The 57,671-nt window shown below is 36.0% G+C and carries 61 protein-coding genes, 3 pseudogenes and 1 riboswitch; of the genes and pseudogenes, 22 read left to right on the top strand and 42 right to left on the bottom strand.

The genetic code is table 11. From position 1 onward, the window contains the following. Positions 1-260: 260 nt before the first annotated feature. Positions 261-1,592 carry a glucose-6-phosphate isomerase gene (locus tag HMPREF1208_RS01760; RefSeq protein WP_016424626.1) on the bottom strand — a complete coding sequence of 444 codons (1,332 nt, stop codon included), beginning with the start codon at positions 1,590-1,592 and terminating at the stop codon, positions 261-263. Between the two features lie 193 nt (positions 1,593-1,785). On the opposite strand from HMPREF1208_RS01760, the gene HMPREF1208_RS01755 reads away from it, so the two are divergent. From HMPREF1208_RS01755 to HMPREF1208_RS01745, 3 genes are all read left to right on the top strand, one after another. Beyond that, entirely contained in the window at positions 1,786-2,988 is a 1,203-nt protein-coding gene (locus tag HMPREF1208_RS01755) for an argininosuccinate synthase (RefSeq protein WP_016424625.1), read from the top strand. Continuing rightward, on the top strand, positions 2,981-4,366 hold the full coding sequence (gene argH, locus HMPREF1208_RS01750) for an argininosuccinate lyase (RefSeq protein WP_016424624.1): 1,386 nt from the start codon (positions 2,981-2,983) through the stop codon (positions 4,364-4,366). Before HMPREF1208_RS01755 ends, argH begins: the two co-directional genes overlap by 8 nt. A gap of 301 nt (positions 4,367-4,667) precedes the next feature. Then, complete coding sequence (locus HMPREF1208_RS01745; RefSeq protein ID WP_016424623.1) at positions 4,668-5,636, top strand: glycerophosphodiester phosphodiesterase; 969 nt, start codon at positions 4,668-4,670, stop codon at positions 5,634-5,636. A 281-nt stretch (positions 5,637-5,917) separates the two neighbouring features. Here HMPREF1208_RS01745 and HMPREF1208_RS01740 read toward each other — a convergent pair whose 3' ends face one another. The 3 genes from HMPREF1208_RS01740 to pruA all read right to left on the bottom strand — a co-directional run bounded on the left by HMPREF1208_RS01740 (position 5,918) and on the right by pruA (position 10,190). Then, positions 5,918-7,162, bottom strand: coding sequence for a Glu/Leu/Phe/Val family dehydrogenase (locus HMPREF1208_RS01740; protein ID WP_016424622.1), 1,245 nt, complete (start codon positions 7,160-7,162; stop codon positions 5,918-5,920). 109 nt (positions 7,163-7,271) lie between these two features. Continuing rightward, entirely contained in the window at positions 7,272-8,471 is a 1,200-nt protein-coding gene (locus tag HMPREF1208_RS01735) for an ornithine--oxo-acid transaminase (protein ID WP_016424621.1), read from the bottom strand. A gap of 174 nt (positions 8,472-8,645) precedes the next feature. Continuing rightward, complete coding sequence (pruA, locus tag HMPREF1208_RS01730) at positions 8,646-10,190, bottom strand: L-glutamate gamma-semialdehyde dehydrogenase (RefSeq protein ID WP_016424620.1); 1,545 nt, start codon at positions 10,188-10,190, stop codon at positions 8,646-8,648. Between the two features lie 427 nt (positions 10,191-10,617). Between pruA and ygs the strand changes: the two genes are divergently transcribed. Beyond that, on the top strand, positions 10,618-11,007 hold the full coding sequence (gene ygs / locus HMPREF1208_RS01725) for a S1 domain-containing post-transcriptional regulator Ygs (RefSeq protein ID WP_016424619.1): 390 nt from the start codon (positions 10,618-10,620) through the stop codon (positions 11,005-11,007). Positions 11,008-11,374: 367 nt separating this feature from the next. Further along, positions 11,375-11,575, top strand: a complete 201-nt coding sequence (locus HMPREF1208_RS01720; RefSeq protein ID WP_016424618.1) for a cold-shock protein — start codon at positions 11,375-11,377, stop codon at positions 11,573-11,575. A 72-nt stretch (positions 11,576-11,647) separates the two neighbouring features. On the opposite strand, the gene HMPREF1208_RS01715 is transcribed toward HMPREF1208_RS01720, so the two are convergent. The 4 genes from HMPREF1208_RS01715 to HMPREF1208_RS01705 form a co-directional block, all read right to left on the bottom strand. Then, the gene (locus HMPREF1208_RS01715; protein WP_016424617.1) at positions 11,648-11,914 is read right to left on the bottom strand and encodes an FmdB family zinc ribbon protein; all 267 of its coding nucleotides are present in this window, start codon (positions 11,912-11,914) and stop codon (positions 11,648-11,650) included. Continuing rightward, positions 11,914-13,104 (bottom strand): formamidase, encoded by a 1,191-nt coding sequence (fmdA, locus tag HMPREF1208_RS01710; RefSeq protein ID WP_016424616.1) that lies wholly within the window; start codon positions 13,102-13,104, stop codon positions 11,914-11,916. The genes HMPREF1208_RS01715 and fmdA overlap by 1 nt, the downstream gene beginning before the upstream one ends. Before the next feature lie 224 nt (positions 13,105-13,328). After that, positions 13,329-13,460 (bottom strand): hypothetical protein, encoded by a 132-nt coding sequence (locus HMPREF1208_RS12495; RefSeq protein ID WP_016424615.1) that lies wholly within the window; start codon positions 13,458-13,460, stop codon positions 13,329-13,331. Positions 13,461-13,481: 21 nt separating this feature from the next. Beyond that, positions 13,482-14,075 carry a peptidylprolyl isomerase gene (locus HMPREF1208_RS01705; protein ID WP_016424614.1) on the bottom strand — a complete coding sequence of 198 codons (594 nt, stop codon included), beginning with the start codon at positions 14,073-14,075 and terminating at the stop codon, positions 13,482-13,484. Between the two features lie 72 nt (positions 14,076-14,147). Here HMPREF1208_RS01705 and kapB point away from each other — a divergent pair. From kapB to HMPREF1208_RS01665, 8 genes and pseudogenes are all read left to right on the top strand, one after another. Next, positions 14,148-14,528: pseudogene (gene kapB / locus HMPREF1208_RS01700) on the top strand (sporulation phosphorelay system protein KapB). A gap of 129 nt (positions 14,529-14,657) precedes the next feature. Continuing rightward, positions 14,658-17,075 (top strand): Na+/H+ antiporter subunit A, encoded by a 2,418-nt coding sequence (locus HMPREF1208_RS01695; RefSeq protein WP_016424612.1) that lies wholly within the window; start codon positions 14,658-14,660, stop codon positions 17,073-17,075. Continuing rightward, a complete protein-coding gene (locus HMPREF1208_RS01690; RefSeq protein WP_037559074.1) occupies positions 17,056-17,484 on the top strand; it encodes a Na(+)/H(+) antiporter subunit B in 429 nt (142 codons plus the stop codon). The genes HMPREF1208_RS01695 and HMPREF1208_RS01690 overlap by 20 nt, the downstream gene beginning before the upstream one ends. Next, positions 17,484-17,831 (top strand): Na+/H+ antiporter Mnh1 subunit C, encoded by a 348-nt coding sequence (mnhC1, locus tag HMPREF1208_RS01685; protein WP_016424610.1) that lies wholly within the window; start codon positions 17,484-17,486, stop codon positions 17,829-17,831. Before HMPREF1208_RS01690 ends, mnhC1 begins: the two co-directional genes overlap by 1 nt. Beyond that, complete coding sequence (locus HMPREF1208_RS01680) at positions 17,821-19,320, top strand: Na+/H+ antiporter subunit D (protein WP_016424609.1); 1,500 nt, start codon at positions 17,821-17,823, stop codon at positions 19,318-19,320. The genes mnhC1 and HMPREF1208_RS01680 overlap by 11 nt, the downstream gene beginning before the upstream one ends. A gap of 1 nt (position 19,321) precedes the next feature. Continuing rightward, on the top strand, positions 19,322-19,801 hold the full coding sequence (locus HMPREF1208_RS01675; RefSeq protein ID WP_016424608.1) for a Na+/H+ antiporter subunit E: 480 nt from the start codon (positions 19,322-19,324) through the stop codon (positions 19,799-19,801). After that, positions 19,801-20,094, top strand: a complete 294-nt coding sequence (locus tag HMPREF1208_RS01670; RefSeq protein WP_016424607.1) for a Na(+)/H(+) antiporter subunit F1 — start codon at positions 19,801-19,803, stop codon at positions 20,092-20,094. Before HMPREF1208_RS01675 ends, HMPREF1208_RS01670 begins: the two co-directional genes overlap by 1 nt. Continuing rightward, positions 20,072-20,428 carry a Na+/H+ antiporter subunit G1 gene (locus tag HMPREF1208_RS01665; protein WP_016424606.1) on the top strand — a complete coding sequence of 119 codons (357 nt, stop codon included), beginning with the start codon at positions 20,072-20,074 and terminating at the stop codon, positions 20,426-20,428. Before HMPREF1208_RS01670 ends, HMPREF1208_RS01665 begins: the two co-directional genes overlap by 23 nt. Before the next feature lie 196 nt (positions 20,429-20,624). Here the strand turns inward: HMPREF1208_RS01665 and HMPREF1208_RS01660 are convergent, their stop codons facing one another. From HMPREF1208_RS01660 to HMPREF1208_RS01635, 6 genes are all read right to left on the bottom strand, one after another. Then, complete coding sequence (locus HMPREF1208_RS01660) at positions 20,625-21,011, bottom strand: PaaI family thioesterase (protein ID WP_016424605.1); 387 nt, start codon at positions 21,009-21,011, stop codon at positions 20,625-20,627. Between the two features lie 24 nt (positions 21,012-21,035). After that, on the bottom strand, positions 21,036-22,349 hold the full coding sequence (locus HMPREF1208_RS01655; RefSeq protein ID WP_016424604.1) for a Na+/H+ antiporter family protein: 1,314 nt from the start codon (positions 22,347-22,349) through the stop codon (positions 21,036-21,038). Between the two features lie 403 nt (positions 22,350-22,752). Next, positions 22,753-24,246: a leucyl aminopeptidase family protein gene (locus HMPREF1208_RS01650; RefSeq protein WP_016424603.1), complete on the bottom strand. Its 1,494-nt coding sequence runs from the start codon at positions 24,244-24,246 to the stop codon at positions 22,753-22,755. A 357-nt stretch (positions 24,247-24,603) separates the two neighbouring features. Next, the gene (locus tag HMPREF1208_RS01645) at positions 24,604-25,806 is read right to left on the bottom strand and encodes an NAD(P)/FAD-dependent oxidoreductase (protein ID WP_016424602.1); all 1,203 of its coding nucleotides are present in this window, start codon (positions 25,804-25,806) and stop codon (positions 24,604-24,606) included. A 439-nt stretch (positions 25,807-26,245) separates the two neighbouring features. Beyond that, positions 26,246-26,605: a HesB/IscA family protein gene (locus HMPREF1208_RS01640; protein WP_016424601.1), complete on the bottom strand. Its 360-nt coding sequence runs from the start codon at positions 26,603-26,605 to the stop codon at positions 26,246-26,248. Between the two features lie 13 nt (positions 26,606-26,618). Further along, complete coding sequence (locus tag HMPREF1208_RS01635; protein ID WP_016424600.1) at positions 26,619-26,855, bottom strand: YuzB family protein; 237 nt, start codon at positions 26,853-26,855, stop codon at positions 26,619-26,621. 280 nt (positions 26,856-27,135) lie between these two features. Here HMPREF1208_RS01635 and HMPREF1208_RS01630 point away from each other — a divergent pair, with 280 nt between their 5' ends. Further along, positions 27,136-28,200, top strand: a complete 1,065-nt coding sequence (locus HMPREF1208_RS01630; protein ID WP_016424599.1) for an NAD(P)/FAD-dependent oxidoreductase — start codon at positions 27,136-27,138, stop codon at positions 28,198-28,200. Between the two features lie 212 nt (positions 28,201-28,412). Here the strand turns inward: HMPREF1208_RS01630 and HMPREF1208_RS01625 are convergent, their stop codons facing one another. After that, on the bottom strand, positions 28,413-28,742 hold the full coding sequence (locus tag HMPREF1208_RS01625; protein WP_016424598.1) for a YuzD family protein: 330 nt from the start codon (positions 28,740-28,742) through the stop codon (positions 28,413-28,415). A 101-nt stretch (positions 28,743-28,843) separates the two neighbouring features. Here HMPREF1208_RS01625 and HMPREF1208_RS01620 point away from each other — a divergent pair, with 101 nt between their 5' ends. Further along, entirely contained in the window at positions 28,844-29,086 is a 243-nt protein-coding gene (locus HMPREF1208_RS01620) for a NifU family protein (protein WP_016424597.1), read from the top strand. Positions 29,087-29,424: 338 nt separating this feature from the next. On the opposite strand, the gene HMPREF1208_RS01615 is transcribed toward HMPREF1208_RS01620, so the two are convergent. Genes HMPREF1208_RS01615 through HMPREF1208_RS01605 form a run of 3 tightly spaced genes read right to left on the bottom strand, consistent with a single transcriptional unit; the run spans position 29,425 to position 31,623 of the window. Further along, positions 29,425-30,396: a 2-hydroxyacid dehydrogenase gene (locus HMPREF1208_RS01615; RefSeq protein WP_016424596.1), complete on the bottom strand. Its 972-nt coding sequence runs from the start codon at positions 30,394-30,396 to the stop codon at positions 29,425-29,427. 6 nt (positions 30,397-30,402) lie between these two features. Beyond that, positions 30,403-31,188, bottom strand: coding sequence for a TIGR01457 family HAD-type hydrolase (locus tag HMPREF1208_RS01610; protein WP_016424595.1), 786 nt, complete (start codon positions 31,186-31,188; stop codon positions 30,403-30,405). Further along, a complete protein-coding gene (locus HMPREF1208_RS01605; protein ID WP_016424594.1) occupies positions 31,189-31,623 on the bottom strand; it encodes a DUF86 domain-containing protein in 435 nt (144 codons plus the stop codon). Positions 31,624-31,723: 100 nt separating this feature from the next. Between HMPREF1208_RS01605 and HMPREF1208_RS01600 the strand changes: the two genes are divergently transcribed. Next, positions 31,724-31,990 (top strand): DUF3055 domain-containing protein, encoded by a 267-nt coding sequence (locus HMPREF1208_RS01600; protein WP_016424593.1) that lies wholly within the window; start codon positions 31,724-31,726, stop codon positions 31,988-31,990. 317 nt (positions 31,991-32,307) lie between these two features. Here the strand turns inward: HMPREF1208_RS01600 and HMPREF1208_RS01595 are convergent, their stop codons facing one another. From HMPREF1208_RS01595 to HMPREF1208_RS01575, 5 genes are all read right to left on the bottom strand, one after another. Next, positions 32,308-32,673, bottom strand: coding sequence for a YutD family protein (locus HMPREF1208_RS01595; RefSeq protein WP_016424592.1), 366 nt, complete (start codon positions 32,671-32,673; stop codon positions 32,308-32,310). Positions 32,674-32,691: 18 nt separating this feature from the next. Continuing rightward, positions 32,692-33,609 (bottom strand): lipoyl synthase, encoded by a 918-nt coding sequence (gene lipA / locus HMPREF1208_RS01590; RefSeq protein ID WP_016424591.1) that lies wholly within the window; start codon positions 33,607-33,609, stop codon positions 32,692-32,694. 85 nt (positions 33,610-33,694) lie between these two features. After that, positions 33,695-35,014, bottom strand: a complete 1,320-nt coding sequence (locus HMPREF1208_RS01585) for a bifunctional metallophosphatase/5'-nucleotidase (protein ID WP_016424590.1) — start codon at positions 35,012-35,014, stop codon at positions 33,695-33,697. 14 nt (positions 35,015-35,028) lie between these two features. Further along, positions 35,029-35,853: a sulfite exporter TauE/SafE family protein gene (locus HMPREF1208_RS01580; protein WP_016424589.1), complete on the bottom strand. Its 825-nt coding sequence runs from the start codon at positions 35,851-35,853 to the stop codon at positions 35,029-35,031. Positions 35,854-35,868: 15 nt separating this feature from the next. After that, positions 35,869-36,717, bottom strand: coding sequence for a DUF72 domain-containing protein (locus HMPREF1208_RS01575; RefSeq protein ID WP_016424588.1), 849 nt, complete (start codon positions 36,715-36,717; stop codon positions 35,869-35,871). A gap of 180 nt (positions 36,718-36,897) precedes the next feature. On the opposite strand from HMPREF1208_RS01575, the gene HMPREF1208_RS01570 reads away from it, so the two are divergent. Continuing rightward, positions 36,898-37,593, top strand: coding sequence for an alpha/beta hydrolase (locus HMPREF1208_RS01570; protein WP_016424587.1), 696 nt, complete (start codon positions 36,898-36,900; stop codon positions 37,591-37,593). 84 nt (positions 37,594-37,677) lie between these two features. Beyond that, the gene (locus tag HMPREF1208_RS12160) at positions 37,678-37,869 is read left to right on the top strand and encodes a helix-turn-helix domain-containing protein (protein ID WP_037559071.1); all 192 of its coding nucleotides are present in this window, start codon (positions 37,678-37,680) and stop codon (positions 37,867-37,869) included. Between the two features lie 248 nt (positions 37,870-38,117). Here the strand turns inward: HMPREF1208_RS12160 and HMPREF1208_RS12315 are convergent. From HMPREF1208_RS12315 to sufC, 8 genes and pseudogenes are all read right to left on the bottom strand, one after another. Then, positions 38,118-38,344: pseudogene (locus HMPREF1208_RS12315) on the bottom strand (nitronate monooxygenase); the annotation flags it as partial. 50 nt (positions 38,345-38,394) lie between these two features. After that, complete coding sequence (locus tag HMPREF1208_RS01555; RefSeq protein ID WP_016424584.1) at positions 38,395-39,393, bottom strand: CNNM domain-containing protein; 999 nt, start codon at positions 39,391-39,393, stop codon at positions 38,395-38,397. A gap of 424 nt (positions 39,394-39,817) precedes the next feature. Next, positions 39,818-40,003 (bottom strand): CPBP family glutamic-type intramembrane protease, encoded by a 186-nt coding sequence (locus tag HMPREF1208_RS12630; RefSeq protein ID WP_081635130.1) that lies wholly within the window; start codon positions 40,001-40,003, stop codon positions 39,818-39,820. 646 nt (positions 40,004-40,649) lie between these two features. Further along, positions 40,650-42,047, bottom strand: coding sequence for a Fe-S cluster assembly protein SufB (gene sufB / locus HMPREF1208_RS01545; RefSeq protein WP_016424582.1), 1,398 nt, complete (start codon positions 42,045-42,047; stop codon positions 40,650-40,652). A gap of 96 nt (positions 42,048-42,143) precedes the next feature. Then, entirely contained in the window at positions 42,144-42,593 is a 450-nt protein-coding gene (gene sufU, locus HMPREF1208_RS01540; protein ID WP_016424581.1) for a Fe-S cluster assembly sulfur transfer protein SufU, read from the bottom strand. Next, positions 42,583-43,824, bottom strand: coding sequence for a cysteine desulfurase (locus HMPREF1208_RS01535; protein WP_016424580.1), 1,242 nt, complete (start codon positions 43,822-43,824; stop codon positions 42,583-42,585). The genes sufU and HMPREF1208_RS01535 overlap by 11 nt, the downstream gene beginning before the upstream one ends. 28 nt (positions 43,825-43,852) lie before the next feature. Then, a complete protein-coding gene (sufD, locus tag HMPREF1208_RS01530; protein ID WP_016424579.1) occupies positions 43,853-45,160 on the bottom strand; it encodes a Fe-S cluster assembly protein SufD in 1,308 nt (435 codons plus the stop codon). 21 nt (positions 45,161-45,181) lie between these two features. Then, a complete protein-coding gene (gene sufC / locus HMPREF1208_RS01525; RefSeq protein ID WP_016424578.1) occupies positions 45,182-45,952 on the bottom strand; it encodes a Fe-S cluster assembly ATPase SufC in 771 nt (256 codons plus the stop codon). 309 nt (positions 45,953-46,261) lie between these two features. Here sufC and HMPREF1208_RS01520 point away from each other — a divergent pair, with 309 nt between their 5' ends. Then, positions 46,262-47,113 (top strand): DUF368 domain-containing protein, encoded by an 852-nt coding sequence (locus HMPREF1208_RS01520; protein ID WP_016424577.1) that lies wholly within the window; start codon positions 46,262-46,264, stop codon positions 47,111-47,113. A gap of 255 nt (positions 47,114-47,368) precedes the next feature. Here the strand turns inward: HMPREF1208_RS01520 and HMPREF1208_RS01515 are convergent, their stop codons facing one another. From HMPREF1208_RS01515 to HMPREF1208_RS01480, 8 genes are all read right to left on the bottom strand, one after another. After that, positions 47,369-48,190, bottom strand: a complete 822-nt coding sequence (locus tag HMPREF1208_RS01515) for a MetQ/NlpA family ABC transporter substrate-binding protein (protein WP_016424576.1) — start codon at positions 48,188-48,190, stop codon at positions 47,369-47,371. A gap of 191 nt (positions 48,191-48,381) precedes the next feature. Further along, positions 48,382-49,203 (bottom strand): MetQ/NlpA family ABC transporter substrate-binding protein, encoded by an 822-nt coding sequence (locus tag HMPREF1208_RS01510; protein ID WP_016424575.1) that lies wholly within the window; start codon positions 49,201-49,203, stop codon positions 48,382-48,384. Positions 49,204-49,228: 25 nt separating this feature from the next. Continuing rightward, positions 49,229-49,924 carry a methionine ABC transporter permease gene (locus HMPREF1208_RS01505; protein ID WP_016424574.1) on the bottom strand — a complete coding sequence of 232 codons (696 nt, stop codon included), beginning with the start codon at positions 49,922-49,924 and terminating at the stop codon, positions 49,229-49,231. Beyond that, positions 49,917-50,945, bottom strand: a complete 1,029-nt coding sequence (locus HMPREF1208_RS01500; protein WP_037559069.1) for a methionine ABC transporter ATP-binding protein — start codon at positions 50,943-50,945, stop codon at positions 49,917-49,919. The genes HMPREF1208_RS01505 and HMPREF1208_RS01500 overlap by 8 nt, the downstream gene beginning before the upstream one ends. Positions 50,946-51,040: 95 nt before the next feature. Then, positions 51,041-51,151, bottom strand: a riboswitch (SAM riboswitch). Positions 51,152-51,191: 40 nt separating this feature from the next. Next, a complete protein-coding gene (locus HMPREF1208_RS01495; protein ID WP_016424572.1) occupies positions 51,192-51,506 on the bottom strand; it encodes a thioredoxin family protein in 315 nt (104 codons plus the stop codon). Then, positions 51,472-51,867 (bottom strand): toprim domain-containing protein, encoded by a 396-nt coding sequence (locus tag HMPREF1208_RS01490; RefSeq protein ID WP_016424571.1) that lies wholly within the window; start codon positions 51,865-51,867, stop codon positions 51,472-51,474. The genes HMPREF1208_RS01495 and HMPREF1208_RS01490 overlap by 35 nt, the downstream gene beginning before the upstream one ends. Before the next feature lie 78 nt (positions 51,868-51,945). Beyond that, positions 51,946-52,326, bottom strand: a complete 381-nt coding sequence (gene gcvH / locus HMPREF1208_RS01485; RefSeq protein WP_016424570.1) for a glycine cleavage system protein GcvH — start codon at positions 52,324-52,326, stop codon at positions 51,946-51,948. A gap of 71 nt (positions 52,327-52,397) precedes the next feature. After that, a complete protein-coding gene (locus HMPREF1208_RS01480; RefSeq protein ID WP_016424569.1) occupies positions 52,398-52,754 on the bottom strand; it encodes an arsenate reductase family protein in 357 nt (118 codons plus the stop codon). 299 nt (positions 52,755-53,053) lie between these two features. On the opposite strand from HMPREF1208_RS01480, the gene HMPREF1208_RS01475 reads away from it, so the two are divergent. Continuing rightward, on the top strand, positions 53,054-53,374 hold the full coding sequence (locus HMPREF1208_RS01475) for a thioredoxin family protein (RefSeq protein ID WP_016424568.1): 321 nt from the start codon (positions 53,054-53,056) through the stop codon (positions 53,372-53,374). 135 nt (positions 53,375-53,509) lie between these two features. Here the strand turns inward: HMPREF1208_RS01475 and HMPREF1208_RS01470 are convergent, their stop codons facing one another. The 3 genes and pseudogenes from HMPREF1208_RS01470 to HMPREF1208_RS01460 form a co-directional block, all read right to left on the bottom strand. Continuing rightward, positions 53,510-54,058: a nitroreductase family protein gene (locus tag HMPREF1208_RS01470; protein WP_016424567.1), complete on the bottom strand. Its 549-nt coding sequence runs from the start codon at positions 54,056-54,058 to the stop codon at positions 53,510-53,512. Between the two features lie 52 nt (positions 54,059-54,110). Continuing rightward, positions 54,111-54,842 carry a type I 3-dehydroquinate dehydratase gene (gene aroD / locus HMPREF1208_RS01465; protein WP_016424566.1) on the bottom strand — a complete coding sequence of 244 codons (732 nt, stop codon included), beginning with the start codon at positions 54,840-54,842 and terminating at the stop codon, positions 54,111-54,113. 21 nt (positions 54,843-54,863) lie between these two features. Continuing rightward, positions 54,864-55,867: pseudogene (locus HMPREF1208_RS01460) on the bottom strand (D-2-hydroxyacid dehydrogenase). 140 nt (positions 55,868-56,007) lie between these two features. Between HMPREF1208_RS01460 and HMPREF1208_RS01455 the strand changes: the two are divergent. Together HMPREF1208_RS01455 and HMPREF1208_RS01450 are read left to right on the top strand one after the other, a co-directional pair. Beyond that, a complete protein-coding gene (locus tag HMPREF1208_RS01455) occupies positions 56,008-56,427 on the top strand; it encodes an organic hydroperoxide resistance protein (RefSeq protein ID WP_016424563.1) in 420 nt (139 codons plus the stop codon). A 375-nt stretch (positions 56,428-56,802) separates the two neighbouring features. Further along, positions 56,803-57,306 (top strand): GNAT family N-acetyltransferase, encoded by a 504-nt coding sequence (locus HMPREF1208_RS01450; protein ID WP_016424562.1) that lies wholly within the window; start codon positions 56,803-56,805, stop codon positions 57,304-57,306. Positions 57,307-57,671: the final 365 nt, after the last annotated feature.

Below are 57,671 nucleotides of genomic sequence, written 5' to 3'. Positions count from 1 at the left end.
CTTTAAAATCGAACACTGTCATCCTACTCAAGTCTGAAGTCATCTCTTTAAAATCGATACACCTTCATTGTTGACCCAAAAATTTAGGGACGGGTGCGAAATCTAAATTACCATTAGATTTCAACATCCCATCCCCATTGAAAGCAGATTACGAACGAATCAAAAATGAATTATCACCATATGCGTTGTTCATCCGCTCAAAGTCTATTTCTTCATATGCTTGATTTACCGACTTTACTTCGGCAACAGTGCATTTTTATTTATAAACGTGCTTCTAAATCTTTTTTCTTATCTTCGTAACCAGGTTTACCTAAAAGTGCAAACATATTTTGTTTGTATGCTTCCACACCTGGTTGATTAAATGGATTTACACCCAATTGATAGCCGCTCATCGCAACCGCTAATTCAAAGAAGTAAACCACATAACCATAAGTTTCTGCGTCTAATTTTGGTAATGTAACAACCAAGTTAGGAACGCCACCATCAGTATGTGCAAGAAGTGTACCTTCGAATGCTTTTGTATTAACTTCATCCACTGTTTTACCAGCAAGATAATTCAAGCCATCTAAGTCTTCTGCATCTTCTTCAATTGTAATATTGTGTTCTGGTGTTTGAACTTTTAATACCGTTTCAAATAAGAAACGACGTCCTTCTTGAACATATTGTCCTAAAGAATGTAAGTCTGTTGTAAAGTTTGCGCTTGAAGGATAAATACCTTTCAAGTCTTTACCTTCTGATTCACCAAATAATTGTTTCCACCATTCATTAAAGTATTGCAATGAAGGCTCATAGTTAATCAACATTTCAGTTGTATAACCTTTTGCATATAAAATATTTCGTATTGAAGCATATTGATATGCAATATTTGATGACAAGTCATCAGAAGATAACTCTTCACGTGCTTTCGCTGCGCCGCCCATCATTGCATCAATATCAATGCCTGCTACAGCAATTGGTAATAAACCTACTGCTGTTAAAACAGAGAAACGACCGCCAACATCATCAGGTACTACAAATGACTCGTAGCCTTCATTTGTAGCTAATTGTTTTAACGCACCTTTTGCTTTATCAGTTGTCGCAAAAATACGTTTAACTGCTTCTTCTTTTCCATATTTTTCTTCTAATAATTTTTTGAAGATACGGAAAGCAACAGCTGGTTCAGTTGTTGTACCTGATTTAGAAATGACATTCACTGAGAAATCTTTATCTGCTAAATAATCGATTAACGATTGAATATATGATGAAGAAAGATGGTTACCTGCAAAGATAATTTCTGGGTATGATGTGTCTTTTCTAAATGCTGGTGTCAACATTTCGATGGCTGAACGTGCACCTAAATAAGAACCCCCGATACCAATTACTACAAGGACATCAGAATGTGATTGTACTTGTTTAGCTGCTTCTTTAATACGTGAAAATTCTTCTTTATCGTAATTAACAGGTAAGTCAACCCAACCTAAAAAATCACTTCCCGCACCCGTACCTTCATGAATTGTACGGTGAATTAACTTAACAGCATCTTGTTGTTGCTCTAATTCATGTTGATCAAAAAACTTTAAAGCTTTTTGATAATCTAATTGGATATGTGTCATGCATTTTACCTCCTATATTTACTAAACTCGGTTTTATTTTACTAAGTTATGTGAACAAATTCAATTGAGTTACAACTGGGGCGACAAAAGTCACAAAACGCTAAATGTATATTTATTTAGATATTTGCATATTAAATCATTTGTGTTATAGTGGTTCTAACAAATATTAAATTCAACACAGAGGTGAACGTTTATGAAGAAGAAAGTTGTTTTAGCATATTCAGGGGGATTAGATACGAGTGTCGCGGTTCAGTGGCTTATTGAACAGAGCTATGAAGTCGTCGCATGCTGTTTAGATGTCGGTGAAGGCAAAGACTTAGACCTTGTATATCAAAAAGCTTTAGACATGGGCGCTACTGAATCACATATCATCGATGCAACAAAAGAATTTGAAGAAGAATATGTGAGTTATGCGATTAAAGGAAACTTAATGTATGAACAAACGTACCCACTTGTATCTGCATTGTCTCGTCCTCTTATTTCAAAGAAATTAGTTGAAATCGCTCACGCAACTGATGCAAGTGCAATCGCACATGGTTGTACAGGTAAAGGAAACGATCAAGTTCGTTTTGAAGTTGCTATTAAAGCTTTAGACCCTACTTTAAAAGTGATTGCACCTGTCCGTGAGTGGGGATGGAGTCGTGAAGAAGAAATTGATTATGCTAAAAAACATCAAATTCCAGTACCAATTGGAAAAGAATCACCTTACTCTATTGATCAAAACTTATGGGGACGTAGTAATGAATGTGGTGTTTTAGAGGACCCTTACGTTGCACCTCCTAAAGATGCATATGATTTAACAAAAGAGCTCGAAGATACACCGGACACACCTGAAGAAATATTGATTACTTTCAAAGAAGGGCTTCCAACTCATGTTAATGGCAAAAGTTATGTTCTTGATGATTTAATCTTGTACTTAAATGATTTAGCTGGAAAACACGGTATTGGAAGAATTGACCATATTGAAAACCGTCTTGTAGGGATTAAATCTCGTGAAGTCTATGAAACACCTGGTGCGACAGTTATTCTTAATGCACATAAAAGTTTAGAAACCATTACTTTAACTAAAGATGTTGCACACTTTAAGCCTATTATTGAAAAGCAACTTGCTGAACAAGTGTATAATGGGCTGTGGTTCTCACCTTTAACAGACGCACTTAAATCATTTGTCGACCATACGCAAAAATATGTTACTGGTGAGGTACGTGTGAAATTATACAAAGGTCATGCGATTGTGAATGGTAGAAAATCTGAATACACATTATATAATGAAAAACTTGCAACTTATACAAAAGAAGATGCATTCAACCAAGCTTCAGCTGAAGGGTTTATTGAACTTTACGGATTACCTACTCAAGTTAACGCAATGCTTCACGGGGGGTATGCGCATGAGTGAAAAAGCCTGGGGCGGTAGATTTGAAGAAAAACCAGAAGCGTGGGTCGATGCGTTTAATGCATCCATTCACTTCGATCAAACGTTAATTGATGAAGACATCCAAGGAAGTATTGCACATGCGACAATGCTTGCTCATCAAAAAATTATTACAACCGAAGAAAGCCAGGAAATTGTGCGTGCATTAAAATCGATTCAGCAAGACTTTCATAATGGAAAGATAGAATTTCAAGAGTCATTAGAAGATATTCACTTAAATATCGAACATGAATTAATTCAACGTATCGGTTCTACGGGCGGAAAATTACATACAGGTCGTAGTAGAAATGATCAAGTCGCAACGGATATGCACTTATATACTAAAAAAGAAGTACAAATCATCATCGACATGATCCACTCATTTCAACAGACGATTTTGGATCTCGCTGAAAAGCATGTTGATACCATTATGCCTGGTTATACACACTTACAGCGTGCGCAGCCTATTTCTTTTGCACATCATATCATGACCTATTTTTGGATGCTTGAAAGAGACCAATCACGCTTTCAAGATGCGCTTAAACGCATTGACATTTCACCTTTAGGGGCTGCTGCTTTAAGCGGTACTACTTATCCGATTGATCGTCATGAAACACAAGAACTGCTGAACTTTAAATCTCTGTATGAAAATAGCATCGATGCGGTGAGTGACCGAGACTATATTGTCGAGACTTTGCATCACATCAACTTAACTATGGTCCATTTATCACGTTTAGCTGAAGAAATCATTTTCTGGTCTTCTGAAGAAGCTCAATTTATTACTTTATCTGATGCTTTTTCTACTGGGTCATCCATTATGCCACAAAAGAAAAATCCAGATATGGCTGAATTGATTCGCGGTAAAGTTGGACGTACAACGGGTCACCTTGTAAGTATGTTGGTAACATTAAAAGGCTTGCCTCTTGCTTATAATAAAGACATGCAAGAAGATAAAGAAGGTTTATTTGATGCAATTCTTACCTTAAAAGGGTCGTTACGTATTTTTGAAGGTATGCTATCGACAATGACAGTGAATGAGGAGCGCTTAAACACCACTGTAAAACAAGACTTCTCCAATGCCACTGAATTAGCTGACTATCTTGTTGTCAAAGGTGTCCCTTTTAGAGATGCACATGCGATTGTTGGAAAAATTGTATTGTGGTGTATTCAAAATAAGATGTATTTATTAGATGTACCGCTCGACATTTATCAATCGCACCACGAAAGCATTGAATCTGATATTTATCAATACTTACAGCCAGATGAAGCGGTAAAAAGAAGAACAAGCTATGGCTCTACAGGCCAAGAAGCTGTTAAGCATCAACTCAAAGTTGCTCATCAGTGTTTAACTCAAAAGCAATAAAAATATGCCAATGAGGTCTCATCTATTGTGATCTCATTGGTTTTTTATGTAACAAACGAAACGTCAACATTTCAGGTTTCTAAAAAAGCTATGTAACCTATTCTAAATTTATATACTTTCTTACAATTTTTGTTTGATACGGTACGAGATTGTCTGGGGCAAAGCATAAAAAGATGAATTTTACACTTTCCCATTTTATAATGATGATATTAATTATTTTTAAATTTTCAATTAAAAGTATTGTTTTTTCTTCCCTACTCCTTTAACTTGGAATTATACACATAGCGTAAGGAGGGTATTTATGAAAAAAATAACGACGTATATCGCCACTACCACTTTAATGTCAGCAATGCTTTTAGGATCAGCTTCCTATACTGCTGAAGCAAGCACATCACCACAAGAGACGCCTCATCAAGCGAAAGCAACCCCATTGTCTCCATCATTACATAATGTTTTAAACAAACCTCATGTCAATATCGGCCATCGTGGTGCGAGTGGCTATGCACCTGAACATACCTTTGCGTCTTATGATAAAAGCATCAAAGAAATGGGCGCTGATTACCTTGAGATTGACCTACAAATGACAAAAGACGGTCATCTTGTTGCGATGCATGATGAAACGGTCAATAGAACTACCAATGGTAAAGGACGCGTTAATCAGTATACACTTAAAGCGCTAAAAAAATTAGATGCAGGCAGTTGGTTTAATAAAGCACATCCTAAATTACAAAACCCGCAATATGTCGGCCAAAAGGTCCCTACTTTAGATAAAATATTTAAACGTTATGGCCACCATGCCAATTATTATATCGAAACAAAATCACCTAACGTTTATCCTGGTATGGAAGAAAAACTTCTAAAAAAATTGCATGAATATGGTTTAGACCATCAATGCCAATTGCGAAATGGAAAAGTTGTTATACAGTCTTTTTCATCAGACAGCTTGAAAAAAATACATCACCTCAATCCAAATGTCCCGCTGATTCAATTGTTAAATAAAGGACAACTAAAACATCATTATCAGCAGCAAGTAAACAACTGGCAAAGTTATGCAGTAGGTCTTGGTCCTGATTATAGAGATTTAAATGCTCAAAATACGAAATCTTTACGACAAAAAGGTTTGTACATTCACCCATACACTGTTAATAATCGTCAAACGATGCAACGCTTAAATCATTATGGTGTGACAGGACTCTTTACGAACTACCCAGATGTCTATCGCGATGTAAATCAATCGACTACTACAAAACAGGTCAAACCTTCGTCATAAGTTAGGTCTCTCATCACTCCAAAAATAGCTAAGTCAGATTCGCTAACAAAAGATAATGTCATCGTTATAGACTTTATACTTATTTTTTTAAATATGTAAAACCGAAAAGCACCCCTGAACATTTAGAGATTGGTGGCTCTATGTTCAGGGGTGTTTTTTCGAACTTTATTGACGTCAAATACAACACAATGCTGTATGTTTATTTACTTTTTGCAATTGAAAATATCATGCTTAATACGGTTTTCAATCCAGTATTAAATCGTGAATTGATGCAGCTAATATTATGCCCAACCGCGGTAACGTGCAGCTTCAGCGGTACGTTTAATTCCTACAATATAGGCTGCCAAACGCATATCGATTTTACGATTTTGAGATAAGTTATAAATCGTATCGAATGCATTCACTAATTTTTCACGTAATTTTTCGTTTACTTCTTCTTCAGTCCAGTAGTAACCTGTATTGTTTTGTACCCATTCAAAGTAAGAAACCGTTACGCCACCTGCACTTGCTAATACGTCAGGCACAAGTAATACACCACGATCTGTCAATATTTTAGTTGCAGATGGTGTTGTTGGACCATTTGCCGCTTCTACAACGATTTCAGCTTTAATATCAGCCGCGTTATCAGATGTGATTTGATTTGCAATTGCTGCAGGCACTAAAATATCACAATCTAATTCAAATAACTCTTTATTAGAAATTGTATCTTCAAATAAGTTTGTTACCGTACCAAAACTATCACGACGGTCTAATAAATAATCAATGTCTAAACCTTCTGGATCGTGTAATGCACCATATGCATCAGAGATACCTACGATTTTAGCACCTTGATCATACAAGAATTTCGCTAAGAAGCTACCTGCATTACCAAAACCTTGAATGACAATCCGTGAATCTTTGATTGTTTTACCACGACGTTTTGCAGCCTCTTCAATCGCGATAACAACACCTAATGCTGTTGAACGATCTCGACCTTGAGATCCCCCTAAAACAATCGGTTTCCCAGTGATAAATCCTGGAGAGTTAAAGGCATCCATTTGACTGTATTCGTCCATCATCCACGCCATGATTTGTGAATTTGTAAATACATCTGGCGCTGGAATATCTTTTGTTGGTCCAACAATTTGTGAAATCGCACGAACATAGCCACGTGACAAGCGTTCTACCTCATGAATACTCATTTGACGTGGGTCGCAGACAATACCACCTTTACCCCCACCATATGGTAAATCTACAATGCCACATTTCAATGTCATCCACATTGATAATGCCTTTACTTCTTCTTCATCTACATCAGGATGAAAGCGTACGCCCCCTTTAGTAGGTCCTACAGCATCGTTATGTTGTGCGCGATAACCCGTAAAAGTTTTTACTGTACCGTCATCCATTTTGACTGGAATACGGACAGTTAAAAAACGTAAAGGTTCTTTAATTAATTCGTACATACCATCATCAAAACCCAGTTTATGCATTGCTTCTTTTATGATACCTTGCGTTGACGTCACTAAATTATTTTTTTCAGCCATGATCCATTTCGCCTCTTTTTCCTACTATAATGTTTTCGTTTACATGAGTATTGTAACACAAGCAATTTTATTTTAAAGTTCTTTTCACTCTGCATGTTTAGGAGTCATTTTATCCCTCAGAAAACACTTTTTTCACTTTTTCAATGGCATAGTCCAATTCTTCCTTTGTAATTACTAATGGCGGTGCAAATCGAATCACTGTATCATGTGTTTCTTTACATAACAGTCCCTCTTCTTTAAGTCTTTCACAATACGGACGTGCATTTTCATGCAGTTCTATACCTATAAACAAGCCACGTCCTCGCACCTCTTTAATCGCTGGATGATTGATTTCAAGTAATGCCTTTTTAAAGTATTCTCCCAACTCTAATGAACGACCTGGTAAGTCTTCATCAATAATCACATCAAGCGCAGCAATTGAAGCCGCACAAGCTAAAGGATTGCCTCCAAAAGTAGAACCATGTGAGCCTGGTGTAAAGACATCCAGTACTTCGCTATCAGCCAATACAACCGAAATCGGTAAAACACCGCCCCCTAATGCTTTACCTAAAATATAAATATCTGGTTTAACATTATCCCAGTCTGTCGCAAACAATTTACCAGTTCGCCCTAAACCTGCTTGAATTTCATCAGCAATAAAAAGAACGTTATACTCATCACACAAGTCTCTCACTTCTTTTAAATAGCCTTCAGGCGGAATATTAATACCCGCTTCCCCTTGAATCGGTTCAATTAATACAGCTGCCGTGTTTTCATTGATTGCTGCTTTTAATTGCGCAATATTTCCAAATTCAACATTTTGAAAACCTTCTAAAAGTGGGCCATACCCGCGCTGATATTCTTTTTCTGATGATAAAGAAACTGGCGCCATTGTTCTACCATGGAAATTCCCTTCCATCGCAATAATCTCCGCTTCATTTGGCTTAATCCCTTTGACTTCATAAGCCCAACGTCGTGCAGCTTTCAATGCGGTTTCAACCGCTTCTGCACCGGTATTCATAGGTAATGCTTTTTCTTTACCTGATAATTGGCATATTTTTTCATACCATTCTCCTAAATTATCACTGTGAAATGCACGTGACACAAGTGTAACTTTATCGGCTTGTTCTTTTACTGCTTGAATAATTTTAGGATGTCTATGTCCTTGATTTACTGCTGAATATGCGGCTAGCATGTCCATATAGCGATGACCTTCAGGATCTTTAACCCAAACCCCTTCAGCTTCTGAGATCACGATAGGTAAAGGAAGATAGTTGTGTGCACCATAATGGTTTGTTTTTTCGATAATTTTTTCAGATTTTGTATCCATGCCGTCTACCCCTTTTCTGCAATTCTGAAATTTTTTATATGAAAGTATAGGGTAAATCGATAAATATCATTCATGGCCTTTTCATATCTAAGGTTTGAACGTCTTTCTTAATGATTTACCCTACAGTTGATATGAACCTCTTTAGATTTCATACCATTGTTATTTAATTAAATATTAGAGATGCTCTGAAACTGAACGACCTTGCATGTGTAAGACTAAATAATCTGGTCCGCCTGCTTTAGAATCTGTACCTGACATTTTAAAGCCACCAAATGGTTGATAGCCAACAACCGCACCTGTACAACCACGGTTAAAGTACAAGTTACCGACCATGAAGTCACGTCGTGCTTGCTCTAGTTTCATACGGTTATTTGAGATGACACCACCTGTTAAGCCGTATTCTGTATCATTGGCAACTTGAATCGCCTCATCAAAATCTTTTACTTTTGTAAAACCGACGACAGGTCCAAAAATTTCTTCTTGCATGATACGTGAATTAGGATCTAAATCAGCAATAATCGTTGGATAGACAAAGTTACCTTTTTCTTCATCTGTGTTACCACCTGTCACGATACGTCCTTCTTCTTTACCAATTTCGATATATTTTTTAATTTTATCTAATGATTTTTGATCGATAACCGGTCCTACATAAGTGTCTGGTTCTGCAGCGTTACCTACTTTAATCTTTTCTGCTGCTTCTTTAACACGTTCTAACAGCTCATCGTAAATATCTTGATGGGCAATGACACGAGAACATGCTGAACATTTTTGACCAGAGAATCCAAACGCGGAATAAACAATAGCATCTGTCGCAATTTGTAAGTCGGCTTCGTTATCAACTACAATGGCATCTTTACCACCCATTTCAGCAATAACACGTTTAATATGATTTTGTCCTTCTTGTATCACAGCTGCTTTTTGAATAATTTCTTTACCTACATTTTTAGAACCTGTGAATGAAATCAAGCCTACATCTTTATTTTCAATCAAGAAATCTCCAATCTCACTTGATGAACCAGGAATCCAGTTAACTACCCCTTTTGGTAAACCTGCTTCTTCAAGAACTTCCATAAATTTATAGGAGATAATAGGTGTATTGGATGAAGGCTTCAGCAATACGGTATTTCCAGTTACAATTGGCGCTGAAGTTGTCCCGGCCATAATAGCATATGCAAAATTCCATGGCGAAATCACGACACTGACACCCACTGGTAAATAGTCAAATTGATTGTATTCGCCTGGACGACTATGAACATGCTTACCATCTTTTAATTCAAGCATTTGTCGACCATAATATTCCATGAAGTCAATCGCTTCTGCTGTATCTGCATCTGCTTCTTTCCAAGGTTTACCGCCCTCTTTAGAGAGTAATGCAGAAAATTCGTGTTTACGTTTACGTGTAATCTCTGCAGCTCGGAATAAAATATTTGCACGTACTTTAGGATCTACAGTTCTCCACGTTTTGAACGCTTCTTTCGCTGCTTCTAACGCTTTCTCTGCATGCGCTTGTGACGCTTTAGACACGTAACCGATTGTTTCTTCACGATTAGAAGGGTTGTAAACTCGTGTTTTTTCTTCTGTAAAAACACGTTCTCCTCCAATGATTAATGGATACTCTTTTCCAAGTTCACTTTCCACCTTTTCTAATGCTCGAAAATATGCCTCACGATTTTCCTCTTTAGTAAAATCTGTAAATGGTTCATGTTGATATGGAATCATTCAAAAATCCTCCTTTGTTTATTTTAGAAAGCCCTTACATATATCATGACATATGAAGTATCTGTTTGTAAAAGAAAATCTTTAACCAAACCATTCATAAAAAAACGATCACTTAATATCACTTTAAAAACACATCATCCAATGAACAGAGGCATGTTTTTAAGTAAATGTTAAGCGCTTTCATTTACTTGCATTATAGCGTGGATGAATCGTCATTTGCAACTATCCGACATACAGTTCCAGTACCCTTACAAAGCTTCACGAATATGGCTTAACACATATCAAACATCGTTCAATATTTTATTATTGAAGAGAGTGATGCGTATGAAATGACTAGAAAAAGTCAGTCTTGCACCGAATAGTTAGGATATTAGAAAAATGTATGCTATGATTAAAGTGTTAATATCAATTCAATAAGGGGTTATGAATGTTGAAAAGACAGTATCGTGTTGGACAACATGTCAAAGTGCGTGTGACTGGTATACAACCCTACGGCGCTTTCGTTGAGACCCCTGACAGTACTGAAGGACTTATTCATATATCCGAAATTATGGATGATTATGTGCATAATTTAAAAAAGCTTTTATCACCTGGTCAAATTGTGAAAGCAAAAATCATTTCCATTGATAGTAATGGAAAGCTAAATTTATCACTTAAAGATAATGATTACTTTAAAAATTATGAGCGTAGAAAAGGAAAATATTCAGTATTGGATGAAATTCAGGAAACTGAGAAATATGGGTTTCAGACTTTAGAAGAACGCTTGCCTTATTGGGTGAAACAGTCAAAAAAAAGAATGCAATATGAATCAAAATAATCAAAAACCGATGTATAAGCGAGACTTGTATATCGGTTTTCTATTGTTTTACCGCTTTGATTTATAAAAACCATTCGCCTGCACATGTCACACTATTAGCTTTACGTATACGCTTATCTTTTAAATGCATGTTGGTGGATTTATGTTCAATTTTAAGGCCATTTTCCATAGATATACTTAATTTCTTAACCTCTATTTTCAAACTCAAAAAAATAAAAGCTTTACTTTATTGATAACTACGTGTATAGTTAATCTCACGTAATAAAAGATCTTGAATTTAATTGTAGTGTATTTTTTAGAATATCCTCTTTTTTAATCAATCAATTTATTGCAAATATTTGTGCAAAAGCACTTGGAGGTATTCTTTATGAATAACGGTACAGTAAAATGGTTTAACTCAGAAAAAGGTTTCGGCTTCATTGAAAGAGAAAATGGAGACGACGTATTTGTACATTTCTCAGCAATCGTTGGAGATGGTTACAAAAGTTTAGAAGAAGGTCAAAGTGTTGACTTTGATATCGTTGAAGGCGAACGTGGCGCTCAAGCGGCGAACGTTGTTAAAATGTAATTTAAACCTTTATATATAGAAGAGACGAGGCGTGACTTCCCCGTCTCTTTTTTGTGTTATTTCATATTATTTTTAATGTCCTGCCATCCACGGTCGTGTAACTTGTGGTGATTGAGTGATTTTTTTAGGCAAATCTTCTTTTTTGACAAGACGCGGTTGTTGACCTTTTTCAATACGTTGTTTAACATTCGCATCCATCTTATACGTTTGAAAGGCGAGAAATTCTCGTTTGGCGATTTGCTGACACGACGGACATGACGCAGTTTCATGCTGCTCAGAAATGTGTTGCCGAATCGTAAAAGTACCACAGTTCGTACATGTATAAGAATAATTTGGCATTAGAATTCATCCTTCTCTGGCAGGACGCCTGGTTTAAAAATTTCACGTGGTATGGCTATCGTACAGCATGCGTTCGGAACGTCAACAATGCCTGCAACAGTTCCTTGCACGGGTGCTGATCCGAGTAACATGTATGCTTGTTCACCTGTAAAACCACGTGTTTTTAAAAATTCGATCGCATTCAGGCAAGCATTGCGATAAGCTGTATTTGCATCTAAATATGTTTGTTTTCCTGAAAATTCATTGACCGAAATGCCTTCAAACACTATATAGTCCGAGTAGTTCGGCAGCACAGGGCTTGGGTTAAACGCTGGATTCTTCTTAATTTGATACTTTTCCATGCCCCCTTTAATCACATTCACTCTTAAATCAATCCACCCAGGCATCTCGATACCGCCACAAAATGTAATTTCACCGTCACCTTGTGAAAAATGCAAGTCACCTACTGATAATTTTGCACCTTTAACGTATACTGGAAAATATATTCTCGAACCTTTCGATAAGTTTTTAATATCACAATTCCCGCCGTTTTCACGTGGTGGTACTGTACGCGCCCCTTCTTTAGCAACGCGATCAAAGTCTTTTCCTTTTAAAGTGCCAAGTACGACCGCATCTTCAGTAGGTAAATTCGCAAGCGGAGGCTCTCGATTCGGGTCAGTGTCCACAAGTGCTCGTTCTCTTTTATTCCACTCTGCTAGCATGTCGTGAGAGGGTGCAACATCAATTAAACCAGGATGAATGACACCTGCAAATTCAACACCAGGTACGTGTCTGCTGGATGCAAAAATACCTTGAAAGTCCCAAATCGATTTCTGTGCATTCGGATAATGGTCGACTAAAAAACTCCCCCCATTTGTCTTGTCAAAAATACCGTTAAATCCCCATTCATGTTCTGGAAAGGCACCAACATCCAAAATATCAACGACTAACAAATCACCTGGCTCGACATTGTTCACATAAACGGGACCACTTAAAACATGAACACGGTTGAGATTCACATATTTAATATCACTAGGATCATCATTATTTGAAATTTGCCCATCTGTCCAGTCTAAACATTCCATACGAAACGCTTCACCTGGCTCAACTGAAAACGCTGCTGGAATATCTGGGTGCCAACGATTGTGTCCAGGTTGTGCTTGTTGATCCATTTTCTTACTCAAATCAATACTAAATAGCTTTTTCGGCATGACAAATCCCTCCATTGATTAGATATGACAGAATCTTCCGTCATTTAAAATTATTTTACCTTAAAAATTAAAAAGTACACTATTTTAGCCATTAAATTAAATCACTTTCTATACACACTATTTGCTCTACAAAGAAAAAGTCGATAAAAACCACTCGCGATTTTTACAGACTTTACTATTCCTTATGAAATACTACATTCTATTTGCATGTTGACCGCTTCTGTCTAGCCTATTTGATGTACTACAACCATCTTTTCGTTAACATCTGCGTATGCCATTGTTGGGTCATTCAATTGTGTAGGATTTAAATCCGCTAAATAATGATAAAATCGAATATTCCAACCATTATTTGACAAATGATGACCTCCATTCATTGATTATTCTTCAACATCGATAGATTCAATCACAACGTCATAAACAGGTTTGTCTTGTGCACCCACTTTTACATTTGCGATATCTTCTAAAGTCGCTTCACCTTCAACAAGTTGTCCAAAAACAGTATGCTTTTGATCCAACCAAGGTGTCCCACCTTTTTCTTTATAGGCTTCAGCAATTTCTTTTGGCCAACCGCCATCTTCAAGTTGACTCGCCATTTGAGCTGGAAGTTCTTTCATTTGTACAATGAAAAATTGAGAGCCGTTTGTACCTGGTCCTGCATTCGCCATTGATAATGCACCATAAAGGTTAAATGCATTCATAGAGAACTCGTCTTCAAATGGTCCACCATAAATACTTTCGCCACCCATACCTGTTCCAGTAGGGTCTCCACCTTGAATCATAAAGTCATTAATGACACGGTGGAAAGTGATGCCATCGTAATAGCCTTTTTGTGCTAATTCAATGAAGTTTTTCACTGTTTTAGGTGCAATGTCTGGAAATAGTTTTAATGTCATATCTCCTTTGTTTGTATGCATTACAACTTTAATTTCATTTTCTTGTATTTCTTTTGTCAATTGTGGATAGTTAGTCATTTTCATACTCCATTCGTGATAAACTGATATATACGTATCATTTTAACATATTTGAGAGAGGATGGAATTATCATGCTTTACCGATTTGCTCACAAAACGGGGGTTTATGTTGTAAAAATTGTTGAAGAAGGCTCAGACCAATGTTTAGTTCAAGTATTACAAGTTATTAAACATCCTAAACAAGGTGACCTTCATCATCCGAATGAAGTGGAAGGTGTATTTTTCCACGAGCGTAAAGCTTTGAGTTTGTACGAAAAAAGATACACACCACAAAGTCGATTGAAACCTTTTGACGGAGAAGTTGAAGACTACACCGTAACATTACAGCGTGCAATCACTAACTTGGAAACATAACTCAATGAATTGGATACCGCTTATGCGCATGCATCTTTAGATTGTTTAACACGTTTAAAGACCGATTATTCACGTCAGTATAAAATAAATTTTGTTTAATATAGACGAGTTTCTTCTTATTTAAAAGGATATGAAAATCGAGCCAACCATTGGTCTGCCATGTTTTTCACAAGTTTCATAATCATGTATAATATTCTTATCGTAGTTTTTTTAAAAGGAGGTCAATCTATGAGTTGGTTACATATTGCGGTCCTTTTACCGTTAATATTCGCAATACTCATTCCAATCTTATATCGTTTCTATAAACGGGTTCATCTGGGTTGGTTTGTATTACCTATACCGGTAGTATTGTTTGTTTACTTTTTTTCATATATTAAACCAACAATGTCCGGGCAATTTACTGAACGATCAGTTGCTTGGATGCCACAAATCGGAATTAACTTTGATGTTTATGTCGATGGCCTTGGCTTATTATTCAGTTTGCTCATTACTGGCATAGGGAGTCTTGTTGTACTATATTCAATTAGTTATTTAAGCCAGTCTGAACAACTGGGTAACTTCTATTGCTATTTATTAATGTTTATGAGTGCGATGTTAGGCGTCGTCCTTTCTGACAATTTACTCATACTTTATTTCTTTTGGGAATTAACATCATTTTCAAGTTTCCTATTAATTTCATTCTGGAGACATAAAGAAAGATCATTATATGGTGCAATGAAGTCTATGATGATTACCGTTTTTGGTGGTCTTTCATTATTGGGTGGTTTTATTTTACTTTACCTCGCTTCAGGCACATGGCGTATTCGTGAAATCATCGAGCATGTCGATCAAGTTCAGTCATCTCCTATTTTTATATTAGCAATGATTTTTGTCATTATAGGTGCAATGACTAAATCTGCACAATTTCCATTTTATATTTGGTTACCGGATGCGATGGAAGCACCGACACCAGTCAGCGCTTACCTTCACTCGGCAACAATGGTAAAAGCAGGAATTTATCTTGTAGCTCGCTTAACACCGATTTTTGCTGTGTCACAAGGTTGGATATGGACTGTGACGCTATTCGGTTTAGTGACCTTATTTTGGGCATCACTGAACGCGACTAAGCAACAAGATCTTAAAGGGATTTTGGCATTTTCAACTGTTTCCCAATTAGGTATGATTATGGCGATGCTCGGGGTAGGTGCCGTGAGCTATCACTTTGAAGGTGCCGACAGTAAGTTGTACATTGTCGCTTACAGTGCGGCGATTTTTCATTTAATCAACCATGCGACTTTTAAAGGTGCTTTATTTATGATTACAGGTGCCGTCGATCATGCGACTGGTACGAGAGATACGCGTAAATTGGGCGGTTTAATGACGATTATGCCTATTTCCTTTACGCTTTCCATCATTACTTCTTTAAGTATGGCTGGGGTGCCACCATTTAACGGTTTCTTATCTAAAGAGCAATTTTTAGAAGCGATGATTGGGGTCACACATGCTTCACTATTCAGTTTGAATACAATTGGTATTTTAATTCCAATTGTGGCAGTCGTCGGAAGTATTTTTACTTTTGTTTATTCATTTAAATTTATTTCGGAAATCTTTTTAGGACAACATCATCCTGATGCGTTGCCTAATAAAGCACATGAAGCACCTATTCTGATGAATATTCCACCAATTATTTTATCTACATTAGTGATATTGTTTGGTTTATTCCCAAGTATTGTGTCTTCTCCATTAGTTGAACCCGCTGTTCAATCTATTGCCAACGTTGATAAAGTTGAAGCCTCATTCCACTTATGGCATGGCTTCACACCAGCATTCCTATCAACATTAGTGATTTATATTGTCGGCGCAGGCTTATTACTCACATTCAACTCTTGGGCACCTGTGTTGAGACGTATACCTAAATGGTTTACATTAAACCACTGGTACGATCAAACGGGTCGTTATACACCATATTATGCGACTCAAATTACACGCACTTATATGACAGGATTCAACCGTAATAACCTAGTCATTATTTTTTCAACAATGATTCTCTTGACTTTCATCACACTCGTATCGTTACCATTTTCTTTTGATTTTGTGAAAGTCTCACCTATTAGACCTTACGAATTTATTTCAGTTGTGACGATTGTTATTGCTGCAGTTATGATCATTTTTGCTAGATCACGACTCTTTAGCATCATTATGTTAAGTGCTGTCGGCTATTCTATGGCGATATTCTTTATTTTCTTTAATGCGCCAGATTTAGCATTAACCCAATTTGTAGTTGAAACAATTTCAACAGCACTCTTCTTACTTTGTTTCTATCACTTACCAAATATGAGTCGCTACAATGAGTCAGTAAGATACAAAGTCGGTAATGCAATTATCTCTATTGGGGTTGGTGCTGTGGTCACTATCCTTGGCTTGATTGCATACGGTAATCGTCATTTCGAATCTATTAGTGCTTTTTATAAAGCACATGTGTATGACTTGGCACAAGGTAAAAACATGGTCAACGTTATACTTGTAGACTTCCGTGGTACTGATACATTATTTGAATCTTCTGTGCTCGGTATTGCTGGTATGGGGATTTACACATTAATTAAATTACGTGCGAAACACAAAAATGGATACGAAAGGGTTGAGAAGATTGAACAGACAGAAAAATGATCTCATTGCACAATATTCATCACTGATTATCTTTTTCTTGATTATGATGTTTGGCTTCTCACTTTTCTTAGCTGGACATTACACACCTGGAGGCGGCTTTATTGGTGGACTTCTCGTTTCAAGTGCGCTCGTTATTATTGCTGTAGCATTTGACGTTAAGACTTTACGTAAAGTGTTTCCTTGGGACTTTAAAAAGCTTATAGCACTAGGCTTAACATTTTGTGTCGGTGCACCAATGTTAAGTTGGACATATGGTAAAAACTTTTTTACACATCGTGCTTTCGAAATTCCTTTACCATTGTTACAACCTATGCACGTTCATACAGCTGTTATTTTTGATACAGGTGTATTGTTTGTAGTAGTGGGCACTGTACTCACTATAATTTTAACGATTGGAGAGAATGAGTAATGGAAATTGTATTGATTATTGTTTGCGGCATACTGACTTCAATCAGTGTCTATCTCATTCTTTCTAAAAGTTTAATTAGAATTATCATTGGTACGACATTGCTCTCACATGCTGCAAACCTATTTATGTTAACAATGGGTGGGCTTAAAAACGGAAATGTACCGATTTATGAAAAAGGGGTCACAGATTATGTTGATCCTATTCCACAAGCCCTCATCTTAACTGCAATTGTTATTTCTTTTGCAGTCACAGCCTTTTTCTTAGTATTAGCTTTTAGAAGTTATAAAGAATTAGGTACAGATAACGTAGAAAGAATGAAAGGAGTGCCACAAGAAGATGATAACTGAGAATTTACTCGTAGCGGTTTTAGTGGTCCCTATTATTACCGCGATACTCTTAATTTTTAGTGGCCTCCGCCCTTTTATTAAACGCTATATTGCATTAATCGGGACATTAGTGACATTAGGCTTTTCAATCCTCAATTTAACTCATGTTTGGCAAGCCGGTCATCCGATTATTTTAGAATTAGGTTCTTGGAAAGCCCCATATAGTATTGTTTTTGTCTTAGACTTATATAGTGCTTTACTCGTTACAACGAGTACCATTATCACGATGATGATTATATTATTCTCATACCAATCGATTGGGTTACATCGTGAAACGTATTATTACTATTTCACTGTTATGATGATGCTCACTGGAATCAACGGGGCATTTATCACAGGCGATATTTTTAACTTGTTTGTATTTTTTGAAGTATTCTTAATGGCTTCTTACGGTTTAATGGTCATTGGTGGAACAAAAATCCAACTTCAAGAAAGTGTTAAGTATCTCCTTGTCAATGTGGTTTCATCTGCATTTTTCGTTATCGCTGTTGGTATCTTGTATTCAATTGTCGGAACGTTAAATTTAGCCGATATTAGTCAAAAGCTATCTGTTGTGGGTAAAGATCATCCCGGCTTACTCAGCATTGCATTCATTCTTTTTATATTTGTATTTGCTACTAAAGCGGGTGCTTTCCCTATGTATGTATGGTTACCTGGCGCGTATTATGCACCGCCATTTGCAATCATCGCATTTTTCGGTGCCCTATTAACAAAAGTCGGTGTTTACGCATTGACACGTGTAATGAGTTTATTTTTCCATGATACACTGACGTTTTCACATTACACAGTGTTAGCTTTAGCCCTATTAACCATTATTTTTGGTTGTGTGGGGGCTGTCGGTTTTAGAGATACCAAACGTATTATTTTATATAATATTATGATTGCTGTCGGTGTGATTCTCGTTGGTGTCGCTATGATGACCAAATCTGGCATTATCGGTGCCATTTACTACACACTGCACGATATGCTTATCAAAGCAGCATTATTCTTTTTAATTGGTATTATGTATAAAATTACGAAGACTACTGATTTAAGAAACTTTGGCGGATTAATCCATCATTATCCAGTTTTAGGATGGACTTTCTTTATTGCTGCGCTGAGCTTAGCTGGGATTCCACCATTTAGTGGTTTCTACGGTAAGCTTTATATCGTTCGTGCTGCTTTTGAAGAAGGCTTTTATGCCTCAGGTATCATTGTCTTACTTTCAAGTCTAGTCGTGCTCTATTCTGTGATGAATATCTTCTTAAAAGGATTCTTCGGAAAGAGTTATGGCTATGTCTATAATCCAAGACTGCATCACCGTGGATTACTCGCTGTCGGTATCCTATCCGTTGTCATCGCTGTTGCTTTCGGTTTAAGTGCTGGACAATTATACCCTATTGTCGCAGAAGCAGCTAAGTCGTTCTATCAACCTGACACTTACATTCATAGCGTATTGGGGGTGAAGTAATATGGCAGTACAAATAGTGATTAATTTGATTTTAGCAATATTTTGGTTGTTTTTATCAGATAGTTATACGATGAATTCTTTCGTCCTAGGCTACCTTTTCGCGTTACTATTAGTTTATTTGATGCGCAAAATCTTGCCCGGCCGATTTTATATCATTACGCTATACAAAATCATTAAACTTATCTTTGTTTTCTTAATCGAATTAATTAAAGCAAATATCGATGTATTGCGTATTATTCTTCAACCGCGAATTAAAAATGAATCTGCTTTCTTTGTTTATGAAACAGATTTACAACATAAATGGCAAGTCGCGTTACTTTCCAATCTCATCACATTAACTCCAGGTACGGTTGTTATCGGTGTGAATGATGATATGAAACGCTTATATATTCACTGTTTAAACTTTTCAACAAAAGAAGAAGAAGTGGCGAGTATTAAAGGTTCTCTTGAAAAAGCAGTGAGAGAGGTGGGTGAATCGTAATGAACTTTGATGTTTTTATTATTATCGCTTTAGTTATTGTCGTCCTCTCGATTTTAGCCATCCTTGTCCGTGTGATTTTAGGGCCAACTTTACCTGATCGCGTTGTAGCGTTAGATGCAATCGGTATACAGTTAATGGCTATCGTCGGCCTGTTTTCAATCATACTCGATACACATTATATGATTGTTGCGATTTTATTAATTGGTATTCTCGCCTTTCTAGGCACTGCTGTTTTCGCGAAATTTATGGACAAAGGTCAGGTGATTGAACATGACAGAGACAATCGTGATTAGTATAGGATTGATACTTGTTATCATTGGTGCATTATTTAGTGCATTGGCTGCGATTGGGATGTTAAGACTTGACGATGTTTATTCACGTGCACATGCAGCGGGTAAAGCAGCAACTTTAGGTACAATGCTTTTACTAACAGGAACTTTTATTTACTTTATTGGTAAAGAAGGTTACGTCAATTTTCAACTCTTAATCGGTATCGCATTTGTATTTTTGACTGGTCCGCTCTCAAGTCATTTAGTCTTGAAATCAGCTTATAATCTCAAGACACCCGCTTCAAAGCGTTTAAAGCTAGATGAAGTTAAAGATGACATGAAAGGTACGAAGTTATAGTTTTTCATTGATTTAATTTGATTATCTACTGAGGCTATATGAACAACATTAATAAGCCCGAGATTTTTCGTGAAAATCACGAAATCATCTCGGGTTTTTATTCGTATTAAGTAAGGCGTGCATACACACATCTTTATTACTACAAGAATGTGATTGAATGCTTTCACACATATGATTCGTATTTGTATAATCGTAGCTAAACTGACTCACGTTTAATCTGTTTAATTGCGAGTGTGCCGCGCATTACTGATATCAATTCGTCATCTTCATTCGTCATACGAATATCCCAAACATGCGTGGATCGCCCTTCATGTAAAATACGCGCTTCAGCATAAATCATACCTTCTCGTGCAGATTTAATATGATTTGTATTCATTTCTAAGCCTACAGGGATACCTTGACTCGGTTCTAATAAATTGAATGATCCTATTGAGCATGCCGTTTCACCTAACGCCATTGTCGCGCCACCATGTAAATAACCGAAAGGCTGCTTAACCTTATCGGATACAGGCATAGACAATTTAACATAGCCTGGTGATTCACTCACTTTTTTAATCTCTAATAGTTCCATAAGATGTGTCATCTTATTGTCCCCCTTTCTCGTTTATTATAATATAAGTGCTGCAATTGTTCCCATAATAATCAACGGCACATTATAAAAAACAAAGTTAGGAATACATGTATCTCGGATATGATCGTGTTGACCATCTATATTTAATCCTGCTGTCGGTCCTAATGTTGAATCACTTGCTGGTGAACCTGAATCCCCTAATGCACCTGCTGTACCAATTAAAGCAATCAATGCCATCGTACTCATTCCTAAAGATTCTCCAAAAGGAATAAATAATGCTGCAAGAATCGGTATCGTCGCAAAAGATGAACCGATACCTAACGTCACAACAAGTCCAATAATATACATTAAAATAATACTTAAAAATTTATTGTCTCCTGCGATAAGCGTCAGACTATTGACCAACTTCTGAATATCCCCTGTTTCATTCATCACGCCAGCAAAACCATTAGCAGTTAATATGACCACACCAATATAGGCCATAATTTTAATACCATCGACAAACTGGTCATCTAAATTCTTCCAAGAGTATAGTCCTGAAACAAAGAAAACAAGGACACCAGCTAATGCGCCAAATATCATTGAATCCGTCAAAGTTTGAACGGTAAACGTTGCAAGTATCGCGACAATGGTTACAACAAGCACATATGGCTTAAGTTCTACAGTTGCTTCTGCTTGATCAGTTTTAATTTCTTTATAAATTCTAGGTTTACGATAATAAATCATTGCAGCAATTAAGCCAATGATATAACCAGACGCTGGAATAAGCATCGCTTTCCAAATCGAGTTAAAAGCAATTGGATGATGCGCTTTTTCAAAACCTTTTTGAATGATTTCATGAAAGATGTGACCAAAACCAAATGGCAGCAACACGTATGGGAAACAGAGACCAAAACCAATAATCATTGCAATTAAACGTCGATCCATTTTCAACTCATTAAATAAGCTGAGTAAAGGCGGAATAACAATAGGAATAAACGCAATATGTACTGGAATGACATTCTGACTCATAATACTGAGCATCAGTAAACTCACAATAATTAAGACTTTTATCTTAATTCGGGATACTTTCGTTTCTTCTGCACGAATCGATTGAATAATCTTTTTTACAAGATAGTCAGTAATACCACTATATGAAATTAAGGCAGCAAAACCACCAAGTAATGCATAACTTAACGCCACTTCTGCGCCATCTACAATATTATCAGTGAACGTAGAAATCGTATGATGCAAAGGTAAGCCTGCAAGTAAACCACCTATAAGCGCACTGATAAACAAACTGATGACAACATTTAGTCTGCATAAGCAAAGTATAATCATAATGACAACTGCAATTAAAACAGAATTCATTCCAAAATCTCCTTTAGTTCATTATCGAGTTAAAGTGTATGTTTAATATACTAACAGTTATCATACATTTCGTCAATCGACTGTAAAATCTAGGACTTGTTGAAGCACTAAAAAGTTATTGCGTTATTAAAAAGCCACTAAAACTTAATATAAGCCCTTTTTAATTAAAATCATTTCAAGCCACTTATAAAATCAAACGGTAACAGGCAGTTCAAACAACAAAGAGAGCAAGAAGAGATATCTTATACATTTAGATACCTTCTCACTCTCATGTCTATTAATACGTGAATTAAAACTATTTCGGATATGATGTACGTGATGACTCTTTTTGGTAACAAACCTATATACTTCAGGTCATCATGTCTCAAACCTCAACGTTTTTCTCAATGATTTTTACTTAGACCTATTCACTATCAATTGTTCCGTATTGTGTTTTTAACCAATCCACAACAGTTGGAATCATGTAACCTGTTGGTCCTTTAGGCCCTCTATGTGATGCTTTTTCGGTTGTCGCAGGCCCTGCAATATCGAAGTGTAAGTGGGGTGTTTCACCACTAAAATGTGTCACAAAAGCAGCTGCAAATAAAGCGCCGCCCGGTGAGTTCACATGGTTCGTTATATCAGCAACATCTGAAGATTTTAACTTTTTACGTTCAGTTTCAGTAATAGGCAGTTCAAAAACAAGCTCTTCATATCGTTGTGCTGATTGAAGTACTTCTTCTAATGCTTTAGGATCAACGTTCTTTTTAAATACTGCAGCTTTATCTTCACCTAGAGCTGCAATCGCTGCACCTGTTAAAGTCGCAAAATCTAAAATGATTTGTGGTTGGTATTGATTCACAAAGAATGTCGCATCCGCTAAAACAAGTCGACCTTCTGCGTCTGTGTTTGGAATTTCAACTGTTTCTCCACTTAACGCAGTAAATACATCATCAGGTTTCATTGCATTGTTCGCTACCATATTTTCTGCAGCAGCAATGACTGCGACGATATTGACTTTTAGTTTAAGCTCTTTTGCCGCTTCAATCATCCCAATAACATTTGCTGCACCACACATGTCAAACTTCATCGTCGGCATTGTTGTACGTGTCTTAATGGTATAACCACCTGAATCATAAGTAATCCCTTTACCGACTAGTGCGACCACTCGGTCTGAATTGTCAGGGTCACCATAATATTCTAAAGTGATGACTCTAGGTGGATTAATTGAACCTTTACCGACAGCATGAACTAAACCAAAACCTTCTTGTTGAATGGCTTGCTCATCTTTAATGTCGACTTTAACAGCTGAATCTTTAAAGTATTGTTCCACTGTTTCAGCTAAATATTGAGGTGTCATAATATTAGGCGGAATATTACCTAAATCACGTGCTTTATTAATGGCACGTCCTAATTTTTGACCCGCTTCAATTGCTTTCTTTTCATCTTGCAAATACTGATCTGTAGATGTCATTTTTAAACGAAAAGCGGGTTTCTTATCAGATTTATAATCATCAAATTGATAAATTGATTGCTCGCTTTGTAGACCCATTAAATTAAAAACGGTACTAGATTCTAAAGATTTTGATAAAAATGTATTCGCTTTAAGCTCTATTTTAGAGATAGATTTCTTTTGTAAGTATTGGAATAAATTACCCCAAATTTTTAAATAATCTTTTTCTTCCATTTGATTGATATTCCCTAATCCAACAGTAATCAAATGGCGTACTTCATTATCAATCGATACCGCAGTTGAAGCAACCTCACCGCGTTGAGAACTGATAATATGGCTCGCTTTCAAATCACTTAATGCATCATAAAGTGATTGTTCTTGCTTTACTTCATCAAAATATTGATTTAAATGTTCTGGGATTCCTGCAACAATAACTGTCGCATGCGCTGTATTTTGTGTTCCCACTACATTCACTCCTTTCAAGTATGTAAATAGGGGGGCGGAAAAGAAATCCTATCATTGATTAAGATTCCTAACTCCCGCCCCCATGTGGCTGACTATTTTAGTCTTTGTATAGGCAAAGGACTTCTGCTCTCATTTGCATATACTTTTTTTATGCTTCATCAAACAATATATTCATTGTCATTATTCTAAATATAATTGTGTCGTTACCGGTGATGATAAGCTTATGACAACTCAGCAACTTAGCGCATCACTTAATCAGACTGATGAAAAAATATCTGTGAGCCACTGATACCATGAAAGAGACAGGTAAGTTGTGTTTGTTTTAGCATTTAAACAGTTTCATTTCAACTCAATCTATTAAAATTTACCTTTTTTGTATGCTAAGCCGATACCACCTAATTTGAAAACAGCACGTGTATCAATCACGCGTTTTAAGAATGCAGCTTTTTTACCAGTGATTTCGCGACCAAATACAACACCTACACCATCACGATGACCTAATGAACATACTGTACCACGATCATTGTATACAAATGGCTCAGTAGATTCACCTTTTAATATTTTAGCAACGTTTGTTGCCGTTTTTTCACCTTGTTGCATTGCAAGTTGTGCTGTTGTTGGTAATGGACGTTCTTCACCTTCAGGAATAAATGCAGAAACATCACCAATAACAAAGATATCGTCGTAACCTTCGATTGTTAAATCTTGTTTTGTTACGATGCGACCACGTTTTACACCTTCGAATGATTTTTCCATTAAATGGCTACCTCTTACACCTGCAGCCCATACAACTGTATTCGCTTCAAGTTGTTGTTCTTCATCGTTTACTTTTACAACGAATCCTTTTTCATTCGCTGCTACAATTGGTGTACCAACTTTAAATTCAACGCCACGTTCTTCTAAGTAGCTCACAGCATAGCTAACCAGATCATCAGAGAACATTGGTAACATTTTTGGTGCGGCTTCAACACAAGTCATTTTAACTTTACTTGGATCTACACCATATTTATTCGCTAATTCTGGAATACGATCAGTTAATTCACCTAAAAATTCGATACCTGTAAAACCAGCGCCTCCAACAAGGATAGCTAAATCTTTATCGTCTTTAGTTTTTGAAGCGGCATAATTCGCAAATTGGTCTTCAATATGGCGAGAAATTTGACGTGAAGTATGCACGTTTTCGATTTGGAAAGCATGTTCTTTCATACCAGAAATGCCAAAAGTTTCTGATTCAAAACCTAATGCTACGACTAAAATATCATATTCAAAAATACCATGTGTTGTTTCAACTTTTTTTGCATTACGATCAATCTTAGTCACTTCAGCACACACAAAATCAACATGTTTTTTCAACACGCTTTGAATTGGATATAATGCATCTTCATAGCTAATCGTACCAGCTGAAGCTTCATGTAACCAAGTTGACTCATAGTGGTAGTCATTTTTATTGATTAATGTGATTTGTGCATCTTGTTCAGATAATTGCTTTTGAAGTTTAGCCACAGTTTGTAAGCCAGCATAACCAGCACCTAAAACGAGTACTTTTTTGCGTTCTGCCATTTGTATTCACCTATTCTTTCATAATATAATCTAATGATTTGTATATACTGTATACCCTCGAAATTTTACAGTATATCAATTGTAAAAATAATGTCATTAATAAGTGTATAGTTTTTTAGAATTGAATTCAAGTTAATATGTCATAAGATTGTAACAGCTTCCGACTTTGTTGTTTAATATACTTTTCTATTTTCTCATCTCCAATATGTTTTCGTCAAAAATTCAATTATAAACGATACAAATGGCCTTTTTTAGTATGTATGAGGATTTCATAGTTCCAACTCTCTAGTTTTCCTATATTAGGTCATAATAATTAACATAACGGTTAGCGAATGTTTCACCAACCGTTAAAAAATGACAACTAAAAAAGTAGGTATTGGGTTTGTTGAGAAACAAACTCGATACCTACTGCTTTAATCACATTCTCAAAACTTCCTAATTAACAATCTTCAGGTGTACCTGCGACTTGTGCTGTTCTGAATGAGCTTCCACAGCCACATGAAGCAATAGCATTCGGATTATCAATTTGGAAGCCACCGCCCATTAATGATTGTTTGAAGTCAATTGTTGTGCCATTTAATATTGGAGCATCCGCTTTATCCACAAGGACTTTTAGCCCAAAAAATTCTAAAACTTCATCATTTTCGCCTGGTTCTGGTTCAGCAGTCATTCCATATGTGAGGCCTGTACAGCCACCTCCTTGAACTTTAACTTTTAAATAACCTTCTGGCATATCATTTTGTTCCAACATATCTTTCACTTCATAAGCTGCTGCTTCTGTTAAATTTACTGTAGCCATAGCAAAGCCTCCCTTAAAAAATCCATGTTTCTTCTATGTGTGCGTATATATTCTGTAATAAATCATCAGGTGTGTCACCCTCTACCATATCTCCATTGACGAGCGCATAAAGACCAGAAGAACAAATGCCGCAATTTTGTAAACATCCATAATCAAGAACGTCAACATTCGGATCATTCTCTAACGTTTGATACACTGATTCTGAGCCTCTTGCCATATTGGAAATACAGAATTCGACAATCGGATTCATTTTACACCCTCTTCTATTTTTTAGTGATGCCATTATAACAAACTTTAACCTTTTCTTCTATGGAGTCGCTCACCTTCCACATCCTGTTTCTATTGAATACAATCAATATATAATTGAAATTTTACAATTATTTTACTTTGAGTATGTTTGTATGGTTTTCGAAAAAAAGATATAATTAGTATTAAGAAAGTAGGATTTTATGCAACTATCCGCATTGATCATAAGGGGTAAATGTTTAATGTGTGAATAGTAAATTTCATCTCTAAAGGGGTATTCAAAAATGAAGAATTTAGTTTTGTTAGGTGGCGGTTACGGCAATATGCGTATTATGTCTAAAATTCTACCTGATGCGCTTCCAGAAGATTATCATATTACGTTAATCGACCGCATGCCTTACCATGGACTTAAAACCGAGTTCTATGCATTAGCAGCTGGCTCAAAGTCTGACAAAGAAGTACGTGTTAATTTTCCACATCACGACAGAACCAATACAGTCTATGGTGAAATTACAGATATCGATTTAGATAATCAAATTATTTCAGTAGGACAAAACAAGGTGGATTATGATGAACTTGTCATTGGCTTAGGTTGTGAAGACAAGTATCATAATGTGCCAGGGGCTAAAGCTTATACTTATAGTATTCAAACACTGCAAAAAGCTAGAAAAACATACCACGATATTAGTGAACTCCCTTCTAACGCTCAAGTGGGTATTGTCGGTGCGGGACTAAGTGGCATTGAGTTGGCAAGTGCATTGAGAGAAAGTCGTAGCGATTTAAAAATTTATTTATACGATCGTGGCGAACGCATCCTTAATCAATTTCCAGAAAAACTAAGTAATTATGTTAAAAAATGGTTTGAAGAGAACGATGTTACAGTCGTCCCTAATTCAGATATTGTTAAAGTTGAACCGGGCATCCTTTACAATAAAGAAACTGAAAACAAACATGACTTAATTGTTTGGACAGCTGGCATACAACCTGTTGAAATCGTAAGGAATTTACCAGTTGACCTCAGCCGTAGTAATCGCGTTATGGTCAATCAGTATCATCAAATTCCAACATATCCAAACGTTTATGTTGTTGGAGATTGCGCAAATCTACCGCACGCTCCGAGCGCTCAACTTGCTGAAGTACAAGCAGACCAAATTGCGATGGTCTTAAAAACACAATGGGCTGGCAAACCGTTACCTAAACAGATGCCAGAAATTAAAATCCCGGGCTTTTTAGGTTCATTAGGAGAGAAAAAAGGCTTTGCTTACTTGATGGATACAACTGTCACTGGCCGACTTGCATCCATATTAAAATCCGGTGTGCTATGGTTGTATAAACACCATAATGGTTAATCCTCAACGCTTTTTCTATACATGTAACATAACTAAAATGAAGCGGTACAAACGTCGAACTTTTGACGCTGTACCGCTTAAATATTTAGAAATAGGCTAACATTTATTCCCCATTCAATCCATTGTATGTGTCACCATAAACAGGCAAACTTCACTTATCACCCTACCACAACATGTCAATTTTAATTTCTAACGCTTCGTTGACGCTTTTTTTATTCTGCAGTGACATCAAAATGTTGTTCGACAAAACGTTTAATCGGTTTAAGCTGAATATATCCGTCAGCTACGTATTCATCGTTCATTGTTACAAGAGGATAAAACAATTCGTCTTCTTGAATTTGTTCAATGAACTGCACATCATGATCTGTTAGGTTTTCAGTTGTTTTTTCAATATCAATATAAGTATATTCAAAATCAATATCTGGATATTTCCTAGGTAATAATGTTTTCAACCAATCATACGTGTTTTCAGAACTTGGTGCATTCACACAACTTGCACAAATAACATCCGCGCCATAGACAACCACACTCACTTTTCTCATGTATGCCCCCTAATTGATTCAATAGATTTTTTGTTCTACTTCTATTATAATAAAAAAATAAGCTCAAATAGAACCATTTAACTTGAAAGGAGGCATTATCCATGCCAACTGAAAATGCGACAATGTACGATCAAGTTGCAGAAGTGATTGAAAAACTACGTCCATTCTTATTACGTGACGGGGGGGACTGTGAACTTGTCGACGTTGAAGATGGTATCGTAAAACTTCAATTACTCGGTGCATGTGGGACTTGCCCAAGTAGTACCATCACACTAAAAGCTGGAATCGAGCGTGCTTTAATAGAAGAAGTACCTGGTGTTGTAGAGGTAGAACAAGTATTCTAATCATAAACTCAATATAGAATTAGATTGTTAACGGGATATAAAAGGAAACAGAGACTGGGGATAGCAATCCCAAAATAAATAGCGCTAAGATGATTTTCTTAATAGAAAATTACCTTAGCGCTACTTTTTTATAATAAAACTTCGTATGGTATGACTTTGTTTATGCATGCCATGACGCACTATTATAGTTACAATAAATGACTTCTATATCATTTAGTTCATAACGACAAAAACTAAATGAATGATGAATTGACTCATCCACATCCATTTTAATATTTAAAAGATATATCAAAATGGATAAGTTTTTCGTGCTTAACTTCTTCAAAGGCACTTTAAAATTAATGTGTATTCGTGACAACCTGATTACGCGCTAAATAACCTTGAATGACATCTTCAATATTTAAAATACAGGTTTGAATCATTTGATCTCTTGTTAACACTGACGCACTACCAATATGAGGTGTCACAATCACATTTGGATATTTTAATAGTGGATGATCTGTAGGAATTGGTTCATCACGTACCACATCCAATCCACAACCCGCAATCTCACCATTTTCTATTGCTTCCACTAAATCTTCTTCAACGACTAAGTCTCCGCGACCGATATTTATGAAAATGGCATCATTTCGCATTTTTTTAAACACTTCTTTATTAAACGTATTTTGCGTTTCAGGCGTAGAAGGTGCTGTACAAATGACGAAATCACTTTCTTTAATTAATGTATCAAATGAGGTGTAAAAAGCACCCAGTTCATGTTCCGCTTTCATATTTCTTGAGCGATTATGATATAAAATATCCGCATTAAAGCCTTTAAGTCTTCTCGCAAAGGCACGCCCAATTTCGCCCATGCCGAAAATACCTACTTTCGATTGATAAATATCTTTTCCTGCAAGCAAGTATGGACCCCAACTTTCCCATTGTCCCTGTTGCACATATTTTTCTGCTTCGACAATTCGTCTTGAAGTGGCCATCATTAAAGCGAAGCCTAGTTCAGCAGTCGTTTCAGTTAAAACACCTGGTGTATTAGCAACCTGCACATGATTTTGTTCAGCTGTTTGAAGATCAATGTTGTCATAACCGACAGCCATATTCGCGACAACCTTTAATTGTGGCGCTGCTTCAAAAAGCACCGCATCGATACGTTCACTTAATGTTACGAGTAATGCTGTTTTATCTCTCGCCGCTTCCAAAAACTGTTCGCGAGGCATAGGTGTTAGTTCATGATCCCACATCTCAACTTCACCTAATCCTTCTAATCGTTCTAAAAACTTTTGAGGAATACGTCTTGTGACTAAAATTTTCTCCATGAATAATCACTCGCTTTTTATAAGATTTTCACGCAATTCATTTAAATCTTTTACACTATATGTAGGCGGTGTTTCTCGATTCATTGCCTCTTCTTTTGAAGTTACACCTGTTTGGACGTGAATGGTATCCATTCCTACATGAATGCCTGACATAATGTCTGTATCATAAAGATCGCCTATCATGGCCACTTCACTTTTATCTAATTGCAACATTTCAAGTGCTTTTTCCATTATAGGTGTTTCAGGTTTCCCAATGAAAATGGGTGTCTGCTTAGAAGATACAGTCACTACACTTGTAATCGAACCATTCCCCGGCAAAAAGCCTTGTTCTTTAGGGATAGACGGATCTGGGTTGGTTGAAATGAATGTCGCCCCATTTTGAACAGCTAATGTCGCTTTTGTTAATTTTTCATAATTGACCGCTTCATCTAAACCGATTACCACATAGTCCACATGAATATCATCTTTCAATTGAAGTCCGCTCTCCTCTAAAGCTGTTGCTAAGCCTGTTCCACCTAGCATATATACTGTAGCGCCTGGGTGTTCTCCACTAATATAATCCGCAGTCGCCATTGCAGAGGTCACAACTTCTTCTGGTTGAGCTGAAATGTCAAAACTCGCTAACTTATCGACAACATCTACGGGTGCTTTTGTAGAATTATTCGTCACATAAATATGCGGAATATCATTTTGATTCAAATAATCAATAAATTCCGCAGCACCTTCAATTTTTTGGCTGCCTTTATACATTGTTCCGTCTAAGTCGATTAAATAGCCTTTATAAGCTTTCATTCACGCTTTCTCTCCTTTACCAAATGCTGTCACTGGTACATTTTCATTTTCTAAAAACTGGACAATTTCTTTAATAAATTGTTGATAGTACGGCACGGCTTTATCAAATAAAGGTACTAATTGTGTCGCATCTAGCTTGTCATAATAATGAACAAACTGACGTCTCACATCAATCGTTTCATGTAAGATATTTTGAGTCTCTTTAGAAATTGCACCTTCAAGTTCCAAAATATCAATCACATCTTTGTAATTTCCAGGGTCTCTTAATATAAAGCCATCAATAATCATATTGCCGATGTCAACAGATGACTCGATCAACATTTGTGCCACACGCTCAAATGCGTATGAATTGGATTTTACTTCTGGATAATCTTGGGTTAATTGGTCTAAATATTTGAGTTTAGTTTCTAATTGTGTTTTGTCAACGAAATACACTTTTATGTCACCCCTATTCTTCTCTATAATATCACAATTTTGCATGCAACTTCATTTATCGCTATACTTGGCATAGTATGATTTTAAAGGAGTATACAAGATGATAGATATGTTTTTATATGATGATGTTGAGCCTTCTCAGATTAGATTCGTTGGCTTTGTCGGCGAACATAGCCGCTATGATCTCGTGTTGATTCAAACAGATCGTCATTATGGGAAAACTTTGGTGTTAAATACACAGACAAATAAGTTTGGCATTATTGGAACTGATGATTTAGAAGAGGAAGGTTACATTTCCTATATATTAGGTGTCAGTGATGAAGAAGCAGACGAAATTACTGCTTATTTAAATGAAGTGATTCAATAAAATCCATCGGTCTTTTAGATTTCGTCGTTATGAATTAAATGATACGAAAGTAATTTATTTTTAACTGTAATAGTAAGAAACAAGGAAGCGCCCAGACGATTTTCTATTAAAAATCATCTGAGCGCTATTTATTTTGGGATTTCTGTCCCAACCTCCCTTTTTGTATACAGGCTAAAATTTCGCCTCACCTGATAAGGGATGACTCAAGTTGGGCATAGTTTTTACCAAAACATACACAACCAAGCCTAAACATCTTCTGACCTTTGCGTGTCTATCCGCTTATCTCTCTATTTTTACACGCTAATCATAAAATGGTATTAATCTTGAATTGTTGGCTGAATTTTAACATCTTTCAGCTTGTTCTCTTCTGAAGGTGCCCCTTCATGCCCCAGTTGCGCTTCAGCTTCGCGCTTCGACAAACGACGGACAATAAAATAAGCACAACCAAAGTTACAATATTCATATAAATAATCTTGTATCGTTGAAAAACGCTTATTAAAGTCTGCCTTTTTGTACGAATCATGATAAAACCCTTTAAGTCTTAATTGCTCATAACCGTAATCGCCTACGATAAAATCATATTTATCTAGAATCTCAGAATATCTCGCGATAAAATCATCTTCATTAAATCCATCTTTATAAGACTCAATTAATTCAAAATAGTGATTTCCTACTTTTATCATGTTGCTATCACCTGGATTTTATATTTTAAGTTGTTGGTCACCAAGCTGTTGTTTTTGTTTCGCCGCTTCATTAACTTGTTCATCTGCATGATATGAACTACGTACTAATGGTCCTGCTTGACAATGTTTGAAACCTTTTTCCATAGCTACTTTACGCAATTTACCAAACTCTAAAGGTGTATAATATTTTTGTACTTTTAAGTGCTTACGAGAAGGTTGTAAATATTGTCCAATTGTTAAAATATCAACGCCATTGGCACGTAAATCGTCCATTGTTTCGTGCAACTCTTCAATTGTTTCTCCTAATCCCACCATAATACTTGATTTTGTTGGAATATCTGGTTGTAATTCTTTAGAACGACGTAAAAATTCTAAAGTACGATCATACGTCGCACGTGCACGTACTCTTGGTGTTAAACGTCGTACTGTTTCAATATTATGATTTAAAATATCAGGTTTTGAAGCCATTAACGTTTCTAACGCTTCATAATCACCACCCATATCAGACGGTAAAATTTCAATTGTCGTAAATGGATTACGTTCACGCACTTTACGTACGGTTTCAGCGTATACATTAGAACCAGCGTCTTTCAAATCATCACGTGCAACAGCAGTAATAACGACATGTTTTAAATTCATTGTTTCTACTGATTGTGCAACACGTTCCGGTTCACCTAAGTCCAACTCATTCGGCAAACCTGTCTTAACAGCACAAAAACGACAAGCACGCGTACATACCGCACCTAAAATCATAAATGTCGCCGTACGACGTTCTCCCCAACATTCATGAATATTAGGACATTTAGCTTCCTCACAAACGGTATGTAAGTTTTTTTCGCGCATCATTTTTTTAAGCCCTGTATAGTTTTCGTTCGTGTTTAACTTTATCTTTAACCAATCCGGTTTACGTAAAATTTCTTCATTTTTAGTAGCCATAACAGCGGATAACCTCCCGTAATTTATAGGTCTCAATACATTATAACGAACTTCACACAAAATTAAAATGTACGAGACTTATTATTTATATTGTCAATAATTTATCTTTAAAGATGTCTCTTAAAAACTCAGGCATTAAATACGTAATTTCTGCATCTTTCAACATTGGGAAATAACGCCCAAATGTATACATATCTACCGTGCCTAACGTATATATTTCATCATCGTCAATCTCTAAACCTTTAACAAAATAGCGCTCACTAGATGCGATAAAACCAGCATCATATAAAATATAGCCTCCAAAAACATCGCCACGAAAACCTAATCCCTGTGCGTGTTCATACATATAGGCTTGTTCTCGCGCTTTCAACAGCACTTCTTTTAATTGCGCACCTGTGAGTTTCACTCGTACCGCGTTAATCGGATGTGGCAACATTTGATGCACATCATATTCTGTTAAATACTTATTTTCATAGCCTTTTACGATTAACCCTGCATTAATTATTGTACAATCAGCTTCTGTAAATTCATGGACACTTTGTGCAAGTATATAACTTGTTTGCGTAATATAATTCATAGCTCGAGGCAATGTCATTCTCTTTGTCACAATCGGTTGATCTAATAATGCGCGGCCTTCTTCTTCAAAATGCGTTTCCACTTCAGGTAACGTATCTAACGGATGTAAAATCGCTTGTTTAGAGACAACTTTTCGATTCTCAATATCGAGCGTAACCTCTCCTAGAAAATGACCATATTTGCCAGCTGCAGCCATTAATACCCCATTTTCCACTTGCCCATGTTCAAAATAGTGATGTGTGTGTGCGCCAAAAATGACATCAATTTCTGGAATCGCTTCGCATAGTTTTTCGTCAAAAAAGATGCCGACATGGCTGAGTACAATCAAAACATCATATTGTCCTTTTTTAGCGTCTATTTCTTTTTTAATCGCATCAAATGGATCTGTGACAACCCAATCCAATGCACGATAAAACGGCGTGAAAGCAGCTGTTGCGGCTACATACATAATACGAACGCCTTCTATTTCTTCAATATAAGACGACAAAAAGTGCCGTGGATAATTGCCTGATTCATCTAATACGTTCGTACAAGTCACTTTAAATGTCGCATCGTCATATAACGTGTTAAGCGCTTCATGAGAAATCGTCATGCCTTCATTATTTCCTATTGTCGCCACATCACAACCTGCTTCATTTAATAATTCAATATTCCGTTTACCTAATGTGCCTTCTGTCACAGGAAGTGATAAATCGACATGATCCCCAATATCGACGTAACGTGAAGCGTGCGTTAATGTTGGTCGCGTTGCTTGGAGGTATGCTGTAATACGTGTATAGGCATGCAAATGACTGTGAATATCATTTGTATGATAAATCGTTAAACGCATAATATCGCCTCACTTTAATTAAAGAATGAACGTATAATTAAATATACGCCTAATGCTAACATGACAAGTCGTAGAATCAATACGACTGTGTCAGACTTGACGGTTTTATTTAATTTTACACCTATCTGTGCACCAATCCAACTGGAAATGATTAGGATAATACTGTACCCCCATAAGACATGACCAAGAACGATATGACCTACTGAACCTGTTAAACTCGAGAAAAATATCATCATCATACTCGTACCCACAGCCACGTGAGGTGGGAATCTAAAGACGAGCAACATGAGCGGTGTCATCAATGCACCCCCACCAATGCCAAATAACCCTGCCGTTAAACCAATGACGAATGAAGCGATAATAGCGATGGAAGGGACGACACCATAGCGATAGTGTTCTCCATGCGCATCAGTAAAAGATTTCATATAACGTTCTTGTTGAAACGCTTTGATTGGTGGAATGCGATGACGTATCATCAACATTACTGCTACTACAATTAAAAAGATCCCAAAATATAAATTGAATGAATGGATTGTTAAATATTGGCTTAAATACGCACCGATTAACGCACCAGGAATAATACCAATTAAAAATAAAAAGCCATTTTTGATATCAACTTGTTTTTGTTTCAAATAACCAATCGTTGAAGAAAGACCGGTCGCAATAAGAATAATTGAGGATGTCCCAATTGCAGTTTGAGGCGTAATCCCATCTAAAACATTCATGGTGACACCAAAGTAAATGAGCGTAGGGACAATAATAATACCGCCACCGATTCCAACGAGTGAACCGATAATAGCGGAGAGAAAACCCACTAATATAAGAATAACTATACTCAAAATTGTAACCTCCCTTTAAAATAATTTAAGTTGTTGCGGTGCAAGTCCTTCGTAGTCTATTCCTAATAATTTCTGGAAGTATTTTGCATTATTTGCAGCGTGTCCACCTGAATTATTATTAAAAACAACATAGACTTGCTCTGCTTTATGATCTAATAACTTGATTTTGTCAGCTAATTGTTGAAGTTCCACTTCAGAATAATCATAAAGATAGCGTACATCACGCCATTCTTGATCAGACATATCTTTTTTAGTCCACCCGTATTGATTTCGCCCATGAAATCGAACTAATCCCGTTTGATGCGTAATTCGATTCACAAAAGGAATACTGCCCTCACCCACTTGAGGTTCATCACACACCGAATGGATGAGTTGATGTCCTGTTAAAAAGGCAAGCGTATGCTCTTTCATGTCGCCTTTAAACCAAGACTGATGTCGAAATTCTATACATACAGGAAATTGCTTCAACTGCTCGCGTACAAAACGAATGTATTGAATGTTCTTTGTAGAGCAATCAAACCACGGTGGAAATTGGACTAACACCATCGCTAGTTTTTGTGCTTCAACAAGCGGTTCAATCATTAATCGAAAATCGTTGAACAATTGCGCAATCGAATCCGCAAAATCATGATAATCAGCATGAAGCGTTAATGCTTGATGGATTTTCACAACAAACTTAAACCGTTCAGGTGTCTCTCTAATCCATTTTAAAATATTATGTTCAGGCTGAATTGCATAATATGAAGCATCTAATTCAACAACTGGAAAGTGACTTGCATATGTTTTTAATTTATCTGATTTTCTTTGTAAATCTTCGTACAAGGTGTCATGATCGCCCCACCCTGTTAGACCAATTTCTATCATTTTAATCACCGTATTTATTTTATCATATCAACATTGGGACTTGCCTTTTAATCACTTGAACAATATCATCTTCTTATCAAACTGAGTTATTAACGTGCATCACAACTATCTTTACGGTTGACTAATATGAAAGCAGGGTATAAGTGAAGAAAATAATCTCACAATAAAGGAGCTTCAATCATGGTTGAACAAATCAAATATGGCACACATGAAGATCAACACTACGATGTCTACGAAAACCAACAGGCTCAATTCAATGCATGGATTGTGCTGATTCACGGGGGATATTGGCGCCAAAAATATAGCAAATCAATGATGGATCCTTATATCGATTTTTTTATTGATGCAGGCTATTCAGTTGTCAATATCGAATACCGTCGTGGCTCAGAACACCCTTGGCCTGGTCCAACTGAAGATGTTGCACAAGCTGTCTCACATTTTAAAGATTCAAACTACGCACCCACACAAGTCATTGGTATAGGCCATTCTGTTGGCGGACAACTTGCGCTCCTTCAAGCTGATTTATTCAATCAAATCGTCGCACTTGCCCCTGTCACCGATTTACTTTACACATTGCATCAACATTTAGGTCAAGATGCTGTAGCTGAATATTTTAATACTTCTGCCACACATACGCTACGAGAAGCCTCACCGCTCACTCAAACACCGATTGATGTGGAAACATTAATCATTCACGGATTTAATGATACTTTTGTGCATATAGACACGACATTATCTTATGTACAAGAAAATTATAAAAATGGGCATTATATAACACTTTATGCATTGCCTTATTTAGATCATCTAGACTGTATTAATCCAACAGCGACGCATCAAAATATGTTGTTAGAATGGCTCTCTCATCGTGCCTCATAGATAAAGAAACAACCCATTACAAGTTGAACTTTGATGTGCACCCCAAAAGTTAGACCTAAAATCTAACATTTAGGGTGTTTTATTTTGGCTAAATATGATTTGGAATTCAAGATGAAAGTAGTTAATGATTATATTAATGGATTAGGCGGCTATAGTGCCATTGGAAAACGCCATGGTATTAATAGATCTATAGTAAGAAAATGGTATCATGCATACATTGCATTCGGCATTGAAGGACTTGAAAGAAAAAAAGGAAGGACGTCCATCTATGAATAAGAAAAAGATTAATAAGCTTAATAATAATTATGTAATAAATCTTGAATATGAAAACGAACTTTTACGAGCTGAACTTGCCTATATAAAAAAGTTGAAAGCTTCAGGGATAAGTATACCGAGCCGACTGCTAAAATCGAATCAAGAGTTATTGAAGAACTCTGAAAAGAATTCAGATTAAAAGTTATCCTTGAAGCTTTGAAATTTCCAAAGGCTACATATGTGTACTGACAGAAGCAATTTGAAAAAGTTTCAGGAACAAATAGATTAACTGCGAATGGTTTTGACGTCAGCGCTTTAACTTGTTTAATAGAAGTGGCTAAATCATCAGGTGACAAATAACCTGCCCCTATCGTCCCCAATCCCCATTTCGAGACACTTCTGCTACAAGTTCTGGTGTTGTTGAACCTGCCATTCCTGCTGGTATGATTGGATATTTTATACGAAGTCGCAGTGTCAATTCGGTTTGATACCACATCAAAATCTCCCCTTTGTCTTTGAGAACAATGATGACACTCGTTAATCGGATTAACGAACTTGATTCAATTTATCGTTTTCTTCACGATCCATTTCGTCTTCAATTTCCATACCTAACATTTCTTCAATCAAATCTTCATGCGTGACAATTGCATCTGTGCCTCCGTATTCATCTAACACAATCGCCATATGTTTTCTTGTAATGGTCATTTTTCTGAGTACCCATTCTGCACGATTATGCTCATAAACAAAAAGTGGTTCTGAACAGAAATCTAAAACTGACTTTTCAGGCGTTTTACTCCATGCAAGTAAATACTTTGAATGAAATACACCAACAACATGATCGATGTCGCCTTCATAAACCGGATAGCGCGTATAAGGATGATTAGTGACAATGTCATACACTTCATCATAATCATTTTCCACAGATAACGAGGTCACATTCACGCGCGGCGTATTGTTAATATCGTTCACTTTCAAACGGTCAAAGTTCATGACACCTTGGATACGATTACGCTCCATCTCATTAAAGGCGCCTTCAGTCCCCGCAATAGAAACCATTGTACGCACTTCTTCTTTAGACATACCTTGGTTCTCTTGACCGCGAGACAATAAGCGATTAATCCCATCTGTTATCGCATTTAAAACAACGGTAATTGGCTTTAATATAATGACAAAAAAGCGAATAATAGGAAAGACAAGTCGAGCAATCGGATCTGGAAATGTGGCAGCTATTGATTTTGGAATCACTTCCGCAAAAACAATAATCACTACAGTTAAAATCGCCGAAGCAATCCCGACGTTTAACCCTAAATCAACCGCCAATATCGTCACCAACGTCGGTAATAAAATATTTGCGATATTATTACCAATCAATATGGTCGTAATAAACGCACTCGGTTTATCTAAAAGCTTTAATAAGTTTGCGGACTTTTTATTATTTTGGTCTGCTTCAGATTTGAGTTTGACCCTGTTTGCTGCAGTGAGTGCAGTTTCACTTCCTGAAAAGAAACAAGATACAAAAATTAATAAAATGATCGCAATGATCATTAATCGGTTCCCCCTCTAATTTTCAGTAAAAGTCAACAAGCCTCTAGCCCAGTTATTTAAGCATTCATCGAAAACGACAAAAAACTCGGCCTACAGTGTTTTCTAGTTGAACTTTCTACCTTTAAAATCATCTTAAAATCGAAAAAATTTTAAATCATAAATCATATTAACTTTATTGTCTATGATGCGCATTTAAATTGCAAGTTAACTACTGACAAAAAAGATTACTAAGTTTATACCCATAATAGTTAGGCATATGCAATCGCATCTCGTAACATTTCAAAGCAGCATGTTAACGCTCCTCAGTAACACTTAAAAAGAACAATTAAAACAATGAGTTTTAAATTCATAGTATGTATTGTAGACTTTGATTATGATACTTGATGAATTGTTCCATACGAGTGGAACAATACTTTGATACTTGTTAAATTGAATTTAAAATATGCGACACTGTATTAATAAGCATGTGCAATGCAATCACAGCGAGAAGGTTTCGATTTGATGTTAAATATACATAAGTAAGTGTAATACCTCCTAAAATAAAAGGTAAGAATGTCCAAATAGATTGAAAATGTAAAAAGTGTGAAACACCAAATAATAAGATAGACACAAGACATTGTTAGGTAGCCCCATTTCTTCCCTAATTCGCCGATAAGTAAATGACGAAAGAGTATTTCTTCGACAATTGGCGTCAGTCCACCTATTGTTAATAAGCTCAATATAAAAATATAATTTTGAGTGTCCAATATTGCAAGTGGGGCTACTTTTTGATAAATCAAAATAAAAGCACTCCAAATGATGTAAACAAAAATGATTTTCTTAATATAAAAATGTAATTCCATCCACCTGTGTTGAAAATGTTTGAAAATTGAATCTCTTTTTAAAAAAATGAAGAGTAGGATAATAATCAGCTGTGCTGTAAACATAATAATATTGAATAACAGTGCTTGCATTTCAGGGGTTAAATGATAATTCATCACCGTAGATAACATATTTGGCAAGTATTGCTCAGCTAATAAGGGAGAAAAGAATTGAAGCAAAAGAAAAAGTGGAAATAATATAAAATCTTGATATCTTATTTTCTGTCGTCTTATTGTAAGATTTGACATAAATACATCCTATTATACAAATTTTTACAAGCATAACATTTAGCCCAATATTATACAATATATAAAATGATAACTATTAAAAAAGGATAGTCTCTAATGCGAGACTATCCTTTAATCATTAAATGCCTATTTTAACGAAGAGTAACTCTATCCAATAGAGCCTTCCATTTCGAATTTGATTAATCGGTTCATTTCAACGGCATATTCCATTGGTAATTCTTTTGTGAATGGCTCGATAAATCCCATAACGATCATTTCTGTCGCTTCTTCTTCAGAAATACCACGTGACATGAGATAGAACAATTGCTCTTCAGAAACTTTAGAAACTTTTGCCTCATGTTCAAGTGAGATATTGTCATTGAAAATTTCGTTGTAAGGAATTGTGTCAGAAGTTGACTCGTTATCAAGGATTAAAGTATCACATTCGATATTAGAACGTGCACCTTTCGCTTTACGTCCAAAGTGAACGATACCGCGATAAACCACTTTACCGCCATCTTTAGAAATTGATTTTGACACAATAGTAGAAGATGTGTTTGGTGCTTTATGAATCATTTTTGCACCTGCATCTTGGACTTGACCTTGACCTGCAAAAGCGATAGAAAGTGTGCTACCTTTAGCACCTTCACCTAATAATACGCAGGCAGGATATTTCATTGTCAACTTAGACCCTAAGTTTCCATCGACCCATTCCATGTTACCATTTTCATGAACGAACGTACGTTTAGTAACTAAGTTATAAACATTGTTAGCCCAGTTTTGGATTGTTGTATAACGTACATGTGCATCTTTGTGGACGATAATTTCTACAACCGCTGAGTGTAGAGAGTTTGTTGTATACACTGGTGCTGTACAGCCTTCAACATAGTTAACAGAGGCACCTTCATCAGCAATAATGAGTGTACGCTCAAATTGTCCCATATTTTCTGAGTTAATACGGAAGTATGCTTGTAAAGGTGTATCTAATTGAATATTTTTAGGTACATAGATGAATGAACCACCTGACCAAACTGCTGAGTTTAAAGCAGCAAACTTATTGTCACCAGCAGGGATAACAGATGCGAAATACTCTTTAAACAAGTCTTCATTCTCTTTAAGTGCAGTATCTGTATCTTTGAAGATAATACCTTTTTCTTCTAATTCTTTCTCCATATTATGGTAAACAACTTCAGATTCATATTGTGCAGAAACACCTGCTAAATATTTTTGTTCTGCTTCTGGGATACCTAATTTATCAAACGTACGTTTAATTTCTTCTGGCACTTCATCCCAAGAACGCTCTGAACGTTCTGAAGGTTTGACATAATACGTAATGTCATCAAAGTCTAATTCTGATAAATCTCCACCCCATTGAGGCATCGGCATTTTATAGAATAACTTTAAAGCTTTCAAACGAAAGTCTAACATCCATTCAGGTTCATCTTTCATTCTTGAAATTTCGCGTACAATATTTTCTGTCAAACCACGCTCTGATCTAAAAATAGATACGTCTTCATCATGGAAGCCATATTTATAATCGCCTACATCAGGTGCTTTTTTAGCCATCAATCATCACTCCTATTTCTTAATTAATACATGAGTACCCTTTGACTACCCAATTCTCTATTTTGAAATACGTTTTCTCGTATACACCATTTAGTGTTAATCTTCACTTTTACCTTCTTTTTCAACTGTACCCTTTTCAAGTGCCTTCCATGCGAGTGTGGCACATTTAATTCGTGCTGGAAATTGAGAAACACCTTGTAACGCTTCGATATCTCCCATATCTTCAGTAATCTCATAATCTTCACCAAGCATCATTTTTGTGAACTCTTGGCTCATTTGCATTGCTTCTTTTAAACTATGCCCTTTAATCGCTTCAGTCATCATTGACGCACTCGACATTGAAATCGAACAACCTTCACCCTCGAATTTCGCATCTTTAATAATGCCATCGACGATATCAAATGTGAGACGAATACGGTCACCACATGTTGGGTTATTCATATCCACTGTCATCGTACCATCCTCGATTACACCTTTATTACGAGGATTTTTATAATGATCCATAATAACTGAACGATATAATTGGTCTAGGTTATTAAAATTCATATGAGAAAAACTCCTTCGTTTGTTTCAATCCTTCGACAAGTTGATCCACATCTTCTTTTGTATTATAGATATAAAAACTTGCCCGCGCTGTTGATGATACATTGAGCCATTTCATTAACGGCTGTGCACAATGATGGCCTGCACGAACTGCGACACCTTCCGTATCTAGAGCAGTTGCCACATCGTGAGGATGAACATCCTTGAGGTTGAAGGTGATAATACCAGCACGATTGTCTTTAGCTGGACCATAAATATCAATACCTTCGATTTGAGACATTTGTTCGTAAGCATATTGCGTCAATGCTTGCTCATGCGCATGAATAGCATCAAATCCAATAAACTCAATGTACTCAATCGCTGCTTGCAAACCAATCGCTTGTGCAATCAGAGGTGTTCCCGCTTCAAATTTTGTAGGTAAATCTGTCCATGTACTTTCATACAAACCAACAAAATCAATCATATCTCCACCGAACTCTGTCGGTTCCATTTCATTTAATAGTTCACGTTTACCATATAAAACGCCGATACCAGTAGGTCCAAGCATTTTGTGGCCACTAAAACTATAAAAATCAACGTTTAAATCTTGTACATCTACTTTCATATGCGGTACAGATTGTGCACCGTCAACTGAGATTATGGCACCATGTGCATGGGCTATTTCAGCAATTGCCTTAATATCATTAATTGTACCTAAGACATTTGAAACATGCGCAATGGCCACAATTTTAGTTTGATCGGTAATCGTTTCTTTAACCGCTTCAATGGATAATGTGCCATCTTCTGACATCGGTATGAATTTGAGGGTCGCCCCTTTACGGTGTGCAAGCTGTTGCCAAGGCACTAAATTCGCATGATGTTCCATTTGGGTTACAACGATTTCATCGCCTTGTTCCACATTTGCATCACCATAACTATGTGCAATCATGTTTATAGATGCTGTTGTTCCACGTGTGAAAATAATTTCTTCAAAGTGTTTCGCATGTATAAAACGACGTACCGTTTCGCGTGCACCTTCATAACCATCTGTTGCAAGTGAGCCTAATGTATGCACACCACGATGAACATTAGAATTGTATCGCTCGTAATAGTCACGTAATGTATCAATCACTTGCTTAGGCTTTTGACTTGTTGCTGTTGAATCCAAATATGCAAGACGTTTGCCATTGACTTTTTGGTCTAAAATGGGAAAGTCTTTGATAATTGCTTCTACATCTAATTTTGTATCGGCCACTACAATCACAGACCTTTCTAGAATTGTATTATTTGCCTATTTTTAATTCGATAACTTCTCGTAATTGACGTTGTACATCTTCAATTGGTAATTCACGTACTACTGGGTCTAAGAATCCGTGAATGACAAGACGTTCTGCTTCGCGTTGTGAAATACCACGACTCATTAAATAGTAAAGTTGCTCAGGATCAACACGTCCTACAGACGCCGCGTGTCCTGCTTCTACATCGTCTTCATCAATAAGAAGAATAGGGTTCGCATCCCCACGTGCATGCTCAGATAACATTAACACACGTGATTCTTGGTTAGCAGCAGAACCTGAGCCTCCATGTTTAATATGTCCAATGCCATTGAAAATGGATGAGGCACTTTCTTTCATTACACCATGTTTTAAGATGTAGCCATCTGTTTCTTTACCATATTGTACAATTCTTGATGTTAAGTTAATTGTTTGATCGCCACGTCCGACTACAACTGACTTCAATTCAGAAGTTGAACGGTCACCAATTAAATTTGTTGTATTGTCGATGATTTGATTGCCTTCATTCATTAAACCTAAAGACCACTTAATTGTTGCATCTGCTTCTGTCACACCACGACGGATAATATGTCCAGTGAAACCTTTATCTAAGAAGTCTACAGATCCATATGAAATGTTAGAATTGGCACCCGCGATAACTTCAGAAACAATATTTAATTGATTTCCTTCTCCACTTGTCGTTGATAGATAATTCTCAACGTAAGTCACTTCAGCACTCTCTTCAGTCACTAAAAGAACGTGATTAAAGAAGCTCGCATTTTCATCGTCATGAAGTACAACGTATTGAATTGGATGTTCAACAACGACATTTTTAGGAACGTATACAAAAATTCCGCCATTCATTAAAGCAGTGTGTAAAGCAGTTAAGCGGTGTTCATCTACCGTAACGGCATCTTTCATAAAATACTTTTGAACTAAATCACTATGATTGATTAACGCTTCGCTTATATGCTCAATAATCACACCATCTTGAAGTGCTTTATCATTAACTTTTGTATATGCAGATGTATTGTTATGTTGAATCACAAGGTTTTCTGTATTTTCAACGTTAATAATACGGTCAATTTCACTTGGTAATTCCTTTAAATCATGGAACACAGCACCTTGTGTTTCATGCTGTTTGAATGAATCGAAATCCCATTTATTTAATTTCGTTTTATCAGGTTTTGGCATTTCCAAAGATTCAGCTTGTTTAAACGCTTCTTTTCTTAACTCTGTCATCCAAGAAGGTTCGTTTTGAGATTGGGAATAATCAACAAGTTGTGCTTCAGAAATATTTAATGTTTCAGTAGTCATAATTATTTCCTCCTATGATGATTATTGATTTGAAATAGCTGTTTCGTATTCTTCTTTAACCCACTCGTAACCTTCTTCTTCAAGACGTTTCGCTAATTCAGAGCCACCAGATTTTACAACGATACCATTATACATAACGTGAACGTGATCCGGTGTAATGTAATTTAATAAACGTTGGTAGTGTGTAATAATTAACGCACCAAATTCATCGCCACGCATTTCGTTAATCCCTTTTGATACGACTTTCAAAGCGTCAATATCAAGACCTGAGTCAATCTCATCGAGAATAGCAAATTTAGGTTGTAACATCATTAATTGTAAAATCTCGTTACGTTTTTTCTCACCGCCTGAGAAGCCTTCGTTTAAGTAGCGTTGTGCCATATCTTTGTCCATGTCTAAGAAATCCATTTGTTTATCAAGTTGCTTAATAAATTGCATTAAGTTAATTTCGTTACCTTCTTCGCGTTGTGCATTCATAGCCGAACGCATGAAGTCTGCATTTGAAACACCTGTGATTTCTGATGGGTATTGCATTGCTAAGAATAGACCCGCTTTAGCGCGTTCATCTACGTCTAATTCTAAAATATTGACCCCATCTAATAATACTTCACCTTTCGTCACTTCATATGACGGATGCCCCATAATTGCTGATGATAAAGTAGATTTCCCAGTACCATTTGGCCCCATGATCGCGTGAATTTCCCCAGTATTGATCGTTAAATTGACACCTTTTAATATCTCTTTATCTTCAATAGACACATGTAAGTCTTTAATTTCTAATGTTGATGGCATTAATATTCCCTCCAAAATAATGTTAGATTCCATAGTTTAGTTTATAATAATTTTAATGTAACGTCAAAAAGTTTTCTTTGGTCTCTAATTGCTTATTATAACGGAAATGATGGGAATTATAAACCGTTTCGGGTTATATTACAAGACATCTTGAGAAAGCAAACCAGAATCTTTTTTAGAAAAGTTATTGATAATCACATCCCTCCTGTTCTCATTCGTCATTTTTGACATATATTATAGATGACATAGGATTGAAATCAGTTATAATGTGGTATGATGTAACGATAAACTAAGGAAAGGAATAGAATCATGTCGAAATTTAAGATTTCAAATATCCCTAGAGGTTTTGCGATGGGCATTAGTGATCTGATTCCCGGCGTCAGTGGCGGAACAATCGCATTACTCCTAGGCATTTACGATGATTTTATCGCTTCTGTAAGTGGTGTTTTTTCAAAGCATTTCAAAAAAAGTATCTTGTTTTTATTACCTATTATTATCGGAATGGCTTTGGCAATCGGCATTTTAAGTAGCGTTATCAATTATCTGTTAGCAACACACTTAATACCAACGATGTTTTTCTTTTTTGGATTAATTTTAGGGATTATTCCATTTTTATTACGTATTTCACACTACAAACAAACCTACAAAATCCAACATTGGATCATTATGGGAGTGGCTATTATAGCACTTGCATTGATGGCATATTTTAAAGGGGAGACTTCACATGCTGCACCTAGCCATATTGATTTGTCCCTGCCAATGCTCATTAAATATTTTATTGCTGGCGTATGTGCATCAAGTGCAATGTTATTACCAGGGATTTCTGGGTCATTTATATTATTATTATTCGGTGTATACAGTACTGTAACTTATTCCATTTCTGAAATTGTACGTTTCAATTTCGAAGCTTTACCTGTTATTTTAATGGTAGGTATGGGGATAGTTGTAGGGTTTCTAATCGCAAGTAAAGTGATTACGTATTTGTTAAAGCATTACACTTATCTCACTTATGCAGCCATACTCGGTTTAGTGATTGGTTCACTATTTTCAGTTTTTCCTGGTTTGCCTAATCAGGGCCTTACATGGTTAGCATCGATAATCACACTTATCTTAGGATTTATAATTAGTTTTATTTTAGGTCGCTTCACTAATGAGTCCTAAATCATATACAAAGGCGGGACAGAAATCGATTTGACTTCATTGCCCCGCCTTTTCATTGATTATTATAAAATTATTATTTATTTAAATAGGAAGAAACTCGGTACATTTTTGATTGATTCCACTTAGAAGCAACTTCATTTCCTCCCCATCAATAACAATCTTTAAACCTCTTATTAAAGAAGGAAAAGCCCGTTACTGAATCCATATTATCAATTACGAGATGAAATTCTCAGACTGTTCCCTTAATTATCAATGTTATTTTGCAGGAATCACTGCACCATCGTATTCTTTTTTAATGTAGTCTCTCACTTCAGCAGATTGTAAGGCTTTTAGAAACTCTTGATATTTCTTATCATTTTTATGGCCTTCTTTGACAGCTAAAATATTCGCAAATGGTGACGATTCATCCTCGACCGCAATAGAATCTTTAAGTGGTTTCAAACCATTGTCAATCGCATAGTTTGAATTCATAATAACCGCATCGCCTTCATTATTATTATACGTTTTAGGTAAAAACTCTGCCCCTTGTTGGTTATCAAATTTCAAATGCTTTTTATTTTCAACAATATCATCTAATTTTGCATCTTCAATTTTAACGCCGTCTTTGATTTTAATTAACCCAGCTTTTACGAAGAATGATAAGAAACGTCCTTCTTCTGCTGGATTATTAGAAATATAGATTTTCGCACCATCAGGTAAATCTTTTAAGCTTTTATGTTTTTTACTGTAGACGCCCATAGGTGTTGTTAAAACTTTGCCAACTTCTTCAATTTTGTAACCGTGTGATTTTTTCTCTTCTTTTAAGTAAGGAACGTGTTGAAATAAGTTAGCATCGACATCGCCTTTATCTAATAACTTGTTTGGGATTTTGTAGTCATTGACTTCGCGAATTTGAACATCATAACCTTTCTTTTTCATAATTTCGCCAGCTTTTTTAGCAATTTCACCGTGGGGTGTTGGTGTTGCTGCGACAACTATTTTTTTGTCATCTGCTTTGCTCGTTTTATCTTGTCCACAGCCCGTTAATACAAGTGCGAATACTGCAATAGATGTAAGTAATAACGTTAATTTTTTCATATGTATGCTCCTTTCAAATAACAACAGCTTGATTCTAAGTGCGAATAGGTATAAAAAATGCGTAGTACATTCACTTTCATACACTTATAGTCGATGATCGTTTGTACTACGCATTAAATTTAATTCAAATCATGGATACATATCTCGCTGACAAGTGTTCAAACATTTGAAACACGCTGTCACTAAGCTTTTTATTTCGCTGGTTCAACTGCACCATCGTATTTCTTTTTAATAAAGTCTTTAATATCTTTGGATTGTAATACTTCCATTAAAGCTTTAATTTTCTTGTCATCTTTATGACCTTCTTTAACAGCAATTAAGTTTGCATATGGGTTATTATTCCCTTTTTCAACTGCAATAGAATCTTTTTGTGGATTTAATTTTTGCTCGATTGCAAAGTTTGAATTGATGATTACCGCATCACCTTCACCATTTTGATATGTTTTTGGCAAGAATTCTGCAGATTGTTTACTGTTGAATTTAATGTCTTTCTTATTTTCAGTAATATCATCAAATGTTGCGTCTTGGATTTTTACACCCTTTTTAATCTTAATTAAACCTTCATCAACAAAGAATTTTAAGAAACGACCTTGTTCAGCTGGGTTGTTAGAAACGAAAATTTCTGCACCTTTTGGTAAATCTTTTAAGCTTTTATATTTTTTTGAATAAACCGCCATAGGTTCTAAATGAACATTACCAGCAGATTCAATTTTATAACCTTTGTCTTTTTTCTCAGTGTCTAAATAAGGTGTATGTTGGAAAAAGTTTGCATCTAATTCGCCAGCATCTAACAATTTGTTTGGTGTCGTGTAATCGTTAATTGTTTTAATTTCCAAATCATAACCTTTATCTTTTAATAATGGTTTTGCTTCTTCTAAGATCTCAGCGTGTGGTGCAGGTGAAGCACCAACAACAATCTTTTTGTCTTCTTTTTTACTATCAGAACCATTTCCACATGCGGCTAAAGCAACTGCAACAACAAGAACAACAATAATCGATAAAAATCTTTTCATTAATACAGTCTCCTCTTCACTATTATTAGCGTTTATCTATTTTATTTGTTATCCAATCCCCTAAGAATTGAATAATAAATACCAAAATTAATATTAAAATGGTTGAAACTAAAATAACGTCGTTTTGATTTCGCGTAAATCCTGTTAAGTATGCCAAGTTACCTAAACCACCTGCACCGATAACACCTGCTACTGCTGTTGATCCTACTAAAGCAATCGCTGTTACAGTAATACCTGAAATTAAGGCTGGTAGTGATTCTGGTATCAATACTTTTAATACGACTGTCCAAGTTGTCGCTCCCATTGATTTCGCCGCTTCAATAACGCCTTTATCAATCTCTTTAAGTGCAATTTCTACGAGTCGGCCGTAGAAAGGGGATGCCCCAATGATTAAAGCAGGTAAAGCACCTGTTGGACCACTGATTGTGCCTAAAAGTAAACTTGTAAATGGAATTAATAATAAAATCAAAATGATAAATGGTATCGCTCTAAATAAATTCACAATGAAAGAAACAATACTATAAAATACACGACCTGCTTTAGATTTACTTTTAGATGTTAAAAACAGAATCACACCTAAAATGAGCCCAAATATAAATGAGAATGCTGTTGAGATGATTGTCATGTATAGCGTTTCATATGTCGCTACCCAAACATCAGGCCAACGTACATTCGGCATTGTTATCATCTCTTGAAGTATTTCGCTAAAACTCTTACCCATGACTGACCACCTCTACATCGATATTTTGTGACTCTAAGTCCGCTTGTACTTCATCAAAATTTATTTTTGAGACATCTTGAATGTGCACGAGTAAATAGCCTATAGTGCCCGTTTTTGAATGTTTAATATTCCCCTCTAAAATATTGGCTGAAAGATGATATTCTTGCGAAAGATGGGACAATATCGGACGTGTTGTATTATCGCCAGAAAAAGTCAATTTAATTAAAATATCATCCTTTGCTAGAGGAAATGTCGCTACAAGCTCATCGCTCTCATCACTCGGTTTCAAGTCTTCTTGAACAAAGCGACGTGTCACTGCGTGCTGTGGATTTTCAAAAATATCAGAAACTTTACCTTGCTCAATGACACGACCATTTTCCATTACAGATACTTCATCACAAATTCGACGAATGACGTGCATCTCATGCGTAATAATAATAATCGTTAAGTTCTTTTCCTTTTTAAGTTGTAAAAGTAAATCTAATATTTCATCTGTCGTTTGAGGGTCAAGTGCACTTGTTGCTTCGTCACACAGTAAGACTTCTGGATCATTGGCCAGTGCGCGGGCAATGCCGACACGCTGTTTTTGACCACCTGATAATTCAGAAGGATACGCATGCTCTCTCCCTTTCAAACCGACACGTTCAACGAGCTCTAATGCTGTCTGCTTTGCTTCACTTTTTGCAACACCTGCAATTTCTAGTGGAAAAATAATATTATCCAATACCGTTCTTGACCACAATAAATTAAAGTGTTGGAAAATCATGCTGACTTTTTGTCGTTTTTTACGTAAATCTGCTTTACTTAGCTGACCTATGTTATCCCCGACGATAACCACATCGCCCGATGTAGGTGTTTCTAGATAATTAAATAATCGTATTAAAGTACTTTTACCAGCACCAGAAAATCCGATAATACCATAGATTGAACCCTTCTCTATCTTTAGGTCAACATGATCTACAGCTGTCACAGATTTTGATTTACTCTCGTACTTTTTAACGATATTTTTAAGCTCAATCATACTGTTCCTCCTTGTGTTTCCCCTCTTATCTGCAAAATAAAAAATGCTTTCTCTTTTTAAAAATGAAAGAGAAAGCACTAACACGAATCGCTTTTCTCTCATCTTCAAAAGTAAAATTTTTACTTTATGTGAATTGGCACCATTTCTATATACTAGACGGTTGCCGGGCTTCATAGGGCACATCCCTCCACCACTCCGGATAAGAGTTTTCTGACTATTTAATTGATATTAATCTTATCATTGTAATCAACATGCGTCAATCACTTTTTTTAATTTTTCTAATAAGTACGGTACAGATTGAAAAGCATACAATCTTTCTACTTCTTGATCATAATGCATGATCATTAACACAGGCACAGACTGTATTTCATTTGCTTGACTCCAATCTGGGTGAAAATTTAAATCTATTTTCACAATTGGTAATTGTGTCATCTCATTGGCAATATCTAACATTCTTTCAGACATTTTACATGTCCCACACATCGGTGTATAACCGAATATGAGATGAACGTTTTGATCACTATTTCTATATATATTGTTCAATTGCTCTGAAACACTCATGATATGAATACTTCCCTTTAACATAAAAATCTTTTTTTACTTTAAATCCAAAATGTTGTAATACATTAGAGAGGTAATCGCGTGGACAACGTGCCACTTCACTATAATTCGTATCGATGAAAATATCGATGCGCTCACTCAAATAAGTTGTAAACCATTTGCGGATTTTTCGACCTTCCGCATCTGAATCTACTAAAATGTAGACCTGTTTATCATACAAATATTCAATCATATTGTCTAATTTTTCAATTCCCATCGTTCCATGTGTACATATAATTTCGACAGGTTCTAACAACACCTCTTGAACACGTTTTTTATCAGATTTACCTTCTACAACAATAACCTTATTGATCATCGCCATGGTCTTCACCTTCTAAAAAATATTTGAGTACAAAAAACTCCTTGATAATCAGATTACCGAGGAGTCTTTATGCGGGCATTATTCACCAATCATTTGTTCATAATCAGCTGCACTTAGTAATGCATCTAATTGGCTTTCATCGCTTAATTCAACTTTTACCATCCAAGCTTTTTCGTAAGGTGATTCGTTAACCGCTTCAGGTTCGTCTTCTAAACCTTCATTCACTTCGATGACTTTTCCTGATACAGGAGAATATAATTCAGAAACAGTTTTAACTGATTCCACACTACCGAAAGTTTCACCTTCAGTAAGTTCATCTTCCACTTCTGGAAGCTCAACAAAGACGATATCACCTAATTCGCTTTGCGCAAAATCTGTAATTCCAATTGTTGCTGTTTGACCTTCAACTTTTACCCATTCGTGTTCTTTAGAATATTTTAATTCGCTTGGCACTGCCACGTTAATCCCCTCCTATAATGTTTACAATTACAATTTTATCATGACATATTGGAACGGTTCTATCAACTATTTTATGATAGCCAAGTATTGCGATAGACCTCTTCATTAAAGCCGACTGTCACTTTATCACCTAAGATCGCTAATGGTCGCTTTACTAACATGCCATCAGAAGCAAGTAAACTTAATTTTTCATCTTCATTCATATTTTCTAATTTGTCTTTAAGGTTTAACGCTCTGTATTTTGCGCCATGTGTATTAAAGAACTTTTTAATATCCAAGCCTGATTTTTCTATAATTTGACGAAATTCTTTTTCTGTCGGTGTATGCTGTACAATATCGATAGGTTCATAGCTTACACCATGATCAGATAAAAATTTCGCTGCTTTTTTACATGTTGTACAATTTGGATAATGATAAAATTTGATCATGCCTTTGACCTCCTTATTCCAATTAATTTTAATATATCAAATTATTAATTAAAATGCTTGTTTTTTTCAAAAAATTCATTGCTACATTGTTTGATACTAAATTTATATAGACGAGTGGAACATTGTGTAGTTTCACTAGACACCCACTGCTTCACTTGTTTTATACCCAATATCAATACGGTTAAATATTAGGAGATGCACGACTTATGCCGTTGTTTATCAATGAATCACATAGATGACTTCACCTATGAAATCCGTTATAATGTCGTTACGTAATAGATATAAAGGAGATGTTTTAGATGCAACGCATTACTAACATGGAATCATTCAATCAAATCATCCAAAGCGAGCAACCTGTTATTATTAAATTTGAAGCTGGCTGGTGTCCAGACTGTAAAGCGATGGATATGTGGATTGATCCAATTATTGAAAAATACAATCAATATGAATGGTATTCTGTTGATCGTGATGAACTTGATCAAGCAGTGGAAGAATACGAAGTTATGGGTATTCCAAGTATTTTAATCTTTAAAGATGGCCAAAAATTACACCACTTACACTCTGCTAATGCAAAATCACCTGAACAAGTTGAAAGCTACTTAGCTGAAAGCTTAGGCTAATCATTTGAGGGGCTAGGACGAGATGATGTCCTAGCCCCTCTATTTATCTATACACACAAGTGCGTTATCCCTTATCTACTTTGAGATGCGTTTAATAGAACACTTTCAGTAATCCAATTCAAACAACGTTTTGGACTAAATATACTCTGTTAATATCCCTCTATTTTTGCGTTCTACTTTCGGAAAATCTGCCTCATCCTCTAAGTCTGTTAAATAAATAAAACCAACAAGTTTTTCATCTGGCGCCACGCCAAAGATAGTTCTGATTTTGGGTTTAAAAATATAATCCGGTGTTTTCCAACATGTTCCGATGCCTTTTTCATACAATAACAACAATAGATTTTGTGCGAAGGCACCGATAGCTAGATAGTTCTCATTTTCTTCTCTCTGTCTCGCATCACATGTCATAATAAGCGCTAAAAATCCTCCCAAATTTGTAACGGCCTCATAATGACTTTCTTGTTTCTCTTTATCTTTTGGGAATGCATATTTTGATATTTCTCGGCTCATTTCGCCTAATTTATTTTTAGGCACGTAGACAACGCGCCACGGTTCGCGCAAACCATGATTTGGTGCGTCAGCCGCTTCTAATATTACTTCTTTCAATGCAGACTCATCAATATACATATCCCTTTTGAACTTCTTAATACTTCTTCTTGAACTAATTGCTTCACGAAGCTCCATCTCTATCTACCCCTTAAAATGATAATCATTATCAATTATAAACGAGAGTCTTTTAACTTTCAAATAAACTGTACAATGGAAGTACTTCTGCCAATTGTTTAACATGAAGTTGACCGGGAGCCACCCCTTTTTCCAATGCACCATATGAAAGTGCCCCACCAAAAGTATTTTGAGCAGTTCGTGAAATCAAACCTAATTGTGACATTGATATCCCTGTCACCCACTGTTGCAAGGCGTCACTCGTTTCAGAAAGCGCTTGTAGTAGCACTAACACATCTTGTGTCGTTCTCGGCATGACTGCAATTTTTAAATGATTGGCTCCTAGTTGAGACATATGATAGTAGGTTTTTTTCAACACTTCTATCGGTGGTGTTTCTTCAAAGTTATGGTATGAAGCAATCGAAACCATTCCCGCTTGGTGAATTTGTGATACAATCTCCCCTCGCTCTTGTTGATCAGGCACCCATTCAATATCAATTAAATCAATCTGTTTTAATTGTGTTAATCCGCGCAACAACTTAAAGTAGTCTTTCCTTTCGTAATGCCCTTCTCCACCTTGACTTTGTGTACGATAAGTCACTAAGATTTCGAATGGCTTAGTTGGATAGTTTTCTAAAATTTGATCGATAAGTTGTTCGACAACAATGGTGTGACATTCTGTTAAGGCGTCAATTCGCAATTCAAGAATGTCAAAATAAGCCGCATTTTGTTGAATCAATGCGCGTTGTTCATTTGATAACTGCTTTTGACGTGGCATAAAACTTGCTACAATTTGTGTTTTCAATGGCGATTCACCTTTTCTCATTTATGGATTGACAATATTTACAGCTTGACCTGTCGTAATAAATGATAAAACATCTTCTAGTGGGATATCCACTAAATTTTTAACGGCTTCATCCGTATAGAATGCAACATGTGGAGAAACCAACACATTTTCGTGTTCTAACAACGTTTGTAACACTGGATCATCTAATTTTTTATTTCCCCAATCATGTCTAAAATATGCCCCTTCATTTTCATAGGTGTCGATTGCCGCACTTGCAACAATCCCTTCATCTAAACTTTTAAGGAGGGCTTGTGTATCCAAAACGCTACCACGGCAGCATTAATGATAATAAGGCCTGGTTTCGCTTGACGTAGTATCGCCTCATTAATCAAATAATGGTTTTCTTTTGAGCCAGGAATATGTAATGTTAATACATCTACTTTTGAAACGAGTTCTTCCAAGCTATCCACATATGTCACAACATCTCTCAAATCATCATCAGGAAGTAAGTCATAAGCTAAAACTTCTGAACCAAAACCACTAAAAATTTTAGCAGCGCGGCGTCCGATACGACCGGTACCTAAGACCCCAATTTTTAGCGATTCTATGGTACGTCCCTGTAGATTTAAGTTCCAAGTAAATTCTTGTGTCGCAATATTTTTATCAATTTGTGGTGTGTGACGTACTAATTCCAATGTACGTGTAACCGCAAATTCAGCAATGGATTGAGGAGAATAACTTGGCACATTGGAAATTTTAACGCCGTATTGGTTGGCAACTTCTAAATCAAATTGATCATAACCTGCTGAACGCTGTGCGATATGATGAATCCCTTTATCTACTAATCGCTCATAGTAAGCACTATCAAATGATGTCGTTTGCGAAATTGTCACCCCATCGACATCATCTAATGTTTCAAGTTGTTGCTCATTTAAAGGAGACGCTGTTAATTCTACTTCAACTGTCCCTTTATGCGCTTCAATCCATTGTTGAAGCGCTGGTAACTCATCTTCTATAACATCAAATACTTTAATTTTTGTCATATTAATCCCTCCTGAAGTTGTCAGTCATTTCTGAATATACTCACTATAGCGTATCACTGCTTGTTTGAAAAGATGTGATGATTAAAAACTAAGTAAATGGGTAAAGATTGACAGATACGTATTTAAGGGAGGAATCATTGATGTCAACAATTTATGAAACAACTGCAACTAATACAGGTGGTCGTAAAGGTCACGTACAAACAGACGATAAAAAATTGGAATTTGACCTAGCGCCTCCTGATAACGCTAAAGAAAATGAAACAAACCCTGAACAACTTTTCGCAACAGGTTATGCTTCATGTTTCAATGGTGCTTTTGATTTAATCTTAAAACGAAACGGTTTTCGTAAAGCAGAGCCCGTTGTCGATTTAACGGTTAAACTTCAAGAAGACCCTGACAGTGAAAGCCCTAAATTAGCCGTTGATATACGCGCAAAAGTTAAAAACATCTCACAAGAAGATGCTGAAAAATCACTAGAAGAAGCACATGCCTTTTGCCCTTATTCAAAAGCTACAAAAGGCAACATCGATGTAACACTTGATGTAGAAGTTGTTGAATAGATAAATCTATAAAAAAAGCGGTGAAACAACGGATTTGATTTTCGTGTTTCATCGCTTTTTTATATTTCTAATTCATATGTCTGATACTTTTAATCGCATGACTCCATTTTAATCATAGCCGTGAACCTTATTTGCGCTTCCTTCTATCGCTAATCTCTCTTTGATTTTAAATCCGTTTCCTCTCAGTTGAGTCATCTCATCATAAGCCAAAAATTTAATTCTATTACATTTTAACGAGACAAAGCAATAAAATCACGTCCATTTATATATTAAATATATAAAATCTATAAAACCTAAAATAACATTGAAATTTTAAATGTTATTTATTATGATTGTAATTGAAGATATTTTTAAACAAGAAGCGGGAGGTTGCCTATGATTAAAATATTAACCGATAATGATGCCAGTCAATTTAAAAAACTCATGACTGAAGCTTACCAGAATGATCCACTCACTTTTTTACACGAATTCAATACTCCCCCTGAAATTACAGACGAAGAAATCCACAATCTTCTCAATCCTGAAAATCAAAATACAAATCTCGTTTTCGGTGCTTTTCAAGATGAAACGCTCGTTGGATTTTTACAACTTTACCATAGCCAGCACATCACTAAAAAACACAAAGCCTTTATCCAAAGTTTATATGTCACACCTCAATATCGCTATGAATCGCTAGCCCATCAATTAATCGATGCCTTTATTCAATATGCCAAAAATCATGGCATAGAAAATATTATGGTATCTGTTGCATCAAATAATATTACAGCTAAAGTATTCTTTGACAAAATTGGTTTCGAATTTTTAGGCCTAGAAGAAAAAGCTAGAAAAATCGATGATCATTATATCGAGGAACATTGGCTGATTTACTACACATGTTAGTCCGTAAGCATATTTGACTCCCCTTACAATCACAATATATACTTTTTTCCTCAGTACACATCATGACCACATTTTCAAAGCCAAACTTGAATCATTCATATCAAAAGCATTACACGAAATCATTATTGATAGTGCGCATTAAAAATAGAAAAAGCATGAATGAGACAGAAATTCTTGGTTGTATATTTTTAACGGTTGGTGAAATATTCACTGACCGTTATTTTAATTTTTGATATTAAAAAAGCACAAATATCTCTATAATTGTAAGTGACCAAACCAACGATTAAGGAGATATTGTGCCTATGTGTAATGATATATCAGAAATGCTTGGAATTAAAGTCAAAAATTTAAAAATCACTCAAAAT

This window comes from Staphylococcus sp. HGB0015 (assembly GCF_000411275.1).
Lineage (GTDB): Bacteria > Bacillota > Bacilli > Staphylococcales > Staphylococcaceae > Staphylococcus > Staphylococcus schleiferi.
Note: the sequence above shows the minus strand (reverse complement) of the source record. Positions and strands in the feature narration are given on the sequence as shown.

Excerpts from the sequence above, each read along its gene's own strand:
- HMPREF1208_RS01660 (WP_016424605.1), bottom strand. The coding sequence starts at position 21,011 with ATGACACATCTTATGGAACTATTAGAGATTAAAAAAGTGAGTGAATCA.
- HMPREF1208_RS01585 (WP_016424590.1), bottom strand. The coding sequence starts at position 35,014 with ATGCGTTTAACGATTTATCATACAAATGATATTCACAGTCATTTGCAT.
- HMPREF1208_RS01610 (WP_016424595.1), bottom strand. The coding sequence starts at position 31,188 with ATGAAAGCTTATAAAGGCTATTTAATCGACTTAGACGGAACAATGTAT.
- HMPREF1208_RS01475 (WP_016424568.1), top strand. The coding sequence starts at position 53,054 with ATGCAACGCATTACTAACATGGAATCATTCAATCAAATCATCCAAAGC.
- HMPREF1208_RS01505 (WP_016424574.1), bottom strand. The coding sequence starts at position 49,924 with ATGGGTAAGAGTTTTAGCGAAATACTTCAAGAGATGATAACAATGCCG.
- fmdA (WP_016424616.1), bottom strand. The coding sequence starts at position 13,104 with ATGCCGAAAAAGCTATTTAGTATTGATTTGAGTAAGAAAATGGATCAA.
- HMPREF1208_RS01515 (WP_016424576.1), bottom strand. The coding sequence starts at position 48,190 with ATGAAAAAATTAACGTTATTACTTACATCTATTGCAGTATTCGCACTT.
- HMPREF1208_RS01625 (WP_016424598.1), bottom strand. The coding sequence starts at position 28,742 with ATGAGAAAAGTGAGTGTGGTTGTCTATGGCGCGGATGTTATTTGTGCA.
- lipA (WP_016424591.1), bottom strand. The coding sequence starts at position 33,609 with ATGGCTACTAAAAATGAAGAAATTTTACGTAAACCGGATTGGTTAAAG.
- HMPREF1208_RS01555 (WP_016424584.1), bottom strand. The coding sequence starts at position 39,393 with ATGATCATTGCGATCATTTTATTAATTTTTGTATCTTGTTTCTTTTCA.
- HMPREF1208_RS01695 (WP_016424612.1), top strand. The coding sequence starts at position 14,658 with ATGAGTTGGTTACATATTGCGGTCCTTTTACCGTTAATATTCGCAATA.
- ygs (WP_016424619.1), top strand. The coding sequence starts at position 10,618 with ATGTTGAAAAGACAGTATCGTGTTGGACAACATGTCAAAGTGCGTGTG.
- HMPREF1208_RS01760 (WP_016424626.1), bottom strand. The coding sequence starts at position 1,592 with ATGACACATATCCAATTAGATTATCAAAAAGCTTTAAAGTTTTTTGAT.
- HMPREF1208_RS01720 (WP_016424618.1), top strand. The coding sequence starts at position 11,375 with ATGAATAACGGTACAGTAAAATGGTTTAACTCAGAAAAAGGTTTCGGC.
- HMPREF1208_RS01735 (WP_016424621.1), bottom strand. The coding sequence starts at position 8,471 with ATGGATACAAAATCTGAAAAAATTATCGAAAAAACAAACCATTATGGT.
- HMPREF1208_RS01450 (WP_016424562.1), top strand. The coding sequence starts at position 56,803 with ATGATTAAAATATTAACCGATAATGATGCCAGTCAATTTAAAAAACTC.
- HMPREF1208_RS01510 (WP_016424575.1), bottom strand. The coding sequence starts at position 49,203 with ATGAAAAGATTTTTATCGATTATTGTTGTTCTTGTTGTTGCAGTTGCT.
- HMPREF1208_RS01455 (WP_016424563.1), top strand. The coding sequence starts at position 56,008 with ATGTCAACAATTTATGAAACAACTGCAACTAATACAGGTGGTCGTAAA.
- HMPREF1208_RS01630 (WP_016424599.1), top strand. The coding sequence starts at position 27,136 with ATGAAGAATTTAGTTTTGTTAGGTGGCGGTTACGGCAATATGCGTATT.
- HMPREF1208_RS01640 (WP_016424601.1), bottom strand. The coding sequence starts at position 26,605 with ATGGCTACAGTAAATTTAACAGAAGCAGCAGCTTATGAAGTGAAAGAT.
- HMPREF1208_RS01520 (WP_016424577.1), top strand. The coding sequence starts at position 46,262 with ATGTCGAAATTTAAGATTTCAAATATCCCTAGAGGTTTTGCGATGGGC.
- HMPREF1208_RS01705 (WP_016424614.1), bottom strand. The coding sequence starts at position 14,075 with ATGACTAACTATCCACAATTGACAAAAGAAATACAAGAAAATGAAATT.
- sufB (WP_016424582.1), bottom strand. The coding sequence starts at position 42,047 with ATGGCTAAAAAAGCACCTGATGTAGGCGATTATAAATATGGCTTCCAT.
- HMPREF1208_RS01615 (WP_016424596.1), bottom strand. The coding sequence starts at position 30,396 with ATGGAGAAAATTTTAGTCACAAGACGTATTCCTCAAAAGTTTTTAGAA.
- HMPREF1208_RS01655 (WP_016424604.1), bottom strand. The coding sequence starts at position 22,349 with ATGAATTCTGTTTTAATTGCAGTTGTCATTATGATTATACTTTGCTTA.
- HMPREF1208_RS01480 (WP_016424569.1), bottom strand. The coding sequence starts at position 52,754 with ATGATCAAATTTTATCATTATCCAAATTGTACAACATGTAAAAAAGCA.
- HMPREF1208_RS01680 (WP_016424609.1), top strand. The coding sequence starts at position 17,821 with ATGATAACTGAGAATTTACTCGTAGCGGTTTTAGTGGTCCCTATTATT.
- HMPREF1208_RS01740 (WP_016424622.1), bottom strand. The coding sequence starts at position 7,162 with ATGGCTGAAAAAAATAATTTAGTGACGTCAACGCAAGGTATCATAAAA.
- argH (WP_016424624.1), top strand. The coding sequence starts at position 2,981 with ATGAGTGAAAAAGCCTGGGGCGGTAGATTTGAAGAAAAACCAGAAGCG.
- HMPREF1208_RS01635 (WP_016424600.1), bottom strand. The coding sequence starts at position 26,855 with ATGAATCCGATTGTCGAATTCTGTATTTCCAATATGGCAAGAGGCTCA.
- HMPREF1208_RS01755 (WP_016424625.1), top strand. The coding sequence starts at position 1,786 with ATGAAGAAGAAAGTTGTTTTAGCATATTCAGGGGGATTAGATACGAGT.
- HMPREF1208_RS01570 (WP_016424587.1), top strand. The coding sequence starts at position 36,898 with ATGGTTGAACAAATCAAATATGGCACACATGAAGATCAACACTACGAT.
- sufC (WP_016424578.1), bottom strand. The coding sequence starts at position 45,952 with ATGCCATCAACATTAGAAATTAAAGACTTACATGTGTCTATTGAAGAT.
- HMPREF1208_RS01665 (WP_016424606.1), top strand. The coding sequence starts at position 20,072 with ATGACAGAGACAATCGTGATTAGTATAGGATTGATACTTGTTATCATT.
- HMPREF1208_RS01495 (WP_016424572.1), bottom strand. The coding sequence starts at position 51,506 with ATGAGTGTTTCAGAGCAATTGAACAATATATATAGAAATAGTGATCAA.
- HMPREF1208_RS01500 (WP_037559069.1), bottom strand. The coding sequence starts at position 50,945 with ATGATTGAGCTTAAAAATATCGTTAAAAAGTACGAGAGTAAATCAAAA.
- pruA (WP_016424620.1), bottom strand. The coding sequence starts at position 10,190 with ATGATTCCATATCAACATGAACCATTTACAGATTTTACTAAAGAGGAA.
- HMPREF1208_RS01715 (WP_016424617.1), bottom strand. The coding sequence starts at position 11,914 with ATGCCAAATTATTCTTATACATGTACGAACTGTGGTACTTTTACGATT.
- HMPREF1208_RS01490 (WP_016424571.1), bottom strand. The coding sequence starts at position 51,867 with ATGGCGATGATCAATAAGGTTATTGTTGTAGAAGGTAAATCTGATAAA.
- HMPREF1208_RS01620 (WP_016424597.1), top strand. The coding sequence starts at position 28,844 with ATGCCAACTGAAAATGCGACAATGTACGATCAAGTTGCAGAAGTGATT.
- HMPREF1208_RS01670 (WP_016424607.1), top strand. The coding sequence starts at position 19,801 with ATGAACTTTGATGTTTTTATTATTATCGCTTTAGTTATTGTCGTCCTC.
- sufD (WP_016424579.1), bottom strand. The coding sequence starts at position 45,160 with ATGACTACTGAAACATTAAATATTTCTGAAGCACAACTTGTTGATTAT.
- HMPREF1208_RS01675 (WP_016424608.1), top strand. The coding sequence starts at position 19,322 with ATGGCAGTACAAATAGTGATTAATTTGATTTTAGCAATATTTTGGTTG.
- HMPREF1208_RS01470 (WP_016424567.1), bottom strand. The coding sequence starts at position 54,058 with ATGGAGCTTCGTGAAGCAATTAGTTCAAGAAGAAGTATTAAGAAGTTC.
- mnhC1 (WP_016424610.1), top strand. The coding sequence starts at position 17,484 with ATGGAAATTGTATTGATTATTGTTTGCGGCATACTGACTTCAATCAGT.
- HMPREF1208_RS01600 (WP_016424593.1), top strand. The coding sequence starts at position 31,724 with ATGATAGATATGTTTTTATATGATGATGTTGAGCCTTCTCAGATTAGA.
- HMPREF1208_RS01745 (WP_016424623.1), top strand. The coding sequence starts at position 4,668 with ATGAAAAAAATAACGACGTATATCGCCACTACCACTTTAATGTCAGCA.
- sufU (WP_016424581.1), bottom strand. The coding sequence starts at position 42,593 with ATGAATTTTAATAACCTAGACCAATTATATCGTTCAGTTATTATGGAT.
- HMPREF1208_RS01575 (WP_016424588.1), bottom strand. The coding sequence starts at position 36,717 with ATGATAGAAATTGGTCTAACAGGGTGGGGCGATCATGACACCTTGTAC.
- HMPREF1208_RS01645 (WP_016424602.1), bottom strand. The coding sequence starts at position 25,806 with ATGGCAGAACGCAAAAAAGTACTCGTTTTAGGTGCTGGTTATGCTGGC.
- HMPREF1208_RS01595 (WP_016424592.1), bottom strand. The coding sequence starts at position 32,673 with ATGATAAAAGTAGGAAATCACTATTTTGAATTAATTGAGTCTTATAAA.